Raw genomic sequence first — 49,703 nt, forward strand, 5'->3', positions numbered from 1 at the left:
CCCTCATTCCACTCCACCAACACCCGCCGACGCTCAACCGCCGGGAAAGCCAGCCGCGAGACCTTCTCCTGCGGGTCGGCGGCGACGGCGGCGAGCAGGGTGGTGTAGTGACCCACCAGACGTCGAATGGTCTCCGGGTCGTACAGGTCGGTGTTGTACTCGACCGTTCCGACGAGCCCGTCCGGTGTTTCCCGCAGGTCGACCGTCACGTCGAACTTGGTGACATCGACATCGAACTCGACCGGCAGGACCTGGAGTTCGCCCAGCCTCTCCTCACGCCCCGTCTGCGCCTCCTGGAGCACGAACATCGTCTGGAAGACCGGCGAATGGGCGAGGCTGCGCTCCATCTGAAGAGCGTCCACGACGGATTCGAAGGGCACGTCCTGGTGGTCGTACGCTGCCACCGCGGTCCTGCGCACCTGGGTCAGCAGGTCGCCGAAAGCGGGGTCGTCGGACAGATCGGCCCGCATCACCAGGGTGTTGGCGAAGAAGCCGATGAGGCCTTCCACCTCACTCCGGTTGCGATTCGCCACCACCGTGCCGACGGCGATGTCGTTCTGCTGCGTGTAGCGGTGCAGCACGACGGTGTAGGCGGCGAGCAAGGTCATGTACAGCGTGGCGTCGTACCGCGCACCGACGGTCCGCAGCCGCTCCAGCAGTTCGGCCGGGCAGCGGAAGACCTCACGGGCTCCGCGGTACGTCTTGACCGGCGGGCGTTCCCGGTCCGTGGGCAGTGACAGCCGCGGATCGACCCCGGTGAGCTGCTTCTTCCAGTACTCCACCTGGCGCGTCCGCACACCGTCGGCGAGCCACTGGCGTTGCCAGAGCGTGTAGTCGGCGTACTGGACGGGCAGCGGCTCCAGTGGGGAGGGCCGCCCCTCGCAGAACGCCTCGTACAGGGCGACGAGATCCCGGAAGAGGACACCGACCGACCAGCCGTCCGAGACGCCGTGGTGCATCGTCACCAGCAGCACGTGCTCCTGCTCGGACTCCCGCAGCAGTCTCGCCCGGAACAGCGGGTCACGCTCCAGGTCGAAGGGGGCGGCCGCCTCCTCCGCACAGATACGGGGCAGATCCGCGGGGTCCGCCAGCTCCTCCGGGCGGACCGCGAAGTCACGGCCGTCACCGATGTGCTGGTACGGAACGCCGTCGCGGTCGACGAATCGGGTGCGCAACGCCTCGTGCCGCTGCACCACGGCTTCCAGCGCGCGTACCAGCGCTGAGCGGTCCAGGCGCCCGCGCAGTCGCACGGCCATCGGGATGTTGTAGGCCGCGCTGGTCCCGTCCAGCTGTGCCAGGAACCACAGGCGCTGCTGGGTGAAGGACAACGGCACCGGCTCGTCTGCCGGCCGGGGCGAGGGCGTCATGAGGTCGAGTGCGGAGAGATCGACGCCCTGTTGCCTGAGGAGGGCTATCAGGGCGCGCTGTCGTACGCCGGACAGGGACCGGATCTTGTCGACCAGGGTCCGCGCGTGGTCTGGAGAGATGGTGCCCATCGTCGTCCCCTTGCCTAGTTCTCGATGAGCAGAGCTTCGAGCTCTTCGGCGCTCATGCTTTCGATACGGGCAATGCTCTGGAGGATTCGCTCCGTATCCCCGGCCCCTGTGTGCCCGGACGGCGTGCGGCGCTCCAGCTCCGCCGCCAGCTCGGCCACCCGGGGAGCGTTGAAGACGGTCTGGACGGGCAGCTCGATGCCCGTCCGCTGCTTGAGCAGGTTGATCAGCCGGGTCGCGAGCAGCGAGTTGCCGCCCAGGGCCAGGAAGTTGCTCGTCGCGCCGAGCTCGTCGACGTCGATCTCCAGCAGCTCCGACCAGACGCCGACCACCGTCCTCTCGCTCTCGGTGAGCGACCGGCCCCGCAACCGCTCGACGCGGTCGTCCTGTGCGGCGCCCTGTGCCGGCGCGGGGTGCTCGCCGTGCCCGGGGTGGCCGAGGGGTGCGGTGCGACCGGCGGCCCCAGGCCTACGACCGACCCAGTAACTGCCCTTCTCGAACTCCGTCGGCGGCAAGGAGATCATTCGGCGGCTCCCGTGGTGGAGCCCGCTCCAGGGCACGGAGACACCACGCACCCACAGCTGGGCGAGGTGGTCGAGGTCACCATCCGCGACGAGACCGGCGACGAACTGTTCGCCCCTCAAGCCGGAGAGCACCATGCCCAGCGGTCCCGCGCCGTCCTCCGTGTTGCCGTGGTGAACCCCTACGGCAGAGAACACGCCGCTGTCGGCCTCGGAGCCGGCCGACAGGTGCCGCGCGAGCACCCGCTTCAAGTCGTCCAGGGAACCCGCCACCACGGCGAGTCGCTCGGGCAGCGGTTCGCGGCCCAGCTGCGAGCTGTATGCGACATCGGTCAGGCTGACCGAGCCGTCGCGGTCCAGGAAGTCGGACAGCCGCCGCACCGCCGTCCGCAGCCGGTCAGAGTTCCTGGCGGACACCAGGACCAGCTGAGGGCCCGTGTCCTGCGAGCTCCGGGTGTCCGCCTCGGTACGCGGCGGCGCCTCGACCACCAGACTGACATGGCTGCCGCCCGCCGCCGCCGAGTTGATCAGCGCGCGGCGGGGCGCGATGGGGTCATCCGTACCCGATGCGCCGCGCGGCTCCCAGGCGCTCAGCCGGTCGCAGAGCGTCAGTGCGCTGCCCTCGAAGTCGAGGGCGGGGTTGGGGGAGCCCACCTCTACCAGGGGAGCGAGCTGCTGGTGCTGCAGTTGCAGGACGACCTTGGTCAGCTGAGCGATGCCCGAAGCCGCCTCGGGATGGCCCATGTTCGACTTCACGGACCCGAGGGCCACGGGTTCCGTGACGCCCTCGAACACCTCGCGCAGGGCACGCAACTCGACGGCGTCGGAGAGCCGTGTCCCGCTGGCCGCGGACTCGACGTACCCGATGGAGTCCGGGGTGACGCCGGCCCGGTCCAGCGCCTGCCGCATGACCTTCGTCTGCGCGCGGTGGCTCGGTGTCATGAAACCGTTGGACCGGCCGGAGTGCACGGATGATGTGCCCTTGACGACGGCGAGGATCCGGTCGCCGTCGCGCAGCGCCGCGTCCAGGGGCTTGAGGAGCACGGCGCCAACGGCTTCGGCGGGCAGATATCCGTCCCCGTCGCGGAAGCTGCGGCTGCCCGGATGGGTGCCGAGCAGTTGCAGCTCGGCCAGTGCCACGTACTTGTCCGGGTGGACCGTGAGGTTGACGCCTCCGGCGACGGCCAGATCGCTCGCGCCGCTCCGCAGGTCGGCACAGGCCAGGTGGATGGCCATCGCCGACGACGCGCACATGCTGTCCACGGCGAGACTGGGCCCCTCCAGCCCGAAGTAGTGGGAGACACGGTTGGCGATCATGTTGTAGGAAGCCGCGGAGGTGAGCGCCGCGAGGGCGGGGTCCTCCTCGCCCGCGCGGTAGAGCTGGTAGGCAGCGCCCACGTAGACGCCGACGCGCCGTCCGTAACGGTGCTCGATGACCTCCTGGGTCATGCCGCTCTGCTCCAGCAGATGCCACACGGTCTCCATGAACAGCCGCTGCTGCGGGTCCATCGCCGCGGCCTCACGGGGGGAGATGCCGAAGTGCACCGGGTCGAACCGGTCGATCCCGTCCAGGAACCCGCCGAACGTGCCGGTCTTCCTGGCCTCGACACCCACGTCGGTGCCGAGCCCCGCATCGTGATCCCACCGTTCGGCCGGGATTTCGGTGACGCAGTCCTTGCCGTCGCGGAGGTTCGCCCACAGCTCTTCGAGATCGCCGGCCTGCGGGTAGCGGCCGCTGACGCCGATGATGGCGATGTCGCCATCGCCGCCGGCCCGGTTGTGCGCGCGCCGCTCCGGCGTGCTCCCACGGGGCGCCGCGTTCCCGGCGCCTGCGTTCCGGCTCTCCGTGTGCGCGGGCGGCGGGAGGTCCGCCGGAGCCACCGATGCCGATGAGGTGTCCGAGGCCGGCAGCGGCGCCGCGGGTTCTCCGAACAGCGTGCGCAGAGCCGGTTGGTGATCGGTCACGAAGTACCGCGCCAGGTCGCGGATCGTGTCGTACTCGAAGAGGAGGGTGCGCGACAGCGGGCCGAACGACTCCTCCAGCTGGGAAACGGCCTGCACCGCTATGACGGAGTCCATGCCGTACTGCTCCAGCGCCGTGTCCACGGCGAGGCGTTCCGGGTCGAGCTTGAGGGACGACGCCAGCACTCGCCGCAGGTGTCCGGAGACCCGCTCCTCCAGAACCCGGGCGGCATCGCCGTCGAGGGACCCGGGAGTGGATGCGTCGCGCTGAACCGGCGCCACTCCACCGCCACCGGTGAGCTGGGCCGGCATCCTGTCGCGACGGCCGACGACGACGAGCAGCCTGCCGTCCGTGGTGCCGGAGTCCGCCGGGGTGAGCGCCTGGCGCAATGCCTCCAGGCCGCTGGACGTGTCCAGAGTCGTGAGGCCGACGCCCCGCAGATTCTCCTTGACCGCGTCATCCCCCATGCCGCCCTCGTCCCACAGCGGCCAGTTGACCGACACGGTCCTGCCGTGGCGCAGCCCGTCGTCGACGAGGCGGTTGCGATAGACGGCGTAGGCGTCCATGAAGGCGTTTCCGGCGGCGTAGTCGGCCTGGCCGGCATTGCCGAAGGCGCCGGCTATCGACGAGAAGCACACGAACGTCTCCAACGGCTGCTCCCGGCTCAGCTCGTCGAGGTGGACCAGCCCGGCGACCTTGGGGGCCAGTACGCGCGCCAGCACCTCGGTGCTCTTGCGCAGGAGCAAGGCGTCGTCGATCACTCCGGCGCTGTGCACGATGCCGGTCAGCGGCCCGTGGTTGTCCGCCACATGCGCCAGCGTGCGAGCGACGGAAGCCCGGTCGGACACATCCGCGCGCTGGTAGTCCACCGTCAGCCCCGCCGCGCGCAGGGCCTCCAACGAGCCGCGCTTCTCCTCGCTCAGCGGCGACCGGCCGGTGAGAACCACCGTGGCGTGGCCGACCGACGCCGCGATGTCCCTCGCCACGATCAGGCCGAGTCCCCCGGCGCCCCCGGTGATGAGGTAGACGCCACCGTCCCGCCACGGTACGGCGGCGCGCCGACCGGACGGTATCTCCTCCCACCGGCCGACGTGGCGCCGACCGTCCCGGTGGCGTACCTCCGGCTCGGGACCGGGCACGGTCTCGGAGCTCAGGCGGGCGGCAACAGCGGCCGGTGGGGCACCGTCGAGGCACTCGACGTACTGCGTGCGCAGCAATGGGTGTTCCAGGCCGGCCGTCCTCAGCAGACCCGCGAGTCCACCGAAACATGCCAGACGTTCCCGTTCGGCGTCCGAGGCGGCGGAGCCGACCAGCACGACCTGGAGCAGCACCGGTTCCCGCAGGCCGCCTTCGAGGATCTGCCGTACCAGCGTCAGCACGCGCTCCGTGACCTCGGCGAACTGGCGGTCCAGCGAACCGTCCGCGATGTCCGCGTCGTGACAGACGACACCGGTGGGCAGGGCCGATCGCACGGCATCGCGCGCGGAGTCCGTGAGGGACCCGATCAGCACGACGTGGTGGGCCGAGAAACTCTCCGCCCGGGCGGCACCGGCGCGTGCGTCGGCGGGTGCTCCTTCCTCGACGACCCAGGAGGGACGCAGCAGGAGCATCTCGTCCTCGACCTCGGCTGCTCCTGCCCTTGGGGACTCCGGCGCGACGGGGGCCGAGGAGGCGGGGAGGAGCGACTCCCGCGCGGCATCGTGGGGGTCGAGGTCGAACCAGCACCGCTCACGGGCGAAGGGATATCCGGGGAGACTGACGCGCCGCGCCGACGCCGTGAGCGTGGTCCAGTCCACCGTGGCTCCCTCGGTCCACAGGCTTCGAAGCCGGTCGTGGGCGCCGTGTTCGGCCCACTCGGACACGGCGGTCCGCAGCGCGGGATCGTCGGCCCCGGCAGCCATGTCACGGCCCCGGCGGGCGGTGCCGCGCGCCCATGTGCCCGGGCGCCGGGGAGCGGCGGCAAAGGCTTCCAGCTGGGCCCTGGCGTCAGCCAGTGACGTCGCGGCGAGGGCGAGCCGCTCGTCCAGCCCCATGCGCCCGACCTGGAGGGTCCATGCGACATCGAAGAGGGAGTCGTCGGGCAGGTCCGCCAGACGGGTGTGGAGTCGCCGGGCCTGTTCGACGAGCTGGTCCTCGCTCCGTGCGGAGAGCACAAGCAGGGCCGGGCGGTGATCCGCCGCGGGCGGTGCCGGGAGCGCGGCGGGCGGCTCGTACTCGGCGATGATGACATGGGCGTTCGAGCCCCCCGCGCCGAAGCCGGAGACTCCTGCGAGCCGCGGGAAGGTGTGTCGTACTCCGTCGGTCTCCAGCGTCGGGCGGTGCCACGGCTCCGTGCGCTGCTGCACCCGCAGCGGCGTCCCCTCGGTGGCGAGGTGCGGATTGAGGGTCTCGGAGTGCAGGCTCGGCGCCAGTTCCCGGTGGCGCAGCTGCAACAGCACCTTGGTGACACCGGCGATTCCGGCCGCGCCTTCACAGTGCCCGATGTTCGACTTGACCGAGCCGATCGGAAGATCCGCCGGCGCGCCGCCCAGGGCATGAAGCGCCTTCTTCAAGCCGCTGATCTCGATCGGGTCGCCCAGCGCCGTGCCGGTGCCGTGCGCCTCGAGGTAGCTCAGGGAACGCGGGTCGACGCCCGCGTCGGCGAGCGCCTCGGTGATGACGTCCCCCTGCGCCGCCGGGGAGGGGACGGAGTAGCCCGAGGTGCGACCGCCGTGGTTCAGCGCGGTCCCCTTGATCACACCGTAGATGTGGTCGCCGTCCGCCACAGCCCGTTCCAGGGGCTTGAGCAGAACCGCGCCGACCCCCTCGCCGGGTACGTAGCCGTCGCCCCCCACGCCGAAACTACGGCAGCGGCCGTCGCCGGAGAGGAAGCGGCGCTGGCTCAGCATCAGGAATTTGTTGGGATGCGAGTGAAGATTGACCCCGCCGGCCAACGCCGTCTCGCACTGGCCGCTCCTGATGGCCTCGCAGGCCAGGTGGATGGCTGTCAACGAGGATGAGCACATGGTGTCGACGGTCATGCTCGGGCCGGTGAAGTCGTAGAAGTACGACACCCGATTGGCGATGCTGGCGGCGCTTCCCGACAGGGCGACCGGTCGGCCGGCGTACTGGGCCTGCGCCCCGTAGAGCTGGTACTCCTCGTACATCACTCCGGCGAAGACGCCCACCTTGCCCGGCACGCCTCCGGCGTATCCGGCGTCCTCCAGCGTGTGGTGGGCGCACTGGAGGAACAGCCGCTCCTGGGGATCGAGTAGTTCGGCCTCGTGCAGCGAGATCTGGAAGAAGAGCGGGTCGAACCGGTCGATCTCGTCGAGGAAGCCCCCCATGCCCCCGAGGAGGAACCTCCGGCGTCGGCGTACCGCCGGTGGTCCCAGCGCTCGGAGGGCACTTCCTGGATGCAGTCCCGGCCGGAGCGCAGGTTCTGCCAGAACTCGTCGAGGCCGGCCGCCTGCGGATAGCGTCCGCTGAGTCCGATGACAGCGATGTCGGTTGCGGCGTGGGCCGGAGCGTCAGGCCGGTTCTCGCCCGTCCGCGCGGAACGGTGTACGTCTCGCGGAACCCGGTCCTCCGCCACCGGGGGGTCCACCAGGGCACGTGTGCTCAGCCCGGTCAGCTCCGCACACACCTGTCCGCTCTCGTCGAACACGGTGACGTCCAGCCGCTCCGGAGCGGCGTCGCGCTCGCTCCCCGGCTGATGCCTGAGCCAGGCATATGCCGAGGCCGACGTCTCGGCCACCGCCTCCATCCCCTGCAGGGCGAACGGCAGGGCCGGGCGGGCATCCTCTCCATCCGACAGCCGCGCCGCCGGCAGGAGGCCGATGGTGGCCTGGAGGGCACCGTCGATGATGCTCGGGTGCAGTCGGTACCGGTCCGCGCGGTCCGCTGCCGCGGGCAGGCGCAGCTCGGCCAGTACCTGAGGCCGTCCTTCCTCGTCCGAGCCCACCCCCAGCTCCACCAGGGACTGCTGTGCGGGCCCGTACTCCATGCCCGCGCGGGCATACAGCTCGTACACGTCCGAGCCCTGGAGCGTCCGATCGGCACAGGCGGCGCGCAGCTCGGCAAGGCGCACACGGTCCGGAGCGTCGCCTTCCAGGAGCCTCGCACGCCCTTGGCCGCACAGGGTGCGTTCGCCGTCTCCGCCGACGCTGTGAATCGTGTACTCCCAGCCGTACCCGTGCAGTGATCGCACGTCCAAAGAGAGCTCCAGCCCGTCGGGGCCGCAGATGGCGGGGCGCAACCAGACGATGTCGTCGAGGCGCACACGTGCCGCGTGCGCTTCGCCGAGAAGACGTTCGACCGCCGCGTATGCCATCTCCAACTGCGCTACCGCAGGCAGCACGCGGGAGCTGTGGATGCGGTGATCTCGCAGGAACGGCTCCGTGCCGTCGAACCGCGTCCGACAGACGATGCCGTCGCCACTTCGCACGGCGTGGTGCAGCATCGGGTGCGGGCGTTCGACCGTCTCTCCCACCGGCGCCCGGGAGTCGTCCGCGGCCGCCGCCCCGCCGCGGGCGGCGGCAACGTACTCGGCCACGGCCTGCACGGTGCGGTAATCCGAGAAGACGGCGGGCGCGAGTGCCACTCCGAAGCGCTCGCCCAGCCGGGCGGCCAGCTGAGCCAGAGTGGTCCAGTCGCATCCGAAGTCGGTGAACTCGCCGTGGGGATCCACGTCCCCGGTCGGCACCTTCAGGAGTGCGGACAGCTCTTCGAGGAGCCCGTCACGGATGTCGTCCAGTGGGGCGGTGGGTCCCCTGCCGCTCTGTCGCACAGGCATCGACGGCGACACGGAGTGCGCGGGTGTCTCGTCCGACGGGGCATCGGGGAGAGACGCCCCCCGGCGTTCCGCGACGCGCTCTTCCAGCCAGACCGAGAGAGCCGCGACCGACCGGTACTCGAACATGATCGTGGGCGAGAGGGAGAGCGAGAGCCGGTCCTCCAGGGCGGGTACCAGCGACACGAGGTCCACCGAGACGAGGCCCAGTTCGTAGAACCCGCACTCGACGTCGACCTTGGTCTCCGGCACCTTCAGACGCTCGGCGATCAACGTCCGCAGGAGGCCGGAGACGTCCGGTCCTGTGTCTGCCGGATCAGCGGTCGGCCCGGGCGTGGGGCGCCCTGGGAGGGCCGCGTTCGGGTGGCCCGTCGAAGACTCGTTCCGAGCGTCGAGAGCCGACACGTCACGGACCCGCTTGGCCACGAGCCGGCCGACCTCCGCGATCTTGAGACCCTCGGCGTCGTAGAACTCCACCGACAGCCGCATGAGTTCGTCGTCCCGCTGCGTCGATGCCGCCGGGACGCGGACGTAACAGCGATCGCCCAGTGGGGCGGCGGCGCGGAACGACTCGAAGACCAGCGGCAGATAGAGCCCCTCGCCCTCACTGCCCTCGTAGAGCATGTGGTTGCCGACGCTGCCGCCGAGCAAACCCGCCTCGAACAGGGCCGGATGGAAGAGGAAGGAGTTCGCGCTGTCGCGGTACGCCGAGGCGAGATCCAGTTCGACCACCCAGTCGTCGTGGCGCCGGTGCACCACCCCCTCGGACCGCATCAGGCCCGAGTGCACCAGATCGTTCCGCCGGAGCCAGGTGTAGATCTCGTCCAGCGTGGCGATCCGCTCCCCCACGCCAACGGGTAAGGACAGCCGTTCCTGGAAGGTAGCCGGTGGACACGCGTGTGCCGTCACCACCGCGTGCAGCACGGGCCCCGAGTCCGGCCGACGCCGGCTGCGCACCTCGATCCGCTGCCCCCCGGCCGGCGCGGGCCGCCCCTCGATGGTGGTCAGAACCTGCTCACCGGGCGCCGCGACGAGCGGCGCCAGAATGGTGAGGTTGCGCAGTTCGACCTCCGCCATGGCGATGCCCTGGCGGGCGAGGACCTGTAGGACAAGATCCACGTAGCCGACGCCGGGAAGCAGGTGGAGGCCGTGCACGACATGACCCCGCAGCAACGGGTTGTCGGTCGTCACGGTATAAGTCTCGGTAAAAGTCGCGGAGTTGGCCATCGGATTCCCCAGTCGATCGGTAACCAGCGCAGGACAGCGCCCTGACGGCGGTGATGCGCGCAGTCGGAACCGACAACGGGAAGGTCCGGGACAAGTGAAAGAACCTCGGCGTCGCATTGCCGCGCACCGGCGCGAAAAGAATGAGAACGGATATCCGTCAACCCTGCACAGGCATGCACACAAGTAAGGCAGGGAGGTTGGTGTTGACTACACGAAGGAAATGATCAGGCCTGGACGTCGGCCAAGAGGCGCGAGAGCGCCGTCGAAATGTCGAGTGAGGCCCGCATAAATCGCAACAACCCATTGAAATCCACCCCCGTGGCCCGCTGTTTGCAGCTCGGTCCGATCCGCCTGAGGGCGGTCCACGCGATCCGAATGAACGTCGCGCTGCACTTCGCTGCTCCGCACGCTACCCGAACACCGGAAGGAAGATCAAGGAACACAGTGTGACGACCTCCCTCGGGAATGAGAGCGGAGCGTGACGCACCGGCCGGCCAGGACCGTTTTCTTCCCTTCATCCGCACATAGACTTCCATGAACCACCGGCTCAAGAATTCCGTGGATCGATCGTCGCGCACAACAGCCGGCATCGGTAAGGTGCTTCCGGTGCGCGCTCCCCAGGAATCCGGCACAGCAGTACGACGGGGAAGTGTCCGTCATACCGGGACGCACATGACGCTTACCGGCCACCCGCCGCCGGTGGCCAATCCTGGGTCTCTTCAGATGAAATCGCGGCCGTGGCCGATGTCACACATCACTCAGCCGCCTGCCCGCCACCGGCCCACCGGGGCGGGAGGTCGCGGCAATTCGTGCAGCCCTTTACAGAACAGGAACAACACGTGCGGATCGAAGGAAACGTCGCACTGGTCACCGGCGGAGCATCCGGCCTCGGGCTGGCGACGGTCAGGGAGCTCCGGAACCGCGGAGCGTCGGTGGTCATTCTGGGCCGTTCCTCGCGCGGCAAGGAGGTCGCGGAGGAACTGGGCGAGCGTGTCGCGTTCTCTCCCGGAACCGTGACGAGCGAGGAGGACGTCACCGCCGCGATCGACCTCGCATCGAGCATGGGGCCTCTCCGCATCGCCGTGAGCTGCGCCGGAATCGGCAACGCCATGAAGACAGTCGGTAAGAACCGCCCGTTCCCGCTGGCCGCGTTCGCCGAGGTCGTCCAGGTCAACCTCGTCGGAACCTTCAACGTCATCCGCCTGGCCGCGGCGCGGATGGACCAGGCCGACGACGACGGCGAGGAACGTGGCGTCATCATCAACACCTCCTCGGCGGCAGCCTTCGACGGACAGACCGGGCAGGCCGCCTATGCGGCCTCCAAGGCGGGCATCGTGGGCATGACCCTGCCCATCGCCCGCGACCTGGCCCAGTCGAGGATCCGCGTGGTCACGGTCGCGCCGGGGCTCTTCCGCACCCCGATGTTCGACTCACTCCCGAAGTCCGCACTCGATACGCTCGGCCGGCAGGTGCCCCATCCGGCCCGGCTCGGCGACCCTGCGGAATTCGCCTCGCTCGTCGCACACATCGTGGACAACCCCATGCTCAACGGGGAGACGATCCGGCTCGACGGCGCCCTGAGGATGGCTCCGCGATAGCAGGACTTCGCCATGCGTTTTCAGCCAAGTATCGTGCCGTCACCTGAAGCTGTGGCCCGTTCACTGCCGGTGGCCTCGAAAGGCTTTCCTGCCCCGGCTCCCGGGAGCAGTCGCATTTCCGACACACCCCTACCCAGGAGGAGAAGTACCCCATGACCAACGAGCTCTCCACAGGAAGTCGTCTACCGTCGCTGACGAGTCTGCGGTTCTTTCTGGCTTTGGTGGTGGTGTGGTACCACGTGAGCTTCGTCTCGGGATTATTCGACGGTGCCCTTCAGCAGGGCCTCGGCGCCGCCTCGCCATTCGCCGCTGGGGCGGTGAGCGGATTCTTCGTCCTGTCCGGATTCGTACTGACCTGGGCACACAGACCGAGCGACCGGTTCCGCGCATTCTGGCGGCGCCGTTTCTGGAAACTCTTCCCCAACCATCTGCTGGCCTGGACAGCGGTGCTGGTCTTCTTCGCCGTGACCACCGCCGACGTTCCCATGACGTCACCCCCCGGAGACAGTGCGGGCGCAGCCATCGCGAATCTGCTGCTGGTCCAGGTATGGATACCGTACGCAAGTATATTCTCCGGCTTCAACACACCGGCGTGGTCGATCGCCGTTGAGCTGTTCTTCTACGCGCTCTTCCCCGCCCTCCTCATAGTCGCCCGCAGGATTCCCACACACCGACTGCGCGGCGCGTGGACCGCGCTGGCGCTGTTGATCGTTCTCATGCCACTGGTTGCCACGACCGTCCCCGGGCCGAAGATGTACGACTGGCTCCCCCTCAACGAACGCAGTCTCTGGTTCATCTACGTCTTCCCGCCTGTCCGGCTGCTGGAGTTCATGCTGGGCATCGTGACCGCCCGTCTCCTTCAGACCGGCACCTGGCCTCGCGTCAACCGCCTTGTGGTGGCCGCGGCCTTCCTGGTGTTCCTGGCCGTGCTGCCGGCGTTGCCCCCGCAGTACGCGATGGGCTCGGCGATCGCTCCGGCGCTCGCCGCGGTCATCGCGAAGACCGCACTGGCCGATCTCGAAGGCCGCGCCCGGTTGCTGCCCCGCCCCTCACTCATCGCTCTGGGCGAGGCCTCCTATGCCCTGTACATCACACACTTCCCCGTGATGATGGCCATCCGCCACCTGATCGGGACCGACCCGAACCTGACCGTCGGAGCGCGCTTCGCGATCGTCCTCGTGGTCATCGGCCTCTCGGTGGCGCTGTCCCTCCTCGTGTTCCGCTACTTCGAGCGCCCTCTGATGCGTCGCTGGTCCAGCGGCCGGAACACCTCGCGGCCGCAGGCGGCCGACTCCGTACCCGCCTCCGCCTCCTGAGTACCGCCCCGGTACCGGCCACAGGTCACCGTGCTGTCCGGGCTTCCGTCGAGGACCCGGACAGCACGGCCCTCAGGCTCTCCCGCAGTTGCCGCATGGATACCGCGTCTGGCGTGAAGCGGTCCATGGCGGACGCCGCCCGGTAGTCGGGCCCATAGCCGTACTTGAGGAGGGTGACGAAGGAGCCGCTGGGGCTGAGATCGACGAAGTAGTGACGCTCCGGCGCTCGGAACGAGGCGGCCATCAGTTCGTCGAATCGGGCCCGTCCCCGGATCACGTCCCAGAGGTACGTGTCCCAGTGGTTCACCATGTCGTCCGGCAACGGCCCGGCACAGGCGGCCGAGTAGACCGGCATACCGGGCCTGCTCACCGCGACGGCACGACCCATGATCCGGCACTCGTGCCGGACGTCGTCGAGGAGCGGCGAGTGGAAACCGTACCGGACGGGCAACTGGACGGCCGTCACACCCTCTTCGCCCAGCGCGGCCCGCACTTCGGTCAGCCGCTCACTCGTTCCGCTCACGACGAAGTGCCCCGACGTACGGCTCGCGCAGTTGACGCCCGCCAGGTACAGATCGCCGAACAACTCCCGGCGCCGACGGTAGAGATCCGGGTCGGCGAGGACTCCGAGCATGCCACCGGGACGGCAGTGCCGCTTCATCAGGTAGGCCTGTTTCATGACGAGGTCCAGGCCGTCCTCGGGGGACATCGCTCCGGCGACAGTGGCGGCGACGTACTCGCCCAGACCATGGCCGAGCACCGCGTCGGGACGGAAGCCCTCTTCGCGCAGTGCCTCGGTGAGACTCCAGCCGGTGGCGTAGAGCGCGGCCTGTGTCTGGAGGAGGCCGTCGAAGTCCTGTCCGCGGCGGGTTTCGTCCTGGATCACGGCCACCAGTGAGGCACCGCAGGCCGCCTCGTAGAGAGCGCTGCACCGGTCCATGGCCGCCCGGAACGCCGGGTTCTCGTCGTACAGCTCGCGGCCCATCCCGTAGGACTGGGTTCCCTGCCCCCCGTACATGAAGACGATCTCGGGCCGTAGCGGGGCACGGGGCGGAGCAGGGGGCTTCTCCCGCACCGGCAAGGGCTCTCGTCGGATCTTGTCGGTGAGTTTGGTCAGGACGGTGCCCGGCCCGATCTCCACGAAGTCCTGATGTCCCTGACTCATGAGCCAGGAGATCGATTCGTACCACTTCACGGGGCTCGATATCTGCCGGATCAGCAAGTCCGCGTAGTCGGTTGCCGGATAGAGACGGGCGGTGCGGTTGGCGACCACCGGGATGCGGAGTTCTCCGAGTTCGACACCGGAGAGGTGGCGGGCGAACTCCTCCTCCACGCCGTTCATACAGCGCGAGTGGAACGCCGCGCTCACGTTGAGCGGGACGAGGGCACCGCCGGCTTCCTTGCAGGCGGCGCGGAGCTCGGGTGCGTGGATCTCGTCGTGGAGTCCGGAGAGGACGCACTGCTTCCGGGCGTTGATGTTGGCGATGTCGATGCTCTGGTGCGGCAGCCCGGCAAGGACCTCCCGCACGTGCTCCACGTCCAGGCCGACCACGGCGGCCATGGCACCGGACGGGGCCCGGCTCATCAGCTCACCACGCTTGCGGACGAGGTCGAGCCCGGTGGCGAAGTCGAACGCCCCGGCGGCGAAGAGCGCGCTGTACTCCCCCAGGCTGTGCCCGGCGACCACTGCGGGCAGCTCTCCACCCGCATCGACGCGGTCGAGGTAGTGCAGTGCGCTGACCGCGTAGAGAGCGGGCTGGGTGTACTCCGTACGGCTCAGAAGGCGGTCGGGGTCGTCGGAGCAGAGCGTCTGGAGCGAGTAGCCGAGCACATCGTCGGCCTGCCGGACCAGTTCCGGGAACTTGGCGAACAGTTCGTTGCCCATGCCCCTGTGCTGTGAGCCCTGTCCGGGGAACACGTACACCGATGTCATGTGATCACTCAGTCGTTGTCGTCGCGGGGATCGGAGCGCCGTAGGCCGAGCCGCTGTTTCGGGCGGTGGTCCTGTATCCCGCTCGGCGCGGCGGGTCGCTCGGGGAGGGGCCGGGCCGGACCCGGCCGGGCCCCTCCCCGATGTCGTCGACGTGATGTGCCGGTCTAGCCCTGGGTGTTGTCCAACGCTGCCCGGCGCAGCTGCGCGAGGCTCGCTCCGGGCTGCGTCACGATCTTCAGCAGCAAGCGCTCAAAGGTCCTGGCCATGGTCTCGACCGTCGTCCTGGTGAACAGGTCGGTGCTGTACTCCAGATAGCCGGCCAGGCCTGCGGGGGTTTCCCCGACGGTCAGGTTGAGGTCGAACTTCGCCACCTCCGTTTCGCCGGGCAGCGGCACGGAGGCCAGATCGGCGACGACCGTGTCGCCCTGGGATGCCGGGCCGGCCGGAGGTACGAGGTTGAACATGACCTGGAAGAGCGGAGAGTGGGCCGGGTCCGGCTTTGGTACGAGCTCTGCCGCCAGACGGGTGAACGGGACGTCCTTGCGTCGATGAGCGGCGGCGCTGACCAGCTGGGCCTGGGTCAGGAGCTCGTCGAATCCCTGGTCCGCGGTCACCTCCAGGCGCATCACCAGCAGGTTGACGAAGTACCCGACGAGTGGTTCGAGCTCGGGACGGGGACGGTTGGTCACCGGCGAACCGATAGCCAGTTCACGGTCGTGGCTGTACTCGCCGAGCAGAGTCGCGAAGGCCGACAGAAGCGTCATGTACAACGTGCCGCCGCGCTCCTGGCTGAAACGGCGGAGCTGTCCGAGTACCTCCGAAGGCACCGCCAGTTCGACCGAAGACCCCCGGTACGACTTGACCGCCGGCCGTTCGTAGTCGGTGTCCAGCGATATGCACGACGGTAGCCCGGCCAGCTGCGCGCGCCAGTAGGCCAGTTGCTGCTCGCGGGCCGCTTCGTTCACGGCACTCCGTTGCCAGCGCGCGAAGTCGGTGTACTGGACGGGGAGTTCAGGCAGCGACGGCTCCGTTCCCCGGCTCAGCGCCCGGTAGAACAGGTCGAGTTCGGACAGGTAGACGCCGGCCGACCATCCGTCGAAGATGCCCCAGGGCCGGGTCACCACGACGATGTGCTCGTACTCCGACAGCCGCAGGACGTGCACGCGCAGCATGTACCGGTCGTCCGGACGGAACGGCCGGGCCCGTTCGGCTCGGCGCCATTCGGTGACGGCGCTGTCGCCGCTCACGTCCGTGAAGGCGACCGTGAAGCCGGCGGCATCGTTCACCCGCTGAACGACGGCGGAATCGGCGTCGAGCACATAGCTCGTGCGCAGGATCGCATGACGCTCGACGAGCGCCGCGTGTGCTCGCGCGTACGCCTGGCGGTCCAGTCGGCCGATGATCCGCTGGGCCCACTGGACATTGTCGTACGACGTCCCCACGTGCTCGATCGGGTTGAGGAACCACAGTTCGCCCTGCTGGAAGGCGAGCGGGACGTCGGTGCCGTCGGCGGTACCGGGCAGCAACGGAACCTCGGGAGCTGCGGTGCTCAGGGGATCCGTCTCCAGGGCCTTGGCCATCTCGCCGATGGTCGCCCCGGCGAGCATCATCTGCAGGGACAGTTCCCTGCCGATCTCCTGCTTCACGCGGATCGTGAGCCGGGTCGCGAGCAGGGAGTGGCCACCGAGGTCGAAGAAGCCGTCCTGGAGGCCGACGCGATCCAGTTCGAGGACCTCTTGCACCAGTCGGCACAGGGCCACTTCCATGGGGCTCCGGGGCGCGTCGTAGCTCGCTCTGTGGACATCGGCCTCGTCCGGCGCCGGCAACGCCTTCTTGTCGACCTTGCCGTTGGGCGTGAGCGGCAACTCTTCGAGCGCCACGAACACATTGGGCACCATGTACTCGGGCACCTTGGTCGCCAGGTACTCCTTGAGGGTGCGGGTCAGCTCCCTGCCGGTCTCCGCGATCTGGGGCACGTTCGCCACGTGAGACCGGCGGTAGGGGGCGCGGGCCTGTGCGCGCGGCGGTTCCCCCTTGGCGAAGACCAGGTCGAGCCCGTCCAGCCGGTGCTGGGACCAGGTCATCGCGACGTGGTACCCCAGTTCCTCGGCGTACTGGAGCACGGCTTCGAGTTCCCGCACGCGCGCCGCCCCGTCGCGGGAGAGGCGGTGGTCGCCGGTGATCGGTTCCACCTGCCGCTGGGCGGGCCATCGGGCCAGGCCCTGGCTCACCAGCACGTCATCGGCGATCCTCGGGTTGGTCAGGCCACTCGCCCCGAATCGACGGTGCCGGCCATCGGTGAGGAGAGTCCGCAGTTCGTCCACGGTTCCGACGTCCAGCCACGGCAGGTCGTCCGGTTCGGCCGCGGCGCCCAGGGTCAGCACCACGTCGTAGCGATAGCTGAGCATCTCGTTGTCGCCCGTGCCACGCTTGACGGCGATGTCCACCGAGCCGATCCGGCCCAGCCTCTCGGGCAGCCGGACGAAGTACGAGGGGCTGAGCAGCAGTTCGGTCTCCTGCTGACGTCGGCGCTGCACCTCTCGGTCGAGCGTGCCCGCAGGTATCCGCGCGGACAGGCGGCTGCGCTCGACAGCGCACAGATGGGCGGAGTGGAGGTCGAGATTCCTCACATCGCCGAGCAGGATGCGTCCGCCGTCGGCGACGAGGGGCAGCAACCGCTCGATCACCTCCTCCAAGTAGAGCCGGTTGGGGAAGTACTGCACGACGGAGTTGATGACGACGGTGTCGAACTTCTCCGTGTCGGGCGGTACGGCGACCGAGCGGGCGTCACCCTGGGCGAGGGTCACATGCTTCCAGCCCCTGCGGTCGACGCCACGGCGGACACCGGCCAGGGCCGAGGCGGAAATGTCGAAGGCGTGCACCTCCTCGCAGGAGGCCGCGTAGCGGAAGAGCAGAAGCCCGGTACCGCAGCCGATCTCAAGGAGCCGCCTGGGGCGCAGTTCCTCGATGCTCCGGACCGTGCCGTCGATCCACTCGCGCATCTCCTCCTCGGGGATGCTCCCGCCGGTGTAACTGCTGTTCCATCCACTGATGTTGAGGTCGTCAGCGGCGTCGGTGTCCACGGTCCGGCTCGCTGCGGCCGGGTCCGGCTCGTCGGAGTACTGGTCCTCGAAGAGGTCCTGCCACTGCCGCAGGCGCTCGGTGTTCTGCTCCCTCGCGATGCCGTCCAGCCAGTTCGACGTCGGCCGGACGTAGGCGATCAGCTGCTTGGACTCGCCGGCCGACCGTGTGGTGACCACAGCGCTGTGCACCGACGGATGGGCGTGCAGCACCGCCTCGATCTCGCCGGGCTCGACTCGGTGCCCACGGACCTTGACCTGGTTGTCGATCCTGCCGTGGAACTCCAAGGTGCCGTCGGGCAGCCATCGCGCCATGTCGCCGGTGCGGTACAGCCGTGCACCGGCGTCGCCGGTGAAGGGGTCGCGGACGAACCGCTCGGCCGTCAGGTCCGGGGCATTGAGGTAGCCGCGTGCCACGCCGGCCCCGCCGAGGCACAGTTCACCCACCACCCCGCGCGGGACCGGTCGCAGGTTCCGGTCGAGCACATACGCGGTCGACTGGGGAATCGGCCTGCCGATCGGGATGGCCGCGCCCTCGGCGATGTCCCGCGGGATGACGTGGTGGGTGGCGGCGATGCTGTTCTCCGTGGGGCCGTACCCGTTGACCACGGTCAGGCCGGGGTGTTCCGCGTACAGTCGACGGACGTCCCCGGCCGAGAAGGTGTCACCCACGACGGCCAGGTAGCGCAGCGGCAGATCCCGGCCGGCCGCGGAGTCCACGAACGCCGGCAGGAAGGCGGACGACAGCAGCATCTTGCTGACGCCGGTCCGCTCGACGCAGTCCAGAAGCTGTCCGGGGTCCTTCGAGTCGCCGTCGTGCAGGACCAGGCGACCGCCGGATACCAGCGGGGTGAGCACCTCCAGCGAGCCGGCGTCGAACGAGATCGATGAGTGGTGCAGTACCACGGTGTTCTCGTCGGCGGAGAAGAACTCCCGGTTGCACACGAGCCGGACCACACCGCGGTGCTCCATCAGTACGCCCTTGGGCCGGCCTGTGGACCCGGAGGTGAAGATGGTGCACGCGAGATGGTCGGGCATCAGGCCGATCTCCGCCCGGGACAGGTCGTGTTCCGGCTGAACGGCCAGCACCTGGGTGGCGGGCCCGGTCCCGTCCTCGGCGCGCTCGCCGGTGTCCAGGTGAATCACCTGGGGGCGTCCGCCGTCGGCCGGGCTGCCGAGGAGAGAGTCCGGCAGCTGGGACTGGCCGAGGATGAGGTCGACGCCCGACGCCTCGCGGAGAGCACGGATGCGTTCGCTGGGGTAGTCGGGATCGATGGGGACATAGGCCCCGCCTGCCTTGAGAATGCCGAGCAGGCCGATCACCGTCTCCGGCGAGCGCCGGACGGACAGTCCGACGAGGGTGTCGGGCCCCACCCCCTGACTGCGAAGGTAGTGCGCCACGCGGTTGGCCCGGGCGTTCGTCTGCGCATAGGTCAGCCGCTCGTCCCCGTGCTCGACGGCGACCGCTTGAGGCCGCGCCCTGACCTGCTCCTCGAACAGATCGGGCAGACACCGGTCGTCGGGGTAGGGCGTGGCCGTGTCGTTCCACTCGATCAGCAGGCGGTCGCGTTCGGCCGGGGGCACGATGTCGATGTCGAGCGCCGGGGTGCCCGCTCCGTCGTCCAGAGCAAGGGCGGCCAGCATCCCCGACAGCGCCGCCTCCACGTAGTCGAGCACGGCATCCGGCGACAGGGCCTCGTCGACCTGGGCGTTCAGGGACAGCTGGGTTCCGGTGTCGTCGACCGACACGCCGACCGGGTAATTGGTCCGGTCCAGCCACCCGAGCTGAACGAGGCCCAGGCTCTCCAGGCTCACCGCGGGGTCCTGGCCGCTCCGGGGCTCGACGTAGCGGTAGTTGATCAGGGAGCTGAACAGCGTGGCGTCGCTGTCGAGTCCGCTGCACCCCTGGGCGAGGGTCAGGGCGTTCTGCTCATGGCTGATCAGATTCCTCAGGCCGGCCTCGACCTCGGTGATGAGGTCCTGGACGCTCCGGTCGCGCAACCGCACCCGTAGGGGGAGGGAGTTGATGAAGTTGCCGAGCATGCGCTCGATGTCGGGAACACCCTGGAGCCGTCCGGACAGGACGGTGCCGAAGACCACGTCGTCGCGCCCGCTGCTGGCCGCGGTCACCAGCGCCCACGCGGCGTGGAAGAGCGTGGCCGGGCTGATGTGCAGACGCTGGGCCTGTTCGCGCAACTCGTTCGTCAGCTCGGCCGGGAGCGGGCGGTGCACATGGCGGGTTCGGCCGGCGTCACCGTGCACATCGACGAGTTGGAACGGCGTGGTCGGTTCCGTGACGTCCCCCAGCTCCGCACGGAAGAACGTCTCCGCGTCGTCGGACGCGAGCTGGTGCAGGGTGTGGCTGACGAAGTCGCGGTAGGCGGCGGGCGGGGCCAGCCGGTCCTGGAGGCCGGCCATATGGTTGGCCAGCTCGTCGAAGATGAGCCGCAGCGAGGTGGCGTCCTCGATGAGATGGTGCACGCTGAGCAGCAGGAAGTGACCATCGGAGTGCGGATCGGCGGCGACCACCAGCCGCAGCAGCGGCGCGCGGTCCAGAGGGATGCCGCCGGGCTCGGTCAGCCAGGCGCGGGCCTGCCGCTCGGGGTCCTCGCCGATCTCCAGGGTGCGCCGCTCCACTTCGAGGGGTACCTGGCGCAGGACGACCTGCACCGCCTCCGCCAGCCCCTCGGTGATCACGGCGGTGCGCATGACGTCGTGCCGGTCCATCAGCGCCTGGACGGCGGCGACGAAGTCGTCACAGACCTCCTGGTCCGGGGCGCGGAACAGGATGGGGATGACGTACGGGTCCTTCTCCGGGTCCATCAGGTGATGGAAGAGGATCCCTTCCTGGGACGGCACGAGCGGATAGATGTCCTGCACATTGGGGGCGCCGCCGGACACCTGGCCCACGATGGAGTCGATCTCGCGCTGGGTGAGGCGGACCAGCGGCAGCATGTCCGGGGTGATGCGCTCACACAGTGGAGGCACGAGATTGGCCGGGACCTCGTGGTGCGGGACGGTGGAGGACTCACCGCGGTCCATCCGGGCCGCGAGGGTGGCCAGGGTCGGGCTGTCGAAGACGCCGCGCACGGTGGCGTGGAGTCCGCGTTCCTTGAGCCGCGCGATCAGAAGGGCGATCAGAAGCGAGTGCCCGCCCAGTTCGAAGAAGTTGTCGTCCGCGCCGATGCCGGTTTCATCGAGCCCCAGCAGGTCCGCCCAGGCGGCGGCGACGATCCGTTCGGTGGGTGTGCTCAGTGCCGTGCGGGGGCCTTGGGCGTAGGCGTCGGCTCCCGGCGCCGGCAGGGCCTTGCGGTCGAGCTTGCCGTTGCCGGTGACCGGCAGCTGATCCAGCACGACGTAGGCGCTGGGGACCATGTACTCGGGCAGAGTCCGCCGCAGATGGCGGACCACTTCGGCGCGCGGGACCGCGCCCCGGGGCGTCCCGTCGGGACCCTCGGCCCCTCCGTCCGGCACGACATAGGCCACCAACTGCTTCTCGCCGGGCTGGTCCGCCCGTGCCAGGACGGCGCAGGAGCCGACAGCGGGATGTTCGGCGAGGCGTGCCTCGATCTCACCGAGCTCGATGCGGAAGCCCCTGATCTTGACCTGGTCGTCATTGCGGCCCAGGTACTCCAGTGAGCCGTCCGGCAGCCACCGCGCCAGGTCGCCGGTCCGGTACATGCGCGCCCCGGGTTCACCACAGAAGTCGTCCTCGACGAAACGTTCCGCCGTCAGCTCCGGGCGGTTCACGTACCCCCGTGCCACACCCGCGCCGCCGATGTACAGCTCGCCCACCGCCCCGACCGGTACGGGTCGGCGGTGCCGGTCCAGGACATAGGTCCGCAGATCGGGGATCCGGACACCGATCGGGCTCCCCGGCCGCTCTACGTCCGCCGGCGACAGCGGCCGATACGTCACGTGCACCGTCGTCTCGGTGATCCCGTACATGTTGACCAGCTCGACCGACCGGTTGACCGCGCGTCCCATCCACGGCTTCAGCGACGTCACATCCAGCGCCTCGCCGCCGAACACCACCAGCCGCAAGCTGTGGGGCTCCGCGTCCTCCCCCTGTGCCGCGATCAACTGCCGGAACGCGCTGGGCGTCTGGTTCAGCACCGTCACCCCGGACGTGCGCAGGAGCCGGTGGAACGCGTCCTGATCGCGCGTCGTCTCCTGCGGCACGATCACCAGCCGACCGCCGTACAACAGCGCGCCCCACATCTCCCACACGGAGAAGTCGAAGGCGAAGGAGTGGAACAGTGTCCACACGTCGTGCTCGTCGAAACCGAACCACGGGGCAGTGGAGGTGAACAGGCGTGTCACATTGCGGTGTTCGACCACGACGCCCTTCGGCACCCCCGTCGAGCCCGACGTGTAGATCACATACGCCGCGTCCGTCTCCGACGCTCCCGACCCCGGCAGATCCTCCGCGGCGAGCTCCGACCACAGGGCCGCGTCCGCCGCGATATCCACGACGGGGGCGGACGGCGCCCTCAGCTCCGTGGGCAGTCCGCCCTCCGTCACGACCACACCCGGGTCGCTGTCCTTCAGCACGAACGCGAGCCTCTCGGCCGGCGAGGCCGGGTCCAGAGGCACATAGGCACCGCCGGCCTTCAACACCGCCAGCACGCACACCACCAGCTGCTCACTGCGCGGCAGACACAGGGCGACCAGGACTTCGGGCCCCACTCCCATGCCGCGCAGATGCCGTGCCAGGCGATTCGCGCGGGCGTTCAGTTCACCGTACGAGACGGTACGTCCCTCGTACTCCAGGGCCACCGCACCCGGTGTCCCCGCGGCCACCTTCTCGAACCTCTCGTGCACACGGCCGGGGGTGCGCTCCAGAGCCGGGACGGTGTTCCACTCCTGGAGCACCGTGCGCCGCTCGGCTGCGTCGAGGGCGTCGACCCGGGAGATCCGCTCGTGCGGTTCGGCGACGAGGGCGCGCAGCAGGGCCGCGTAGTTGCGTGCCAGCAGCCGTACGGATTCGCGGTCGAACATGCCGGTGTCGTACGTGACGGCGCCCACCAGTCCGTCTGCCGTCTCGCGCAGGTTGAGCGAGAGGTCCGAACCGGCCGGCGCGAAGTCGAACTCGGTACGGGAGAAGCTCAGGTTTCCCGCCCGTGCACAGCCGTCGGTCTCCGGTCCCCGAAGGGCGAACGCCACCCGGAAGGCGGGCGGGTGGCCGGGCCCGCGCCGCAGGCCGAGCGCGGTCACCACGTCTTCGAAGGGCACGTCGCGATAGCCGTGCGCCTGGCGGACGACCTCCTTCATCCTCCCGAGCAGTTCGGCGAAGGTCGGGTCGCCGGAGAGGTCGGCGCGCATGACCAGTGTGTTGGCGAGCGGGCCGATGAGGCCCTCGGACCCGGGGCTGTCCCGGTGGGCGTCGGTGGTGCCGATGGTGATGTCCACCAGCTCGCTGTATCGGTGCAGCAGCACCGCGTAGGCCGAGAGCAGTACCGTGTGAAGTGTGTCGTGACGGTCGGCGCAGAGTGCTCTGAGCCGTCCCAGGAGGTCCTGCGGCAGGTGGAGCCACTCGTACGCCTCCTGGTCCGTCCTGTTCACGGGCCGGGACCGGTCGGTCGGCAGGGGCACGTGGGGATCGATCCCGTCGAGCTGCTTCTTCCAGTAGCCGATCTCCCGGGCGCGGGCCTCCTGGGACAGCTTCCGGCCCTGCTCATGGGCGTAGTCCGTGTACTGGAGGGGCAGCGGTTCGAGGGTCGGGGGCCGGCCCTCGCCGTACGCGGCGTAGAGAGCGACCGTCTCGCGGAAGAAGACGTCGAGCGACCCTGCGTCGGACACCCGGTGGTGCAGAGTGACGAGCAGGATGTGCTCGTGCGCCGAGATGCGCAGAAGGCTGACCCGGATCGGAGCTTCCCGGGCGGGGTCGAAGGGGGCGGCGGCCTCCTTCTCGTACACCGAACGCAGCCGGCCCAGGTCGGTCAGCTCCGCCTCGTGGAGGGTGAGTTCCGCGTGATCGCCCATGACCTCGTGAGGGACGCCGTCCCGCTCGACGACACGCGTCCGCAGGATGTCGTGGCGCTGGACAAGGGTCTTTAGGGCCCGCAGGAGAGCCGCACGATCGAGGGGGCCCTCCAGCCGGATCGCCATAGCGCTGTTGCGGCGGGCGCTGTCGCCGTCCTGCCGGGCCGGGAGCGAACCGCCGGGCCGGGACAGGCGCGTCAGGGCAGGGGGCTCGAACCGCTCCGGCAAGGGAAGGTCCGTCAGGGCCTTCCCTGCTTCGTCGCACACAGCCGCCAGGACGCGGACCAGATGCTCCGCAAGCCTCTCGACGAAGCTCCGGCTGTACAGCTCGGGCTGGTACGTCCAGTACAGGGTGAGGGCTTCCCCGCTGTTCCACACCTCCAGCGACAGTTCGTACTCGCCCTCCTGGTGCAGCTCGTCGACGAGCCGGTAGGGCCGGTGGGGGCCCTCGATGCCATCGAGCACGTCCTGGTAGACGAACGCCGTCTGGAAGAGCAGAGAGCGGCCGGGGGAGGCCTCCGAGGCCAACTCCCGGACCAGCGCCGAGAGAGGAAGGCTGTGCAGCATGTCGTCGGCGACGTTCCGCTGGGTGCCGACGACCAGCTCAGCGAACGACGACGATGCCGGAACCGTCACACGGACCGGCACCATGTTGACCAACGGGCCCATGGTGTCGGCAAGTTTTTCACTGCGGCGCTCGTTCACCGCGATGCCGACGACCACTTCGTCCTGGTCGGCGTACGAGGCCAGAGCCGCCGTGTAGGCGGTGAGCAGCGCGGAGGAGAGGAAGACGCGCTGTTCGTCCGCGAGTTGCCTGATCCGCGCGACGAGCTCCGCGGGCACCCGGCAGATGTGGGTGGCGCCGGCGAACGGCTCCTCCACCTCCTGGTGCGGACGGTCGGTGGGCAGGCCGAGAACGGGCAGCGGCCCGGCGAGCCGGTCGCGCCAGTACGGCAGGAGTGCGCGGCTCCGTTCCGGCAGCGTGCGCCGTTCCTCGTCCACGAAGTCGTGGAACTCCGCACTGCCCGCGACACGGTCGGTCGGCGCCGGACGGCGTCCGGCCACCAGGGCCTCGTACGCCTCGAACAGCGAGTTCATCAGCAGCGTCGCAGAGTTGCCGTCGAAGATGACGTGATGAACGGTGATCAGGACGATCGACTCGTTCAGCGGACGGTCGAACACCCTGACCCGGAAAAGACTCTCCGCGTCGTGCGCCGAAGTGGCGTCCATGGCGAACGGGCGCTTGCTCTCACGCCGGATGACGTCCAGCGCCTCCGCGTCGTCCGAGGCACCCGTCAGGTCCACGCGAGCGAAGTCGGGTTCCCGAGCGGGGTCGATCGACTGCTGGGGCGTGTTCCCCTCCCGGTGGATCACGGTGCTGAGCACCGGGTGTCGTGCGACCAGAGCCCGGCACGCCTCCTGGAAGACCGACGGGTCCAGGTCCATGACACGGAAGCACAGAGGCACGTTGTATGCGGCCATGTCCGGGTACGCCCGCTGGAGTCCCCATAAGCCGGCCTGTGCGTCCGAGAGCGGGTAGGCCCGGGCAGCGGTGCCGGGCGGAACCTGCGGCTTGGGCATCTGACGCTGCAACGCGCGCAGCCGGTCGGCGACCTCACTGTCGCTGATCCCGCCCGCCTGGTACTCCGCGATGAGGGCGTCGATCCTGTGCTTCACTTTTCGTTCCTGTCTGTGTCGAGGAGCGCGATGGCGTCTTCCAGGGGCAGCTCACCGGTGTGCAGGTCTCCCAGAACCGCCAGGACCTCCGCCCGCACGCTCTCGGCGTGTTCGGAACGGGGCGGTTCCTCGGCCGTGACGGCAACCAGGCGGGCCAGCGCGGCCGAGCGCCGGGCGGTCAGATGGGCCGCCACCTCCGCGATGGTGGTGTGCTCGAAGAGCACGCTGGGCAGAAACGCCGGGTCGACGGTCGCGGTCAGTTCTTCCGTGAGGCCGACGGCGCCCAGTGAGGTCAGCCCCAGCTCGATCAGGCCGGTGTGCAGGCCGATCTCATCGGCCGCCCGTCCCAGACGTGCGGCGACCAGCTGCCGCAGAAAGCCTCGCGCCCTCTCTTCGGGCGAGAACCGCGAGCCTGCCGGCTCCGATGTCCCCGGCTCTGTGGGCAGTGGCTCGCTCTCCGGTACGTACCGCCAGTGGAGGGCGCCGAGGCGCGGCTGTCCGGAGACCGAGGTGCCGGGAGCGGCTGATGGCCCGGGCTCGGGAGTGACGCTCTCACCGGGTGCCCCCACCCAGTGCGGCCGCCTGGCGAACGGATACGTGGGCAGGTGCAGCCGACGCGGCGTCGTCTCCGCGTACAGGGGACGCCAGTCCACGGCGTACCCCCCGGTCCAGAGCTCGGCGATCTTGTCCCAGGCACCCTGGGCCGCCCAACGGGCGACCAGTTCCGTGCGCAGGTCGTCCTCGTCGAGCAACCGCGACTCCGGAACCTGTCCTCCCTCCCGGCTCCGCCACACGTTGCCGACGCCGGAATCGGTACCGCGCGCGAGGGCGCCAAGGGCGTCCTTCACCTCGTCCAGGTCGTACGCGAGGATCACCGCGCGCTCCGCCAACGCCACACGGCCCGTCTGGAGGGTGTGGGCCAGCGCCGACGCGTCCACCGCCATGCCGTCCTTCGACTCCAGGAAGCGCAGCAGCTTCTCGGCGTAGGCACGGAGGCGTTCGCCGTCCGTCGCGGACAGCGGTACGAGCACGGGTCCCGGTGCGCCGTTTCCGTACCCCGGCACGCCGGCCTTCCGAGGCGCTTCCTCCAGGAGGACGTGGGCGTTGGCGCCCGTGGCGCCGAAGGCGCTCACCCCGGCCCGACGCGGCGCCGCCGCCGGCCCGGTCACGTCCACCGTCCACTCCTCCAGATCGGTCTGGAGGCGGAACGGCGAGTCGTCCAGGTCGAGGTACGGGTTGGGCCGCTCCGCGCGCACCATGGGGGTCAGTGTCGCGTGGTGGAGCTGGAGCGTTGCCTTCGTGAGAGCGCTGATCCCGGCGGCAGCCTCCGCATGGCCGATGGCGGATTTGACCGAGCCGAGCGCGCAGAACCGCTTGGCGTCCGTTCGCTCCTCGAACACCTTGCGCAGCGCCTGGATCTCGATCAGGTCGCCGATCTCCGTGCCCGTGCCGTGGGCTTCGAGGTAGCCGAGCGAGGCGGGGTCGATCCCGGCGCGGTCCAGGCAATCCTCGATGAGGGCCGCCTGTGCGGCCACTGACGGAGTCCGCAGTCCGGGGGTCCTGCCGGAGTGGTTGACCGCGGTTCCCTTGATGACCGCGTAGATGTCGTCGCCGTCCGCGATGGCCGAGCTCAGCGGCTTGAGGAGCACAGCCCCCACGGCCTCGGCCGGAACGTAGCCGTCGGCACCGGCGCCGAACGACCGGGCGGGCGTGTCGCTCGCGAGCAGCTCCAGCGCTCCGTACGCACGGTACTTGGCCGGGTGCAGTGAGAGGTTCACGCCGCCCGCGAGTGCGGCGTGGCATTCGCCGCGCCGCAGGCTCTCCACGGCCAGGTGCAGGGCGCTGAGCGAGGAGGCGCAGACCGTGTCGACGGCCATGGAGGGGCCGTTGAAGTCGCAGAAGTGCGAGACCCGGTGAGCGATGGACGCGGAGTTGAGCGACAGCGGGGCGGGCCCCACCCCGTCGGCGGCGTCGTGCTGCACCAGGACGTAGTCCTTGTGCATGACCCCGACAAAGACGCCGACCGCTCTGCGCGGTCCGCGGACCGTGGTCCCGGTGAGGCCGGCCGGGGTGTACCCGGCGTCCTCGATGGCCTCCCAGCACACCTCCAGGAACATCCGTTCCTGCGGGTCGAGCTGGGCGGCCTCGTCCGCCGGAACACCGAAGAAGTCGGCATCGAAGCAGTCGACATCGTCAAGGAACCCGCCCCACGAGGCCATCGTCCGCCCGGACGGGGTGCGCTTCCCCCGGAAGGTGTCACGGGGCCAGCGGTTCTCGGGAACCTCGGTGACACAGTCGCGTCCCGCCTTCAGGTTCTCCCAGAACTCGGTGACATCGCCCGCCTTCGGGTACCGGCCTCCGAGCCCGACGATGGCGATGTCTCCCGGACCGGTTTCCCGGGCCGGTGCGGCGGATCGCTCGGCGACCTGAGCACCGGGCACGGACGGTTCGTCGTGAACCGCCCGTCCGGGCGACGGGTCCGGCGCCTCCACGGCCGGGACGGCCGGGCCGTGGAGCTCCACGATGTGGGCGGCCAGCCCGGCCACTGTCGGGTGTTCGAACAGCGACGTCGGTGACAGCTTCGCGCCCAGCCGCGACCCGATCTCCGATGCCATCTGCAGCAGGGTGGCCGAGTCCAGACCTAGCTCGTAGTAGCTCGTGTGGGTGTCGACCTGCTCCGCCGGAACCCCGATCCGGGCGGCGACGACCGAGGCGACGACTCCAGCCGTCTCCCCGGCCGAGACCACGTCGGCATGGGCTTGTGCGCCGCCCGCGGGCGGGGCGGGTTCGACCGGTGCCTCGCCGAAGCGCACGGGGTCGATGTGTCGGGTGTCCCTCACCGCCTTCGTGACAAGGTTCCTCAGCTCGCCGGTCCTGCGCCCCTCGGAGTCGAAGAACTCCATGGCCAGGGTGAACAGTTCGTCCCGATGTGTGACCGAGTCACGCCGTACTCGCGTGTAGCAGGAACGCCCCAGCCGCGCGCCGGCCCGGAAGGGACCGTAGTGGATCGGGAGGAACAGGCGCCGGTCGCCGCTCTCCGAGTCGTCGTCGGCCCTCACCTCGCGGAGCGCCATCCCGCTCGCGGCCACGGCACTGCCGTCGATGAGGGCGGGATGGAACAGCCGATGCGGGCCGTCGTCCGCCGCGCGCTCGTCGAGGGCCACTCGCAGCCAGACGTCCTCGGGCGTGACGTAGGCCGCGCCGACCGTCTTCATGAGGTTCGAGTGGACGAGTCCGTCGGCACGGAAGGCCCGATAGACCTCTTCCAGGTCGCGGGACCGCCCGTCGTCGGCGCGCAGCACTTCCAGTACCTCGGCCGGGATCTTCGTGGCGTCGACGGCGGCGCGTCCCGTCCGCCGCATCTCGGCCGTGATGTACGGCAACGGAGCCGGTTCGGAGCCGTGGGACGCCACAGCGGTCACGGTGATCCGCCAGCTCGCCGCCCCGTCGGCACGGGCCTCGACCTGGATGTCCACCGCACGGCCGGCATCCACGGACAGCGGTCGGTAGATCGTCAGCTCCTGGAGAGTCAGCTCGGTGTACGGCACATCGGGGGCGAACTCCTCGAAGCAGCCGTACAGCAGGTCGATCCACGCCAGCCCGGGCAGCAGGCGTCGGCCGTGGACGCGGTGACCGTCGACCACCGCGTCCCCTGCGTCGATGTGCCGGGTCAGCACCAGCGGCTGTGCGACACCGCCGAGAGAGATGCCTGTCCGTTGGTCGCGGCGCTCGAGTCCGGGAAGCGGCACCGGGCCGCGCAGCCCGGGGCGGCCACGTCCGAGGACCACGTGCGCGTTCGTACCGCCGTCGGCGAAGCTGCTCAGCGAGGCGTAGCGCAGGTCCACCGGCGCGTAGGCCCGGGGGAAGGCCAGATGCTCGGGGTCGATCGTGTGGTGCTCCATGGGTTCTTCGCCGGACAGGAACGGCACCGTCCGCTGGTGGTGCAGCATGAGAACGACCTTGATGAACGCCGCGATGCCTTCGGCGCACAGCGGGTGGCCGATGTTGGGCTTCATCGAGCCGAGGCCCAGCGGAGAGGTCCGGTGCTCGCAGTAGACCGCCTCGATGGCCTTGAGTTCGAGGAGGTCGGTTATCTCGGAGCCCGAACCATTGACGTCCAGGTGTCCGACCTCGTTCGGCCGGACACCCGCCCGCCGCAGCGCTTCGCCCATGACCTGCTTCTGCGCTGCCAGGTTCGGGGTCGCGGGCCCGGCGGTGCGGCCGTCGTTGTTGAGAGCCATGCCCTCGATCACGGCGTAGACCGTGTCGCCGTCCCGCTCGGCCCGGTCCAGTGGCTTGAGGACGACGACGCCGGCGCCCTCCCCCAGGACGACACCGTCGGCACGGCGGTCGAAGACGTGGAACTCCCCGTTCTCACGCAGCAGTCCGCGGCGGCGGAACAGCTCGTGGGCAAAGGTGTCCGTCAGCAGACTGACGCCCGCCACCAGCGCCAGGTCGGCCGAGCCCGTCGCCAGCGCGTCGGAGGCCGTCCGCATCGCCACCAGGGAGGAGGAGCACGCCGTGTCGATGACCATGGCGGGACCGTGCCAGTTGAAGAACTGGGAGACGTTGGCCGCGAGGTAGTTCTGTCCGACCGTCATGATCGGGTTGCGGGCCCCGTCCACGAGTGCGTCGTCCGTCCGGTGGGAACCACGTGCACCGACGTACACACCCGTGCGGGTGCCCTCCAGCTCCTGGGGGCGGTAGCCGGCGTGGTGGAGCGCCTTCAGACTCTCCTCGAGCAGCACCAGTGCCTGCGGATCCATGGCGCGGACGTCCTCGGGACGCAGCTTGAAGTATCCGCCGTCGAAGCCGAAGACATCGTCGACCAGTCCTGCGTGGGCACCGTCCGGGAGCGTCCAACGGCTGTCGGGAACCTCGCGGATGGCCGAGCGGCCCTGGCTGAGCAGCTCCCAGTAGGAGTCGATGTCCGGGGCGCCGGGCAGCCGGGCGGCCATGCCGATGACGGCGACGGCCTTGTCACGCCCGTGGCCACCACCCGCGGTCGCCGCGGGCCGCTCGGACGGCCTGGCAGGGTGTGAGGAGTCGGCGGACGGTGTGTCCCGCGCGTTGGCCATCGCCGCGCCCTCGGCCTCGGCCGGTTGCGGCTCAGCTCCGAACCGTGCAGCGACCACCGCGGGGTCCGCGCTCAGCAACCGCGCCGCGAGTTCGCTCAGGGTCGGGTACTCGAGCAGGGTCGCGGGGTCGAGGGTGATGTCCAGGTGCTGCTGGATCCGCTGGAGGAACTGGGCGAGCAGGACGGAGTCGGCCCCGTAGTCCGCGTACGCGGTGTCCTCGTCCAGCTTCCCCGGTTCGAGCCCGAGCTGGCCTTCGAGAGTACTGCTGAGGAAGGCGACGAGCCTTCCCCGCGTCTCTCCGTCGTTCCGCGACGGCTCGGGCGTCACGGGGGCGGCGGGCGCGGGCGTCACCACCTCACCGGTCCGTGCCGCGCCCGCCGGCCGGCGGGCGTCGAGGAGCGAACCGGGTTCAAAGCGGCCGGCGTCGACGCGGACCGGCATGACGACGGGGCCGCGCGGCGTGGTGAGGATGTCGTCAAGGAACATCGTGCCTTCGTCATCCGTGATGCTGAGCAGCCCGGTGTCGGTGTATGCCTGGCTTCTGACCTCACCGAAGCCGGTCTCGCGCCAGCTCGGCCACTGGATGCTCGTCATCGGCAGGTCCGCGCCATACGCCTGTGCGAAGTAGTCCATGAACGCGTTGCCCATCGCGTAGTCGCTCTGGCCGACACCCAGTGCGGGGATCGCGGCGGCGACCGAGGAGAACAGGAGGACGAATTTCAGCGCCCGCCGGTCCAGAGCGGCAAGCAGATTCCTGGTGCCGTCGATCTTCGGTGAGACGACCCGGGCGATGTCATCGACGGGCTTGCGGACGAACGCGGGGTTGCGTGTGTCGACCAGGCCCGCGGCATGGATGACCCCGGTGATCCGTCCGAGCGTCGACTCGACCGTCGCTATACCGGCGATGACCTCGTCGGCGCGGTCCAGAGGCAGCGCGAGGACTCGTACCTCGACACCCGCCGCCTCCAGCTCCAGGACTGCGGCGATCTTGTCGCGTACCGAGGGCGGGCAGGCGTCGGGGGTGGCCCACAGATGGCGTGGAGGCAGCGGCTCCCGGCCTGTGAGGACCAGTCGCCGTACGCCGTAGTGGTCGACCAAGTGCCTGGCGCACAGCAGCCCGAGGCCGCGTGTGCCTCCGGTCACCAGGAGGACCTCGTCGGGAGCGAAGACCGGCCGGGCCGTCCGCGCCGCTCGCACTGCCGCCTCGGCCAGTACGGGGGTCAGGCGGACTCCGGCGCGGTAGCAGACCTCCACGTCACCGGCGTCGTCCGTGAGCTCGCGATGGATGACAGCCGCGTCCTCGGCATCGCTGCGCACGGCGGGGTCCAGGTCGACGTGGCGCGAGGTGAGACCCCGGTACTCGCTGCCGAGCATCCGGTGGAGCGCCGCCCGCGCTCCGGCAGCGGGGTTCACCTGGTGACCGGCATACTCCCGGCCGTGGGTGTCCGGTGATTCCAGGCCACGCGTCACGAACAGCAGGCGGATGTCACGGGACGCCTTGTCCTCAAGGGCGCTCTGCAGGAGGGACACCGCGACACGACCGGACGCCTCGGGTTCGGCGAGCGAGTCGGTGCCCGCGTCGTCGGCTATTCCGGTGAGATCGATCCAGGCGGTACAGGTTCCGATGTGGCGTTCGAGGACCGCCTGGGCGTCGGGGGCGGATGTGTCCAGCAGCGTGGCGTCGTCGAACCGCTGCGCAAGTTCCCCGGCGAGCCCCGTCGTCGCCCCGTTGTGCAGGACGATGACGGAGAAGTGCCGTGTCCGTCCGGCGCCCGGCACAGTCTCCTGCCACCGCTTGGTCAGGAACAGCGTCGTACCGGACCCGGTCCGGCGCTCCGGCCCGGCCTCCGTCCGCGGCGTTCCCGCCGGGGCGGCCGGGGGTGTGGGAGCGGCCGAGGCAGCCGGGGCCAACTCGGGTACCCAGTGCCGGTCACGGGCGAAGGGATAGGTCGGCGCACTGATCCTGCGGGGCATGGGGCCCGTGCGGGCGTACAGTTCGCGCCAGTCCGGTGCCGCACCGCGCGACCACAGTTCGGCGAGCCTGTCCAGACCGCCGTGCTCCATCGGTCCATCGGCGGGCGCCGCTGCCGGCATCGGCGGCAACGTGGCGTTGCCCTTGCCCTGTTTGGCATGGCCCCGGTACAGCCCATCGACGGACTCGTCACCCGCTACATACCGCTCCAGCTTCTCGGCGAGCGTCCGGAAGGAGTCCGCGACGACACCGAGGCGCTCCGTCATGGCCTCGCGCCCGCTCTGAAGCGTGTAGGCAAGGTCCGCTGGAGTGGTCCTCCGCCTGGTCACGGCGGTCTCCGACTCCTTTTCGCGTGCGAACCGCAGAAGTTCACCCGCGTACGCCCGCAGGCGATCCTCGCTCTTGGCGGAGAGCGTGAACAGCAGGGGCTCGTGCGCGACCACGGCCGGTTCCGGACGCCGGTCCACGTACTCGGCCACTACCAGATGGGCGTTGGACCCACCGGCGCCGAACGACGAGACTCCGGCGATCCGGGGGTGGGTACGCCCGTCCAGCACGGGCCGTTCCCAGTTCCGCAGCTCCTGGTTGACGACGAACGGCGTACGGGTGAAGTCGATGTTCGGGTTCAACGTCGCGGAGTGCAGTGAAGGGGCGATCTGGCCATGCTCCATCTGGAGCAGCACCTTGGTGAGCCCGGCGATCCCGGCCGCGCTCTCACAGTGGCCGATGTTGGACTTGGCCGAACCGAGGTAGCAGAACTGGCTGTCGCCCTCCTCGGTACCACCGGCGGCAGTCCTGAACGCTTGGGTCAGCCCGGTGACCTCGATGGGGTCGCCGAGAGTGGTTCCGGTGCCATGCGCCTCGACGTAACTGACGGTCCTGGGATCGACCTCGGCCTCGCGCAGCGCACTGTGGATCGCGGCCTGCTGAGCACGGGGGTTGGGCACGGTGTAGCCATTCGTGCGCCCGCCGTGCGACATGGCGCTGCCCTTGATCACCCCGTAGATGTGGTCGCCGTCGCGCTCCGCGTCGTGCAGCGGCTTCAACAGGGCGACACCCACGCCCTCGCCGGGGATGTAGCCGTCCCCACCGATGCCGAAGCTATTGCAGTGCCCCTTGCTGGAGATGAACTGCCCAGCGCTGAGGGCCAGATACTTGTTCGGGTGCACGGTCACGTTCACACCGCCGGCGAACGCCAGCTTGGTACGGCCCTGGCGCAGATCACGGCAGGCCAGATCCACCGCGGTGAGCGAGCCGGAGCACATGGTGTCCACGGTCATGCTGGGCCCGTGCAGGTTCATCACGAAGGAGACGCGGTTGGCGATGCTCGCGTAATTGCTGCCGAGCGGACTGGGGTTCCCTCCTGCGGACCCGGCATCCGGGAACAGCAGCTGGTACTGCCCCCACATCACACTCGCGTAGACACCGATCTGGCCCTCGCCGGCCTCGTGGTCCGTACGCCGCAGCCGCTCGCGCGTGTACCCGGCGTCCTCCATCGCTGTCCAGGCGTGTTCCAGGAACAGCCGCTCCTGAGGATCCAGGTGCTTGGCCTCACTCGGCGATATGTTGAAGAACAGCGGATCGAAGCGGTCGACCTCGGCGATGAATCCGCCCCACCGGCTGTAGTGGCGGCCGGGCACCGTGCGATCGCCGGAGTAGTACGCACGCCAGTCCCACCGGTCTTCGGGAACCTCGACGACGCAGTCGCGCCCCTCTCGCAGGTTCTGCCAGTACTCGCGCAGGTCACGGGATTCGGGATAGCGCCCGGACAGACCGATGATCGCGATGTCCAGCGCGGTGGACGAGCCCCGTGCGGGAACAGGCACGGGCACGGACACCCTGGTGTCCTCGGCGGCCTTCTCCGCCTCGGATGCCACGACGGGCAGCACGACGCCCACGGCGGCGGGGGCCGCCACGGAGGCGGGGGTGACGGCCGACCCCTCGGACGGCGCGAACATCGCGTCCAGCGAGGACCGGTGCTGCGCGATGAAGTATGCCCCCAGCTCCGCGAGGGTGTGGTATTCGAACAGCAAGGTCTTGGAAAGCGAGCCGAACGACCTCTCCAACACGGCGGTCAGCTCGGTCGCCAGTATCGAGTCCATACCGTAGGAGCCGAGCGGCTCGTCCACGTCGATGTCGCTCGCCGGCATCTCGGTGACCCGCGAGAACTTCTCCTGGAGGAAGGCCATGGTCCGTGCTTCCAGGCCGCGATCATCGCGCTCGGGCACGCGCTCAGGCTCGCGTCCGTCACCGTTGGATCCACGCGGCACGCCGGCGGCCGATGCCTGCCAGTCCTGGTCGAGCTCCAGGAGGGCGCGCATGCGCTCCGCCTCCCCCGCCGCCACGACCACGCGGGGCTCGCCGCTGTCGAGAGCCCGGTGGAAGGCCCGAATGCCGTCCTCGGTCGTCATGGGGAGCAGCCCACTGCGCACGCGCAGGGCGCGCTGGGTGGCCGCGTCGGTGCCCATGCCACCGCTCTGCCACAGCGGCCAGCCGATGGCGACCGTACGGCCGCTGCGCCGACCCGCCTCGACGAGTGCTCCGCGATGCCGCGCGAACTCGTCGAGGAAGGCGTTGGCGACGGCGTAGTCGCCCTGTCCCACACTGCCGGTCGCGCCCACGATGGAAGAGAACAGCACGAAGAAGTCCAGTTCCGTGCCCTTGGTCGCCCGGTCCAGACTGTGGCACCCGGCGAGCTTCGGCGTCAGCACGCGACGGAACTCCGCTACGGGCTTCTTCACCAGGAAGCTGTCGTGGATCACGCCCGCGGAGTGGATGACACCGTGCAGCCCGCCGTGGCGCCGCGTCAGTTCGGCGACGAGTTCCTCGGTCGCGCGCTCGTCGGAGGCGTCCAGGGAGTGGTACTCGGCTTTCGCGCCCAGGGCACGCAGGGATGCCAGCCCCGTCTCCTGGGCCGGACCGTGGAAGGACCGGCCGGTCAGGCAGATCACCGCGTCCTTCACCCGGCGGGCGATCTCCTCGGCGAAGATCAACCCCAGGCCGCCGGCACCACCGGTGATGAGGTAGACACCTCCGGTGCGCCACGGTGCCGGCCGCGCCGCCGCCTCGGCGAGTGGTTCCCAGCCGAGGACCCTGCGACGGCCGTCCCCGTAGCTGATCTGCCGGTCCTCCGGCGCGCGACTGTCCTCCTCCAGCCTCTCGATCAGGTACGAGGCAGGGGAGTCGGCGGGTACCGCGAGAACCTGTCCGACGAAAGCCGGGTTCTCCAGCTGAGCCGTCCTCAGCAGTCCGGAAAGGGCCTGGTGCAGGGCCGACTCGCCGTGCGAGGGCGTCAGGACCTGAAGGAGCACCGAGCCCTCGGACCTGTCGAGCAGGAGGCCCTTGAACACACGGAGCAGCTCCAGCGCCTGGGTCGTGACGGCCTCGGCTCCCGGTGCGGCGGTGGCGATGTCCTCGGGCGGCTCCAGGAAGGTGAGGTGAGGTGCGCGTGTGCGCAGGTCCTCCAGCCGATCCTCGAAGCCGCAGGCGAGAACCAGGCGCAGCGTGCGCCCCCGGCCCGCGCCCGGTGACGGCGCGCCGGAGGTATCGGTCGGCTTCTCCCTCCATACCGGCTGGAACAGCGTCACCTCCTCCGCGGCCGCGGTTCTGGATGATTCCGTGGTCTTCCGCATGGAGTAGCCCCGTAGAGTCGCGAAGATGTTGCCCTGCTCGTCGCAGAGGTCGAGGTCCCACCGCCGTACCGGGCTCGCTGGACCGGGAACCTCACGGATCCATGCGTAGGCCGACGCAGGAGTGGCGCCGAAGACTTCCAGACGGTCGAGCGCAAAGGGCAGGGATGTGTTCCAGGGCCCGTTCCCCCGGGCCGCCCGGGCCTCGGAGGCCAGCGTCGCCTGAAGCGCGCCGTCGAGCATGCTGGGGTGCAGAACGAAGTCCTGTCGGGTGTCCGCCACGGCGTCCGGGAGTACGAGGGAGGCCAACAACTCACCGTCGCCCAGTCGGATGTCGCGGAGGGTCCGGTGTGTATCGCCGTAGTCCAGTCCGGCCTCGTGCAATGTCTCGTAGTACTCCTCGACGGTGAAATCAGCCCTCTCCGTACGAGACTTGAGCGCCGCGATGTCCAGCAGCGGCGGCGGGGCCGCCGCACGCCCGCGCGATCCCCTGCCCCGTGAATGGATCACGTGCGTTCCCGCAGAGGTCTGGCCGGTGCTCACCTCGTAGGTCACCCGCTGGTCAGCGCTGTTCCCCTCGCGCTCGGGGGCAGCCTCTTCCCGCGTCAGAACTGTGCGTACCGTGCGGTCCTCGGCACCGACGACGATGGGCCGCGCCCATACGACGTTCTCCAGACACAGCGTCGCGTTCGGATCGTCCGTTCCTGGCAGCGTGCGGTCGACGGCTGCGCGCGCCATCTCAAGGTAGGCGACCGCGGGCAGCACGTGCTTGCCCCTCACCTTGTGGTCGCGCAGAAAGAAGTCGCAGGCTCCGAACTCGGATTCGAAGGCGAGGTGGCCCGCACCGGGGTTCACCGGCGAGGAGCCGGACTCGCGCGGGAGCAGCGGATGCCTCCTGCGCTCGCGGGTCCCGTCGGCGTCGGCCGTTTCGAGGTCGAGCCAGTAGGGCTTCCTGGCGAAGGCGTAGGCGGGCAGCGGCACGCGCCGCGGCCGTGCGACGCCTGCGTAGAGCCGGTCCCAGTCCACCTCCTCGCCCCGAACCCAGGCGACCGCCAACTGTTCGGCGTCGGCGGCCGTGGTGACGGCCGGAGCCCTCTCGCCCTTCCTCCATGCTCGCCTACGGCCGCGCAGGACGGTGGGCGGCAGCGGAACGGCACGTGATGCGGCGCCCTCCAGGAGTGACGCGAGCGAAGCCACGTCCGTCGGCATCAGGCACAGCCGCTCGGTCAGCGCCTCCCGGCCCACCTGGGTCGTGTACGCCAGGTCCATGAGGTCGGCGTCGGTGAGCGGGCGGCCGGCGGCCCCCTCGGATCGCAGATGGGCCAGGAGGAGCTCCGCCTGCGTGGCGAGTTGGGCTTCGCTCTCCGCCGAGAGGACGACCACGGGCCTGGGGCCGCCGGTGAGCGGGGCGGGCTCCCCGTCCTCGGCGGTCCTCAGTCGGTGTCCGACGGCCGGAGGCTCGGCGACGATGACATGGGCGTTACTGCCGCCCGATCCGAAACTGCTGACTCCGGCAAGGCGTATCGGCCGGTTGCCGGGGTCCCAGTCGCTGAGCCGGTCCACCACGGAGAAGGGCGTGCCGTCCAGGGCGATCTGAGGGTTGCGCCGCGTGTAGTGCAGTGTGGCGGGCAGCTTTCCGTGCCGGATGGACAGCACGGTCTTGACCAGTCCGGTGATGCCCGCGGCTGCTTCCAGGTGGCCCAGGTTCGTCTTGACGGATCCGATGGCACAGGGCGCGACGCTGCCGGCGAAGGCCCGGGTCAGACCCTGGAGCTCGATCGGATCGCCGAGTGGGGTGCCGGTGCCGTGCGCCTCGACGTAGCTGATGTCGGACGGGGTCACCCGGGCGTCGGCCAGCGCCGCCTCGACCAGGCTCGCCTGCATGGCGGCGCTGGGTACGGTCAGCCCGCCTGCCTGGCCACCGTGGTTGGTGGCGCTCCCCTTGAGGACCGCGTACACGTGGTCGCCTTCGGCGAGTGCCGTGGCCAGCGGCTTGAGCAGCAGGACGGCACCGCCCTCGGAGCGCACGTAGCCGTTGGCCGACTCGTCGAACGTCTTGCAGAGACCGTCCGGCGACAACATGCCCGCCCGGTGATAGGCGATGCTGTTAGCGGGATGGCACAGGACGTTGACACCGCCGACCAGGGCTGTCTCGCACTCCCCCGAGCGCAGCGCGCGCACGGCGGTGTGAACAGCCACCAGAGAGCTGGAGCACGCCGTGTCCAGCTGGGCACTCGGGCCGCGCAGGTCGAAGAAGTACGAGACGCGATTGGCGATCACGGCCATGGCCGTGGCCGCTCCGCTCTGCGCGCGCGGGATGATGCGCTCGGTGTCCAACACTCGCTGGTAGTCCGAACCGCTGGCGCCGACGAACACTCCCATCGGTGCTCCCGCGACCTTGCTCGGTGGATATCCCGCGTCCTCCAGACAGGCCCAGGACAGTTCCAGCATCCATCGCTGTTGCGGGTCCATGAGGTGTGCTTCGCGCGGGGTGATACGGAACAGGGCCGCGTCGAAGCGCCTTGCGTCGGTGACGAAGCCGCCGCGGTCGATGCCCGGGTGTGTGCTCGGACCGATCCCGTCGGGCCACCGCCAACGGCCTTCGGGCAGCGTCCCGACCGCGCTGCCGCCCCCTTCGAGGAGCCGCCAGAAACTGGTGGCGTCCTCGATGCCGCCGGGTAGCCGGCAGGCCATGCCGATGATCGCGATATCGCGGGAGTCTTCGTCGCCTTGCGCTGCACCACGCTCTTCACCTGGCCCTGCCGCGGGGGCGGGGAGCGCGGTGGCGGACTGGATCGGTGGGGATTCCTCATCCCTCAGGCCGTCAAGATGGCCGACGATCCGGGCGCCTGTGTTGTGCTCGAAGAAGAAGAGTGGTTCGACGGATATTCCGTACCGACTCTGGATCTTCTCCTGCAGGTCCAGGAGGCTCGCAGAGTCAAATCCCAGCTCGAAAAGCGGACTCTCTAATAAATGCTGGACTTCTTCACAGACCTGGCCGCCGAGTATGTCACGAAAGAACTCATGCATATCGTCGGCCAGCTGATCCGCCGCAGGGATGTCCGAAACCATGCCGGAGGCGTCCTGAAGAATTTCCTGGATCCGTTTCGCACGGTGCGGCAGATCGTATGCGACAAGGACACCGTTACCACCGTTGACGAGATCAGCGGGCCGATACCCCGGTACGAGGTGCCGGATGTGCGCCCCGTGCAGCTGATGCATACGTAAAACGGTGTCCAGACAGCGCCCCTGCGCATTGGTGGCCCGTATGTAAGCCCGGAGTTCCATGTCCGGGTATCGCCCGAAATCCCGGCAGCGAGTGACCCCGACGGCTGTCTCCATCGATTCGCTTTCCTGACACCAGGTCAGCAGATGCTCCAGCAGCATGTCTCCGTAACCGAGACTCTGCTCACCGGGGTCGACGTTCAGGGAGAGCACATGAGCGACGGGCCCGTCCGGCCGGTGCAGCCGGTCCACCGTGTCGAAGCTCAAGGAGAGCAGGTCATCCGCACTGTCGATGCGCTGCGAGTAGACAACACCTCGAACAGCTCCCTCGGCTTCGACGACCAAATGCCCCACGGAGTTCACCAGTAGCCGCTGCCTGATCGTCTCTTCGGGGACTCGTAAGAGCTCGGGCCAGCATAACTCTTCCAACTCCATGAGTCGGGGCATGTCAGAGAGACGGGCATGACGAATGACAGCGTGGTGCGCGTGCAGCATAAGCCTGGTCAGACCTTCCCCCGCGTCCAGCACCTGCCGGTTGCCGGACGAAATCTGATTCCGCACTCAGAGCAGCGCGGTAAGAAAATTTGATGCGGCAGCCCGAATTCGCCCGAACTCACGCACAGTCGTACGCTGCCTTCAAGAAACCGAATCGGACTCGCAGAACCCCCTCCCATCGAACCCAAGGTTCACGATCCACGCAACAGAATCACGTAGCCGTCGGCAACGCTACCCGAGACATGTGCCTAGATCAACAAGCAGATGACGGTGATTCGATCAAGCCACCAAACGGAACATTGAACTCAGGGCAATGAGAGAGGATCACAGTCCGGACAGTGCACAAGTTGGCGCACCAGACCGGCGGCAATACCACCACATGCACCGCACACGTACCCAACTGGGATATCACCCATCATCATCTGGCGAGCTCGTGCATGGTTGGCGGTAGCGCGTCGAGACCTTGTCGAGCACGGCATCAGCCATCTGAAGAACTGGCGATCCCTCGCGCGGCACCACGGCCGCCGAGAACACATGAGCGGCATCATCCAGACCGTCGCCGGACTGCTCTCCCACCAGCAGGCCGCCACGATGGCCGGCGGTCGGACCTGGTCGTGCGCTGCTGACCCGGCCGCGGGGCCGACGCGCGGGCGAGCATCAGGAGCTGTCCACGGCCGAGCAGGCCGCCGTGCGGCAGGCTGATCTTCAAGCGGTACGGAGTCCGCTTCACCGATCCCCGGAGTCGGCACGTACCTCAAGCGCCGGGGGCTGACACTCCAGTGGCCCGGCAACCGGCCCGTCGAGCAGGAACCGTGGGCCGACCCGACCGGCGCGCAGCTGACCTTCTCCTCGCCCGGCACGGACCCGAGTCATCGCTCGGTCCCGCTGCGCGAGAAGTGATCACCGACTGCTGCCGGGCGGGCAGGACCCGGCTACTGCCCGCCCGGCAGCAGCGTCCCCGGTTCGGCCGGGGCGACCCCGACCGCTCTGGTCTTCAGGTTGCGCCGCTGCCGCTTGGCCACCCAGGTGGCGAACCACGAGAGCAGCATGCACATCCCGATGTAGATCGGCGAGATCACCATCACGACGGGGATGAAGGGAAGATCGTAGTCGAGATTCGACGCGATCAGCTTTCCGGCGTGGAGGAACTCCTCGTAGGTGATCAGATAGCCCAGTGAGGTGTCCTTCAGCGCGACCACCAGCTGGCTGATGATGGTCGGCAGCATCGCGCGTACGGCCTGGGGCGCCAGGACGTAGGTGGTGACCTGGGTCTTGCGCATGCCGAGCGCGTACGCCGCCTCGCGCTGGCCCCGGTCCACGGCGTTGATCCCGGTGCGGAACACCTCCGCGAGGACCGAGCCGTTGTACAGGGTCAGCCCGGCGACGAGGGCGGGCAGCGGCTGGACCTTCAGCGCCACGAAGATGAAGAAGATCATCACGAGCACGGGCATGGCCCGGAAGAACTCGACCAGCAGGGTGGAGATCCAGCGCAGCACCCGGTGTTCGGAGAGCCGGCCGACGGCGAGGACCGCGCCGAGCGCGAGTGAGAGGACCGCCGCGTACGCGAACGCCTTGAGGGTGTTGCCGAGCCCGCGCAGCAGCAGTTCCTGAATGCCCTTGTACTCGAAGGGCGTCCACTTCTGCGCGGTGAACTGGTCGGTGTCGAACAGCAGATAGACGATCCAGCCGAACAGCGCCAGGATCACCACCGTGGAGGCGATCCCGTACATCAGGTGCCGCCTGCGGGTCACCGGTCCGGGGATGTCGTAGAGCGCGGTGGCCTCGGGCGCCGAAGCCCGGGACGGCTTGCGGGTGAGGGTCTTGGTCATCGGGCGACTCCCCAGCGCTTCTCCATCACGTTGAACACCGCGCTGATGGTCAGAGTGATGATCAGGTAGCCGACGGCGATCCAGATGAAGGACCAGATGATGCTGTAGCCCAGTTCGTTGAGCGTCTTGTAGGTGCCGAGGAGTTCGGTGACGCTGAACGCCCCGGCGATGGCGGAGTTCTTCGCCAGCGCGATCAGGGTCGAGCCGACCGGCGGGATCACCGACCGGAACGCCTGCGGCAGGACCACGGTGCTCAGGGTCTGGCCGAAGTTCATGCCGAGGCTGCGGGCGGCCTCGCCCTGGCCCTTGGGCACGGTGTTGATGCCGGAACGCAACACCTCGCAGATGAACGCGGAGGTGTAGCAGCCGAGGGCGATGACGGCGAAGAGCTGGAACGGCAGGACGAGCCCGAAGCGGGGCAGGCCGAGCAGGACCGCGAAGAACAGCAGCGTCAGGGGGGTGTTGCGGAGCACGGTGACCCAGACCGTGCCCAGCACCCGGAAGGAGCCGACGGGCGCGACCCGGAAGGACGCCATCAGGAAGCCGAGGACGAGCGCCAGCGCCGAGGCGTAGACGGTCAGTTCGACGGTGCCGAGGAAGCCCTTGCCGTAGAGGGAGAAGTTCTCTGTCAGTACGTCCATGGGTGAGGCGCGTCCCCTCAGGTCGCCGGGTAGCGGTCGATGGGCGGCGGGGTCGGCGCGGGCGCTCCGGAGAGCCCCAGCGTCGCTTCGTACGCCTTCTTCCAGTTGCCGTTCTTCTCGTTGGCCTCCAGGGCGTCGTTGAGCGCGTTGCGCAGGGCGTTGTCGCTGCGCGGTACGCCGATGCCGTACGGCTCCTCCGAGAAGGGTTTGCCGACGACCTTCATCTCGTCGGGCGCCTTGGCCGCGAAGCCCAGCAGGATCGCGTCGTCGGTGGTGACGGCGTCGACCTGGTAGGTGAGGAGGTTGTCGACGCAGATCGAGTACGTGTCGTACGCGACGAGGGTCGCCTTGGGGTAGTCGGCGGCGATGCGCTGGTAGGGCGTGGAGCCGGCCGCGGAGCAGACGGTCTTGCCCGCCAGGTCCCGGGGCCCGTTGATGTCGTTCTCGTCGGTGCGCACCAGCAGTCCCTGGCCGGCCATGTAGTAGGGGCCGGCGAAGCCGACGAGCTTCTTGCGCATGTCGTTGATGGTGTAGGTGCCGACGTAGTAGTCGATCTGGCCGTTCTGCAGGGCCGTCTCGCGGTTGGCGGAGGCGATCGTGCGGAAGCGGATCGTCTTCGGTTCGAAGCCGAGCGAGGCCGCCATCATGCGCGCGATCTCGATGTCGAACCCGGAGTAGATCCCGCTCGCGGGGTCCTTCTCCCCCAGGTAGGGCTGGTCCTCCTTGGCGCCGACGATCAGATGGCCGCGCCGCTTCGCCTTGGTCCAGGTGCGGGAGTCGGGCAGTTCGAAGCCGGTGTCGACCTGGTACACGGGCAGGGCCTCGGCCTTGGGACCCTTGACCGGCGGGCTGCCGTCCTTGCCGCAGCCCGCGGCGAGTGCGGCGAGCAGGAGACCGGCCACGAGGGCGGCGGCCCTGCCCGTACGCGTGTTCCTCGTACGCAACATGGAATCCCCCCTCAGTGCTTGAGGATCTTGGACAGGAAGTCCTTGGCGCGGTCGCTCGACGGGGCCGTGAAGAAGTCCTCCGGGACGCGGTCCTCGACGACGCAGCCGTCGGCCATGAACACCACACGGTTGGCGGCGGAGCGGGCGAAGCCCATCTCGTGGGTGACGACGATCATCGTCATGCCGTCCCGGGCCAGTTGCTGCATGACCTCCAGGACCTCGTTGATCATCTCCGGGTCGAGCGCCGAGGTCGGCTCGTCGAACAGGAGTGCCTTGGGGTCCATGGCCAGGGCGCGGGCGATGGCCACGCGCTGCTGCTGGCCGCCGGAGAGCTGGGCGGGGAACTTCTCCGCGTGGGCGGCCAGGCCGACGCGGTCCAGCAGCTCCCGGGAGCGCTTGTCGGCCTCGTCCTTCTTGCGCTTGCGGACCTTGAGCTGCGCCAGCGAGACGTTGTCCAACACGGTCTTGTGGGCGAAGAGGTTGAACGACTGGAAGACCATGCCGACTTCGGCACGGAGCTGGGCCAGGCCCTTGCCCTCCTCGGGGAGGGGTCTGCCGTCGATCGTGATGCTGCCGGACTCGATCGTCTCCAGCCGGTTGATCGCCCGGCACAGGGTGGATTTCCCTGAGCCGGAGGGGCCGATGACCACCACCACCTCCCCGCGGCCGACGGTGAGATTGATGTCCTGAAGTACGTGCAACTCCCCGAAGTGTTTGTTGACGTCCCTCAGTTCGATCAAAGGATCGACGGCCATGCGCTGCCCTACCCACTTGTCGCTGTGTCGAGGTCAGCGCAAACTATCCATCGCGAAAAGGGACTTCGCACCCGACACGCGTAAATGGCGCAAAAGGCTTTTTAACTGGATTAGGCGAGGGGAGCGGGCAGCTCACCGGCGCCCCGCTCAGTTCTCGGCGGACTCCGCGTACACCTGGGAGAGCTCCGGGCTGCCCGCCATCGCCCAGTCGAGCCCCGCCGAGACGACGTCGATCTCCCGGCCGGACTCCAGCCGCACCACGGGCTGACCGCTCGGCCAGATGTCCCACGCGGCGCCAGGCACCGTCCGCACGATCACCGTGCCGAGGTAGAGGCCGGCGTCGTTGCCGAGCCAGGGCAGTTCCTCGGGGTCGTCGCGCCAGCGGGGCGGCAGCTGGTCGAGCGCCACCAACGAGGCGGGGGTGTCGTCGAGTTCGAGTCCTTGCTGCCCCGCCCGGACGCGCAGCAGCTCGCATTCGGCGAGCAGCTCGGCCACGCCGTCGGGGTCCGTCTCGACGGCGGCGGCGAGCGTGCTCGACTGCGTACCACCCTGACGCTTACGCCAGTTGTCCAAGAAAGGGATGTTCATACCACTAGGGTCCCATCCCGGCCAGGTTCCGCACCACAGGGCGCGCGGCGTTCACCGGTCCCCCACCCCGCCCCGACCGGAGAGCCGAGCGCATATCTAAAGTGCGTACATGAGTGCACAGACCTACGTCTCGGAACTGTTCTCGCTGGAAGGCCGGGTGGCGGTGGTCACCGGAGGCAGCTCCGGCATCGGCCGGGCGATCACCGGCGCCCTGGCCCGGGCCGGCGCGAGCGTCGTCGTGGTGGCCCGCCGGGAGGCCGAGCTGCGGGCGACCGTGGACGAGCTGACCGCGGAGGGCTGCCGGGCGGCCTGGGTGAGCGCGGACCTGAGCACCGCCGAGGGGGTCCGCGTGGGGGCGGAGGAGGCCGCGGCGGCGTTCGGGGAGCCGGACATCCTGGTGAACTGCGCCGGAGTCAATCTCCGCCCGCCGATGACCGAGCTCGGCGAGGACGTCTGGGACACCACGATGGCGGTGAACCTGAAGGCGCCGTTCCTGCTCGGGCAGCGGTTCGGGCCGGGCATGGCCGAGCGGGGGTACGGGCGGATCATCCACATCACGTCGCAGCAGGCGCACCGGGCCTTCGTGAGCAGCGGCGCCTACGGGGTGTCCAAGGGCGGCCTGGAGTCGCTGACCCGGTCGCAGGCCGAGGCATGGTCGCCGCACGGCGTCACCGTGAACAGCCTGGTGCCCGGGTTCGTCCTGACTCCGCTGAACGCGCGCCTCCAGTCGGATCCGGAGAAGGTGGCGTCGCTGGCCGCCCGGACGATGGTCGGCCGCAACGGGCTCGCGGAGGACTTCGCCGGGGCCGCGGTGTTCCTCGCGGGGCGCTCCTCGGCGTACGTCACCGGGCAGTCGTTGTTCGTGGACGGCGGATTCTCGGTGCACTGAGACCGCCGTCCACGTGGCGCGGGGCCGCGGTGGAGCTCAGGGGTTCTGCTGGCGGAGGGCCTGGGCCGCCTCGCCCACCGCCCGCTCCACCGCGGCGGACGCGGCCTCCTTGTCCAGGCCGAGGCCGGTCAGCACGCCGGAGCCGTCCTCGAACTCCAGCAGGGCCAGCAGGACGTGCTCGGTGCCCACGTAGTTGTGGCCGAGCCGCAAGGCCTCGCGGAAGGTCAGCTCCAGGACCTTGCGGGAGTCCGGGTCGTACGGGATGAGCTCGGGCACCTCGCCCACCGGGGCGGGCAGCGCCGCGGTCGCCGCCGCCCGCAGGGCGTCCGGCTCCACTCCCTGCCCGACGAGGACACGAGCGGCGATGGCCTCGGGCTCGGCGAGCAGACCGAGGATCAGGTGGGCGGGGACGATCTCGGCGTTCCGGGCGGCCTGGGCCTCGCTGTGGGAGGCGACCACCACGTTGCGGGCGCGCGGGGTGAAGCGGTTGAAGCCCTCGTTCGGGTCGAGGTCCGATGAGCCCTCGGCCTTCTTGGGCACGAAGCGCTTCTGGGCGGCCTGCCGGGTGACGCCCATGCTCCGGCCGATGTCGGTCCAGGAGGCGCCGGAGCGGCGGGCCTGGTCCACGAAGTGGCCGATGAGGTGGTCGGCCACGTCGCCGAGGTGGTCGGCGGCGAGGACCGCGCCGGAGAGCTGCTCCAGTGCGTCGTCGTTGGTCTTCTTGATGGCCTCGATCAGATCGTCGAGGCGTACGGAAGGGGTGACGGGAAGAGGCTGCGTCATGTGACAACCGTAGGTTGACACTCAGGGAGTGTCAACCTTGGGTTGTCACGCCGTCCGCAGCCTCTCGCCCGCCGTGCTCCACCCTGCTCAGAGGTCGAGGTCGACGACCACCGGGGCGTGGTCGGACGCACCTTTGCCCTTGCGCTCCTCACGGTCGACGTAACTGTCCTTGACGGCGGCGGTGAACGGGGCGTTGCCGAAGGTCAGGTCGATCCGCATGCCCTTGTTCTTGGGGAACCGCAGCTCGCGGTAGTCCCAGAAGGTGTAGGCGCGGTCGTACTTGAGAGGGCGGGGGTGGACCTCGCTCAGGCCCTCCGCCTCCAGGGCCGCGAGGGCGGCGCGCTCGGCGGGCGTCACATGCGTGGCGCCCTCGAACAGCGCCGGGTCCCAGACGTCCTCGTCGGTCGGCGCCACGTTGAAGTCGCCGAGGACCGCGAAGGGCAGGGCACCCGCGGCGTCCGCCGCCACGGCCTTCCGCAGGGCCTCCAGCCAGCGCAGCTTGTACGCGTAGTGCTCGTGCTCGACCTCGCGGCCGTTGGGCACGTACACCGACCAGAGGCGCAGCGGGCCGCAGGTCGCCGAGATCGCGCGGGGCTCCTGCACGCCGTCGTAGTCCGGGCCGCCCGGCAGCCCGGTGACGACGTCGGTGAGGCCGACGCGGGAGAGCAGCGCGACCCCGTTCCACCGGCCCGTGGCGTTGACGGCGGATTCGTAACCCGCCTCGCGCAGGGCTTCGGCGGGGAACTGCTCCGCCGTGCACTTGGTCTCCTGGATGCACAGCACATCGGTGCCGCTGCTCTCCAGCCAGGCCAGAAGCCTCGGCAGCCGGGCGGTGATCGAATTGACGTTATAGGTGGCGATGCGCATGGCAGCCAACCTAGCCGCTCCCACTGACAGCGGCCGCCGGGCTCACAGCTCGGTGGTGCCGCCCGGGGCCAGCCGGTCGTGGTCCGCGCCACCCAGGGCCCCGATCTGGTTGTCGTAGATCGGGCGGGCCAGATCGGTCAGCAGGGCGTCGTGGACGTCGATGGCGCGCCGCGGCTTCACCTCGCGTACGTAGTCGATGACCTCGGAGATCTTGCTCCAGGGGGCCATCACCGGCAGCAGCAGCGTGTCCACGGGGCGCTCGGGGACGGTGAGCGCGTCGCCGGGGTGGAAGACCGAACCGTCCACGAGGAAGCCGACGTTGGTGATCCTCGGGATGTCCGGGTGGATCACCGCGTGCAGCTCGCCGTGCACGGTGACGTCGAATCCGGCGGCGGAGAACGCGTCGCCGTCACCCACGGTGTGCACCCGGCCCGGGAAGGCGGCCGAGAGCTGCTCGGCGACGCTGCGCAGCGTCCAGATCTCGGCCGCCGGGTTGGCCTCCAGGCCCGCGCGCAGCCTCGCCTCGTTGAAGTGGTCCGGGTGCTCGTGCGTCACCAGCATGACGTCCGCGCCGAGCGCCGCGTCGTCTTCGGAGAAACCCCCGGGGTCGATGACCAGGATGCGCCCCTCCTTCTCGATCCGGACGCAGGAGTGGGTCTTCTTCGTGAGGGTGAGTGCCCCGGGCGATGCGTTCATGGCCCCATCCTGCTACGCGGGCGGCATGGTTTCCTCCTGGATCACCTTCTGCGCCACGGCGAAGGCGGCTCCGGCGGCCGGGATGCCGGAGTAGACGGCGGTCTGGAGGAGAACTTCCTTGATCTCGGCGGGCGTCAGACCGTTGCGCAGGGCTGCCCGGGTGTGCGCGGCCAGGCCCTCCAGGTGGCCGGAGGTGACGAGCGCGGTGAGCGTGATGACGCTGCGGGTGCGGCGGTCGAGGCCGTCGCGGCTCCAGACCTCGCCCCAGGCGTACCGGGTGACCAGCTCCTGGAAGTCCTCGGTGAAGGCGTCGGCCGTGTCGTTCACCGCGTCGACATGGGCGTCCCCCAGGACTTCACGGCGGACCTTCGTACCCTGCGCGTGCCGGTCGTCCGAGGTCGGCGCGAGGGTGTCGGGCGTAGCGGCGGCCGGGGCGATCTCGGCCACCGGGACGAACGGCGTGCTGGGGGCGGCGGGCGCGGTGACGTGGGGCAGCACGGGGATCGCGGCCGAGGTGTCCTGCTGCCAGGCGCTGGAGAAGTGCATCAGCAGCAGGTCGCTGACGGCGGCGGGCTGCTCGACGGGCGCGAGGTGGGAGGCGCCGGGGACGAGCGCGAGGCGGGCGTCCGGTATCCCGGCGACCAGCGTGCGGGCCTCGGCGGGCCCGGTGACCTGGTCCTCCGCCCCGACCAGCACCAGGGTGGGGACGCCGATCCGGCCGAGGGCGCCGCGGATGTCGAACGCCGCGAGTGCCTCGCAGGCGGCGATGTAGCAGCCGGGGTCGGTGGTGCGGACCATCTGCACGGCCCATTCCACGATGGCGGGCTGTGCGGCGGCGAAGCCGGGGGTGAACCAGCGCTCGGGCGCGGTGCGGGCCATCGGCTCCAGGCCGTTGGTGCGGACGATCACCCCGCGCCGGCGGAACTCGTCGGCCGTGCCGAACCGGGGCGAGGAGGCGACGAGCGCCAGCGAGGCGACCCGGTGCGGGTGGCGCAGGGCCAGGTCCGCGCCGATCGCCCCGCCGATGGAGCAGCCCGCGTAGCCGAAGCGCTGGACGCCCAGACCGTCCAGCGTCGCGAGCAAGCGGTCGCCCAGCTCGGCGACGGAAGCGGCGGCGTGGGCGGGCGCGCCGCCGTGGCCGGGCAGGTCGTACCGGAAGATCCGCCAGTGCTGGGACAGCTCGGGGATCTGGCGGTCCCACATGTGCCACGTCGTGCCGAGCGAGGGCCCGATGACCAGGACCGGGGCGTCCTCGGGCCCGTCGAAGCGGTACTGAAGGGTCCGCGGGGCGGCTGCCGCCGCCTGCACGCTCTGCGGGGCGGACGGCGCCTGCGGACCGGGGGAGGCGGCGTGCCGACCGGGGTCGGCCTGCGCGGCCTGGGGTACGGGGGTGGCGTGCGGGCCGAGTGCGGCGGCCGGAGCTGCCTGCGGGCCGGGGACGGTCTGCGGGCCGGGACCCGGCCGGCCGGCCTCGGCGGACTGCGGCGCGGAGGCGGTGTGCGGCGGCTGCGGGGCGAACGGGCCCTGCGGGGCCGGCGGGGCGAGCGGCGTCCTGTCCGGTTGCGCGGCCTCCGGGAAACCGGGGGCTCCGCCGCCGAGCGGCGGGTAGGGGTCCGGGAAGGAACCCGGGGCGCCCGGCACGGGCACGGCGTCCGGTCCCTGGTGCGGGGCCGGAACCGCCTGGTGAGGCGCTCCGGGATGCGGGGCGGGCCCACCGGGGTGGGGGGCCTGCACGGGCTGCGGGG

At 69.7% G+C, this 49,703-nt stretch carries 19 protein-coding genes and 2 pseudogenes; 5 read left to right on the forward strand and 16 right to left on the reverse strand.

The window, feature by feature from the left end:
- From D3105_RS04850 to D3105_RS35980, 3 genes and pseudogenes are all read right to left on the reverse strand, one after another.
- Positions 1-1,496 (reverse strand): condensation domain-containing protein (locus D3105_RS04850; RefSeq protein WP_240646803.1); only part of this gene is annotated, 1,496 nt, incomplete at its 3' end.
- A 14-nt stretch (positions 1,497-1,510) separates the two neighbouring features.
- Positions 1,511-2,152 carry an acyl carrier protein gene (locus D3105_RS35975; protein ID WP_425315723.1) on the reverse strand — a complete coding sequence of 214 codons (642 nt, stop codon included), beginning with the start codon at positions 2,150-2,152 and terminating at the stop codon, positions 1,511-1,513.
- Positions 2,153-2,262: 110 nt separating this feature from the next.
- Positions 2,263-10,092, reverse strand: a pseudogene (locus D3105_RS35980) (polyketide synthase dehydratase domain-containing protein).
- A 722-nt stretch (positions 10,093-10,814) separates the two neighbouring features.
- Here D3105_RS35980 and D3105_RS04860 point away from each other — a divergent pair.
- Entirely contained in the window at positions 10,815-11,573 is a 759-nt protein-coding gene (locus D3105_RS04860; RefSeq protein WP_118900324.1) for an SDR family NAD(P)-dependent oxidoreductase, read from the forward strand.
- A gap of 152 nt (positions 11,574-11,725) precedes the next feature.
- Positions 11,726-12,889 (forward strand): acyltransferase family protein, encoded by a 1,164-nt coding sequence (locus tag D3105_RS04865; protein WP_118900326.1) that lies wholly within the window; start codon positions 11,726-11,728, stop codon positions 12,887-12,889.
- 25 nt (positions 12,890-12,914) lie between these two features.
- Here D3105_RS04865 and fabD read toward each other — a convergent pair whose 3' ends face one another.
- The 3 genes from fabD to D3105_RS04880 all read right to left on the reverse strand — a co-directional run bounded on the left by fabD (position 12,915) and on the right by D3105_RS04880 (position 39,315).
- A complete protein-coding gene (fabD, locus tag D3105_RS04870) occupies positions 12,915-14,822 on the reverse strand; it encodes an ACP S-malonyltransferase (RefSeq protein ID WP_165890963.1) in 1,908 nt (635 codons plus the stop codon).
- 164 nt (positions 14,823-14,986) lie between these two features.
- Positions 14,987-25,564 carry a non-ribosomal peptide synthetase gene (locus D3105_RS04875; protein ID WP_118900328.1) on the reverse strand — a complete coding sequence of 3,526 codons (10,578 nt, stop codon included), beginning with the start codon at positions 25,562-25,564 and terminating at the stop codon, positions 14,987-14,989.
- Positions 25,561-39,315: an SDR family NAD(P)-dependent oxidoreductase gene (locus tag D3105_RS04880; protein ID WP_338103969.1), complete on the reverse strand. Its 13,755-nt coding sequence runs from the start codon at positions 39,313-39,315 to the stop codon at positions 25,561-25,563. Before D3105_RS04880 ends, D3105_RS04875 begins: the two co-directional genes overlap by 4 nt.
- Here D3105_RS04880 and D3105_RS35185 point away from each other — a divergent pair.
- Positions 39,217-39,471: a hypothetical protein gene (locus D3105_RS35185; protein WP_240646807.1), complete on the forward strand. Its 255-nt coding sequence runs from the start codon at positions 39,217-39,219 to the stop codon at positions 39,469-39,471. The genes D3105_RS04880 and D3105_RS35185 overlap by 99 nt on opposite strands.
- Positions 39,472-39,603: 132 nt before the next feature.
- On the opposite strand, the pseudogene D3105_RS35985 reads toward D3105_RS35185, so the two are convergent.
- Positions 39,604-39,963: pseudogene (locus D3105_RS35985) on the reverse strand (GNAT family N-acetyltransferase); the annotation flags it as partial.
- On the opposite strand from D3105_RS35985, the gene D3105_RS35695 reads away from it, so the two are divergent.
- Entirely contained in the window at positions 39,931-40,056 is a 126-nt protein-coding gene (locus tag D3105_RS35695) for a hypothetical protein (protein WP_276311779.1), read from the forward strand. The pseudogene D3105_RS35985 and the gene D3105_RS35695 sit on opposite strands and share 33 nt — an antisense overlap.
- An 839-nt stretch (positions 40,057-40,895) precedes the next feature.
- On the opposite strand, the gene D3105_RS04895 is transcribed toward D3105_RS35695, so the two are convergent.
- The 5 genes from D3105_RS04895 to D3105_RS04915 all read right to left on the reverse strand — a co-directional run bounded on the left by D3105_RS04895 (position 40,896) and on the right by D3105_RS04915 (position 44,723).
- Positions 40,896-41,792 (reverse strand): amino acid ABC transporter permease, encoded by an 897-nt coding sequence (locus D3105_RS04895; RefSeq protein ID WP_118900333.1) that lies wholly within the window; start codon positions 41,790-41,792, stop codon positions 40,896-40,898.
- The gene (locus D3105_RS04900; RefSeq protein WP_006128632.1) at positions 41,789-42,433 is read right to left on the reverse strand and encodes an amino acid ABC transporter permease; all 645 of its coding nucleotides are present in this window, start codon (positions 42,431-42,433) and stop codon (positions 41,789-41,791) included. The genes D3105_RS04895 and D3105_RS04900 overlap by 4 nt, the downstream gene beginning before the upstream one ends.
- Positions 42,434-42,450: 17 nt before the next feature.
- Entirely contained in the window at positions 42,451-43,380 is a 930-nt protein-coding gene (locus D3105_RS04905) for a glutamate ABC transporter substrate-binding protein (RefSeq protein WP_118900335.1), read from the reverse strand.
- A gap of 11 nt (positions 43,381-43,391) precedes the next feature.
- Positions 43,392-44,135 carry an amino acid ABC transporter ATP-binding protein gene (locus D3105_RS04910; RefSeq protein WP_118900337.1) on the reverse strand — a complete coding sequence of 248 codons (744 nt, stop codon included), beginning with the start codon at positions 44,133-44,135 and terminating at the stop codon, positions 43,392-43,394.
- A gap of 147 nt (positions 44,136-44,282) precedes the next feature.
- A complete protein-coding gene (locus D3105_RS04915; RefSeq protein WP_118900339.1) occupies positions 44,283-44,723 on the reverse strand; it encodes a DUF6278 family protein in 441 nt (146 codons plus the stop codon).
- Positions 44,724-44,832: 109 nt separating this feature from the next.
- Between D3105_RS04915 and D3105_RS04920 the strand changes: the two genes are divergently transcribed.
- Positions 44,833-45,612: an SDR family NAD(P)-dependent oxidoreductase gene (locus D3105_RS04920; RefSeq protein ID WP_118900341.1), complete on the forward strand. Its 780-nt coding sequence runs from the start codon at positions 44,833-44,835 to the stop codon at positions 45,610-45,612.
- 36 nt (positions 45,613-45,648) lie between these two features.
- On the opposite strand, the gene D3105_RS04925 is transcribed toward D3105_RS04920, so the two are convergent.
- The 4 genes from D3105_RS04925 to D3105_RS04940 all read right to left on the reverse strand — a co-directional run bounded on the left by D3105_RS04925 (position 45,649) and on the right by D3105_RS04940 (position 49,161).
- Positions 45,649-46,395: a Clp protease N-terminal domain-containing protein gene (locus tag D3105_RS04925; RefSeq protein ID WP_118900343.1), complete on the reverse strand. Its 747-nt coding sequence runs from the start codon at positions 46,393-46,395 to the stop codon at positions 45,649-45,651.
- A gap of 87 nt (positions 46,396-46,482) precedes the next feature.
- Positions 46,483-47,262: an exodeoxyribonuclease III gene (locus D3105_RS04930; RefSeq protein WP_118900345.1), complete on the reverse strand. Its 780-nt coding sequence runs from the start codon at positions 47,260-47,262 to the stop codon at positions 46,483-46,485.
- 42 nt (positions 47,263-47,304) lie between these two features.
- Positions 47,305-47,958: an MBL fold metallo-hydrolase gene (locus D3105_RS04935; RefSeq protein ID WP_118900347.1), complete on the reverse strand. Its 654-nt coding sequence runs from the start codon at positions 47,956-47,958 to the stop codon at positions 47,305-47,307.
- 12 nt (positions 47,959-47,970) lie between these two features.
- Entirely contained in the window at positions 47,971-49,161 is a 1,191-nt protein-coding gene (locus D3105_RS04940; protein ID WP_425315724.1) for an alpha/beta fold hydrolase, read from the reverse strand.
- Between the last annotated feature and the right edge of the window lie 542 nt (positions 49,162-49,703).

Origin of the sequence: Streptomyces globisporus, from assembly GCF_003501885.1 — a bacterium.
Classification (GTDB): domain Bacteria; phylum Actinomycetota; class Actinomycetes; order Streptomycetales; family Streptomycetaceae; genus Streptomyces; species Streptomyces globisporus_D.

Excerpts from the sequence above, each read along its gene's own strand:
- D3105_RS04865 (WP_118900326.1), top strand. The coding sequence starts at position 11,726 with ATGACCAACGAGCTCTCCACAGGAAGTCGTCTACCGTCGCTGACGAGT.
- D3105_RS35185 (WP_240646807.1), top strand. The coding sequence starts at position 39,217 with ATGCTGGACTTCTTCACAGACCTGGCCGCCGAGTATGTCACGAAAGAA.
- D3105_RS35695 (WP_276311779.1), top strand. The coding sequence starts at position 39,931 with ATGACGAATGACAGCGTGGTGCGCGTGCAGCATAAGCCTGGTCAGACC.
- D3105_RS04930 (WP_118900345.1), bottom strand. The coding sequence starts at position 47,262 with ATGCGCATCGCCACCTATAACGTCAATTCGATCACCGCCCGGCTGCCG.
- D3105_RS04880 (WP_338103969.1), bottom strand. The coding sequence starts at position 39,315 with ATGGTTTCGGACATCCCTGCGGCGGATCAGCTGGCCGACGATATGCAT.
- D3105_RS04905 (WP_118900335.1), bottom strand. The coding sequence starts at position 43,380 with ATGTTGCGTACGAGGAACACGCGTACGGGCAGGGCCGCCGCCCTCGTG.
- D3105_RS04900 (WP_006128632.1), bottom strand. The coding sequence starts at position 42,433 with ATGGACGTACTGACAGAGAACTTCTCCCTCTACGGCAAGGGCTTCCTC.
- D3105_RS04940 (WP_425315724.1), bottom strand. The coding sequence starts at position 49,161 with ATGTGGGACCGCCAGATCCCCGAGCTGTCCCAGCACTGGCGGATCTTC.
- D3105_RS04935 (WP_118900347.1), bottom strand. The coding sequence starts at position 47,958 with ATGAACGCATCGCCCGGGGCACTCACCCTCACGAAGAAGACCCACTCC.
- D3105_RS04920 (WP_118900341.1), top strand. The coding sequence starts at position 44,833 with ATGAGTGCACAGACCTACGTCTCGGAACTGTTCTCGCTGGAAGGCCGG.
- D3105_RS04925 (WP_118900343.1), bottom strand. The coding sequence starts at position 46,395 with ATGACGCAGCCTCTTCCCGTCACCCCTTCCGTACGCCTCGACGATCTG.
- D3105_RS35975 (WP_425315723.1), bottom strand. The coding sequence starts at position 2,152 with ATGGTGCTCTCCGGCTTGAGGGGCGAACAGTTCGTCGCCGGTCTCGTC.
- D3105_RS04915 (WP_118900339.1), bottom strand. The coding sequence starts at position 44,723 with ATGAACATCCCTTTCTTGGACAACTGGCGTAAGCGTCAGGGTGGTACG.
- D3105_RS04895 (WP_118900333.1), bottom strand. The coding sequence starts at position 41,792 with ATGACCAAGACCCTCACCCGCAAGCCGTCCCGGGCTTCGGCGCCCGAG.
- fabD (WP_165890963.1), bottom strand. The coding sequence starts at position 14,822 with ATGACATCGGTGTACGTGTTCCCCGGACAGGGCTCACAGCACAGGGGC.
- D3105_RS04910 (WP_118900337.1), bottom strand. The coding sequence starts at position 44,135 with ATGGCCGTCGATCCTTTGATCGAACTGAGGGACGTCAACAAACACTTC.